Raw genomic sequence first — 57,126 nt, forward strand, 5'->3', positions numbered from 1 at the left:
TCCGACGCCGTGGGCCAAGAGTTCAAGGCCGCCCTGATCGAGGCGGCCGAACGCGGTGTCGAGGTGTACGTCGTCTACGACGGTTTCGCGAACCTGGTGGTGCCCCGTCGGTTCTTCGAGTTCCCACCCTCGGTACGGGTTCTGCGCTACCCGGTGTTCCGGCTCGGGATGCTCCTCCTGGACATGCGCAAGTCCGGCCGGGACCACCGCAAGATCCTCACCGTCGACGGCGAGATCGGCTTCGTCGGCGGGTTCAACATCGGCTCCACCTACGCGATGGAGTGGCGCGACACCCACCTGCGGGTGGCCGGCCCGGTGGTGTGGGAGCTGGAGAACGCCTTCGTCGACTTCTGGAACAGCAACAAGGCCGAGGGCGAACCCGAACTGGACGGGTTGGGCGAGGCCGAATGGGACCCCCACATCCGCGTCCATCGCAACGTTCCCGAACAGCTCATCTATCCGATCCGGGCGATGCTCCTGGAGGCGCTGGACCGTGCCAGGGACAGGGTCCTCTTCACCCAGGCGTACTTCATCCCCGACCAGGAGCTCGCGAACGCGCTCATCGATGCCGCCGGCCGGGGAGTGGACGTCAACGTCCTCGTCCCGGAGAACTCCAACCACGTCGTCGCGGACTGGTTGGCGCGCGGCCGCTACTCCGAACTGCTCCGCGGTGGGGTGCGGCTGTGGCTGTACCAGGGCACGATGGTGCACGCCAAGACCGCCACGGTGGACAGCCGGTGGAGCACCATCGGCACCGCCAACGTGGACCGGCTCAGCCTCATCGGCAACTACGAGATCAACGTGGAGCTCTTCGACGAGGGTGTGGCCAAGCACCTGGAGCGGGTCTTCGACGTCGACCTCACCAACGCCCGCGAGCTGACCGAGGAGGAGTGGCGAGGCCGCCCCATCATGGCCAAGTTCAGCGAGATCGTCCTGGCCCCGTGGCGTAGCTTTCTCTGAGGGCTCTCGGGGGCGTGGTGACCGGAGCAGGGAGGTTCCGCCGTGGGACCCGATTTCGACGCCCCCTCGCTCAAGGCCGCGCCGACTCACGTGGGATCACTCCTCGGGGGAGAACCGGGGGAACCTGCGCGGAAAGAACACCTCGGGCTCCGCGCGACGTGGCCGCGGTCCACCCCAGTGCTGGGGCCCCGGATGGGGATCCCTGCTGAGCGCGGACGCGATCGCCGAGGGCGACCCACCTCGTTGCCGCCCTCGTGACCGACCGTTCCCCCGCTCGGTGTCGCGTTCGGTCTCGTAGTCTCCGTTCGCCACCCGGCTCACCCCCGCTCGCCCTGGATCACGCGTGTCCGGCCTGGTCGGCCGGGTCTCCATGATCGAGGTCGGAGCCTCGGGAAGCCCGTCCCGACACGACGTGGCCGGACGATTCCGTCCAGAGTTCTCCCGAGAACGGGGCCTTCACGGAACCAAAGAGTCGGTGCCGAACGCGCTGTCCGCGATACTTGTGGGGACTTGACCGTCCGTGGGGGAAACCATGGGGGAGCGAAAAGGCGTGGGCACCATCCCCGATGGAGGACGGCGCCCACGCCTTGTGTGGCGGCCCCGGCAGGATTCGAACCTGCGGCACCCGCTTTAGGAGAGCGGTGCTCTATCCCCTGAGCTACGGAGCCATGATTTTGACGGAGGTTACCCCGTCGCGGGGTCAAGCCTAACCCAGGATGGGCGTGCATGGGATGTCGATTGATGTTCCTGCGGTGCCGCGGGAGCACGCTGTGTGCGTGGCGGAGTACGCTGACCTACGATTGGTTGTCCTGGTGACGGTGTGATGTTGTTCATGTCGCGTGTCGTGATTATGGCGGCTTGAGCGTTACGGTCACTGTGGGTTGATGGATGTGACCTCCATCGGTGACCCGATGACCAGGCCTTCCGCCGGGGGTCGAGTGGGACGCCCCGCAGGGGAGCGGCTCGCTGTCCGCGGCCGTGGCCGCCGGATGGAACTGCCCAGTGTGTCCGCATGTGGACATGTAGTACGTTGCCATGCGGCCACGAGTAGATGTTCGAGGAAAAGCAGCCGGAGGATCATTCGTGCCGTTCAATTCTGATTCGGCGCGGCGCAGGTTCCGCGTGTCGGGTGGCGGGGCGCTGTCCGCCCTGAGCCTGTCGCAGCGGGTCCGGATGACGCAGGCGCTGACGCTCGTTCTGGTCACCGCGCTGCTCGTCGTTCCCATGCCGCAAGCCGCACTGGCACCCGCTTCCGCAGAGGCCGACCTTGAGGACCTGAGGAACAACGCGGAAGAGGCGACTCAGGAGCTGGAGGACGCCACCGACGAGTACGTCGAGCGTCAAGAGGCCGTGGAGGCCGCTCAGGAGGATCTGGTCGGGACGCTCCACGACCTGCAGCAGATCGAGGTCGACCTCGGTGAGATGCGCGAACCGCTCGCCCAGCTGGCCAGCACCATGTACCAGCAGCCCGACGCGGGCGTACTCGGCATCCTCGCCACCGGTGACCTCGACGAGGACCTCCAGACCCAGTCCTACGCCGCCAAGCTGTCCGAGGACAACCAGGCGCTGATCCAGGACGCCACGGACCTGCGTGAGGAGCAGGTCGGGCTGGCGAGCGAGGCGCAGGAACTACAGACCTTCACCCAGCTTGAGCAGGCGGAACTCGCCGCCCAGGTGGATGATCTGCGCGCCCAGTCCGAGGAGAGCACCAACGCGCTCACCGACGAACTGGAGTCGCGTGGTCTGGACCCCGACACCTTCATGGCCGCCTCGGAGTGCGACGCCTCGGCGGGTTCCAAGGCGGACGGCTACCCCAACGGGCTGCTGCCGAAGGATTCCCTGTGTGAGATGTACGACGGACATTTCCTGAGAGCGGACGCCGCCAAGTCCTTCCTCGAACTCAACATGAAGCACGTCGAGCAGTACGGCGAGAACATCTGCATCACCAGCTCCTACCGTGACCTGCCCAACCAGCACCGTGTGTACGGCGAGGTGGCACCCGGTTTCGCGGCGGTCCCGGGCACGAGTAACCACGGTCTGGGGCAGGCGATCGACCTGGGCTGTGGCATCCAGAACTTCCGTTCCGAGAAATGGAACTGGATGGAGACCAACGGAGGCGACCACGGCTGGGTCCACCCGGCCTGGGCCAAGTCCAGTCCGTTCGAGCCCTGGCACTGGGAGTACGAGGGCTGATCGGCCCGTGAACCCGTAGGGCGGCCCCGCGGGGCCGCCCTTACGCGTGTGCGGGGACCCGTGTGGGTCAGGCCGTGCTCTCCGGGGTCGCGGCGATCTCCGGGGTGACCTCACCGGTGCAGTGGGCGCACCTACCGGCCCTCTTGTCGATGTCGGAGAAGCAGTGCGGGCACTCGCGGGTGGTCGCCTCCTCCGCCTTGATGAACTTCTCCATGAGCTTGCCGAGCGGCAACACCACGAGGAAGTACAGGATCGCCGCGGTCATCAGGAAGGAGATGAGGGCGTCGATGAAGGAGCCGTAGAGGAACCTGCTGCCGTTGATCTCGAAGTAGAGGTCGCCGAAGGTGGGAACACCCCCGAAGATGCCGAGCAGCGGGGTGATGAACCCTTCGGTGAACGCCGTGATGAGACTGGCGAAGACGGAGCCGATGACTACCGCGACGGCGAGCTGCACCAGGTTTCCCTGGAGCAGGAACTTCTTGAAGCCTTCCATGGGGTACTGCCCTACGTGTTCGGAGTTGTTCGGGAAGGCGCCGCGGCGCGGCGCCTCGAATAGCTTTCACCAGCTCCGGAGATGGGTCAACCACGGATGATGACGGACAGTCGCGAAACGGTCGCGTGCCCGGCCAGCACGCGGGCCTCCTCCGTGGTGGCGGCGATGAGGATCAGCGCACCGCCCTCACCGGTGGTGCCCTCCTCCGCCGGTACGTCGAGCACCGGACGGTCGCCGACCACCTCGATGGCGGGACCCGCGCGGGCGGGTGGGCCACCGAGTTCGTCCATGGCCCGGGCGGCCAGTACGTCGACCCTGCTGCCGGGGGAGAGAAGGGCCACCGCCCCGGGATCGGAGACTCGGACCGGCACCGCCACCATGTCGGGGCCGTAGGGGGCGGCGGGTGGGTCGCCCAGGCGGGCGTCGGTCAGAACCTCGCCCGCGCGCACGGGTGCGTTCGGAACGAGGCCGGTGGGTGGATCCTCGGGGGAGAGGGCGCCTTCGGGAAGCAGTCGGTCCGGCAGGGTCCGACCGGCGAGGTCGGCCTCGGTCACCGGCCCGGTGGCGTCCAGGTCGCGTGCGGCGACCAGTACTTCCGTGGAGGGTTCGGGAGGGGGTCGCAGGACCAAGACGGCGCCGATCGCCGCGCAGGCGGCCAGGAGGGCCGCCACGGCGCGTCGGTACCGGTCCAGGAGGCGCAGGAGCCCACGTCGGTGACGGTAGGGGGTGGTGGTCATGCCTTCAACGCTAGAACGGCGGAAGAGGGCCGGACCGGTTATCCACAGGCCGGATTCCCCTGATCCTCCCCGGGCCGTGGAAGACCACGGAACGCTCGGGCGGCTCCGGTCACCGACACGCGAAAGCGCCGCCGGAGGATCCCGGCGGCGCGGACAGGTCAACGGAGGGTGGGGCGGCTCAGCTCTTGCTCGTGCTCGCGGTGGTGGTGTTGCCGGTGCTCTTGCCGCCGGAGGAGTCGCCGCCGGAGGAGGCGCTCTTGGCGGTGGAGTCGCCGGACTTGGCCGAGTCTCCGGAGCCGGAGGGCTTGGAGTCCTTGCCCTCGGCGGAGCCCGAACCGGTCATGGCCGAGCTGTTGGAGGTGCTGGAGCTGCTGTCGGTGCGGTAGAAACCGGAGCCCTTGAAGACGATCCCCACGGCCGAGTACACCTTGCGCAGGCGCCCCTCGCACTCGGGGCAGACCGTCAGCGAGTCGTCGCTGAAGCTCTGCACGACCTCCATCTGGGCGTCGCACTCGGTGCACGCATACTGATACGTAGGCACTGTTCCGGGTCCTCCTTGCTGGCACTCTCACCCGTTGACTGCTAAATAGTACGCGTTCGCCGACCACGGCCGCGACCGCCCCTCATCCGGAGGGATCACCGATGGGGAGGGGCACCGAAAGCGACAACGTCGCGATGTGACCGCTTAATCCCCGGTCAGTCCTCGGCCGACCCCGACCCGGACCCTCTCCGGCCACGGCCCCAGTCGGGCCAGACCGTGGCGGCGGGGTCGAAGGCGTGCAGCCCGCCACCCGGAGTGACCACCGCGTCCACGGGCCGATCATGGGGCTCCGAGGGCAGCTCCACGACGAACTCCTCGTCGTGGACCACCGCGATCGCCGGGGTGTGCGGGCCCTTGTGCGCCAGGGCGCGGTCGTAGCAGCCCGCCCCTCGTCCCATGCGTACACCGTGGTGGTCCACCGCCAGGGCCGGACAGATCACCGCGTCGGCGCGGCCCAACACCTCGGGCCCGTAACGGTGCCCGGTGGGTTCCACCAGCCCGCGCCCGGACGGGGAGAGGGAGTCGGGGCCGTCGAAGGACGCCCAGTCCAGGGTGTGGTCGGGAAGGAAGATCGGTAGCAGGACGTACGTGCCGCGCTTCCACAGCGCGTGCACGAGCCTGCGGGTGTCGGGCTCACCGCCGACCGAGTAGTAACAGGCCACGGTTCCGCCCATCGCCAGCCAGGGCAGGTCCATCAGGGCGTCGCGGACCCTCGATCCCACCCGGTCGCGCTCCCGCGGTCCCCGCTTCCGACGCTCGGCGAGGAGACGCTCGCGCAGCGCGCGCTTGTCGGCCCGTTCGCGGCCGTTCGGATCACCCATGCGCCCCAGTGTGGCACCGCCGTCCCGGATGTCCCAGGGACGCTCGTACGTCGACCCGGGTGAACTCCGGGTGGCGTTTTCTCCGCCTCCTCCCGAAAGGACGGGGACTTCTCGTCGCCACGTCCGTGGACCGAGCACGAGAACGGCTCGCTCTGCCCTAAAGTGCCTGACCATGAGCGCCGACATCGACCAGACGCGTCCCTCGACCTCCTCCGTGACCAAGGCGGTCGTCCCCGCGGCGGGTCTGGGCACCCGCTTCCTGCCCGCGACCAAGGCCACTCCCAAGGAGATGCTGCCGATCGTGGACAAGCCCGCGATCCAGTACGTCGTGGAGGAGGCGGTGGAGTCGGGTCTCCACGACGTCCTCATGATCACCGGACGCAGTAAGCGTTCCATCGAGGACCACTTCGACCGCGCCTACGAGCTGGAGGTCGCCCTTGAGGCCAAGGGCGACGCGGAGCGGCTCCGTTCGGTCCGTGAGTCCAGCGACCTCGCCCAGGTCCACTACGTCCGCCAGGGTGAGCCCCGCGGGCTCGGGCACGCTGTGCTGTGCGCGGAGGCGCACGTGGGCGACAACCCCTTCGCCGTGCTGCTGGGCGACGACCTGATCGAGACCGCCGACCTGCTGCGACGCATGATCGAGGTGCGTCGCGAACACGGAGGCAGTGTCGTGGCGCTCATGGAGGTCGAGCCCGAACAGGTCTCCCTCTACGGTTGCGCCGCGGTGGAACCCACCGAGGAGGAGGACGTCGTCACGGTCACCGACCTGGTGGAGAAGCCCGCGCGGGAAGAGGCGCCGAGCCGTTGGGCGATCATCGGTCGCTACGTCTGCGACCCCGCGGTCTTCGAGGTCCTGCACCGCACCCCGCCGGGGCGCGGCGGTGAGATCCAGCTGACGGACGCCCTGCTCGAACTCACCCGCACCAAGCCCGAGGAGGGCGGTGGCGTACGCGGGGTCCTGCTGCGGGGACAGCGCTACGACACCGGCAACAAGGCCGACTACATCCGCACCGTGGTCGACTTCGCCTGCCGGCGCCCGGACCTGGCCGAGGAGCTCCTGCCCTGGCTGCGCGAGTTCGTCGACCGCCACGACCGCGCCGACCGGAGCTGACCCGCCCGGCGCGTCCCACCGGTGTCAGTGGTCACAATGGGGTGGGGGCGGACCACACGAGTGGACCGTTCCCAGCGCGCACCACGAACCGGAGGGACCCCATGAAGAGCGTCGAACAGCACGTCTCCGATCTGCTGGCGCTGGTCGCCGTGCCCGAGGCGACGGAGCTCGACCTGCTCCGGGCCCACGGGACGGTACTCGCCGAACCGGTGGTCTCCGAGGTGTCCCTGCCGGGCTTCGACAACTCCTCGATGGACGGTTACGCCGTCCACTCCGGCGACCTGGAACACGCCTCGCCCGGCTCCCCGGTCAGACTGCCGGTGGTGGCCGACATCCCGGCGGGCGACCCGTCCCCGAGCGCGATCCGCCCCGGCCTGTGCGCGCGCATCATGACCGGCGCACCCATGCCCACGGGCGCCGACGCGGTCGTCCCGGTCGAGTGGACCGACGGTGGGAGCGTGGAGGTCCTCGTCGAGCGTCCGGCCACGCCCGGGGGGTTCGTGCGCAGGAGCGGAGAGGACGTCGAGGCGGGCGCGCGTGTGCTGAACGCCGGGACCCTCATCGGGGCGGGGGAGATGGGTGTGCTCGCCGCGGTCGGCCGCCGGACCGTCCCGGCCGTCCCCCGGCCCAGGGTCGTGGTCCTCTCCACCGGTGAGGAACTGGTCGAACCCGGGCGCCCGCTCGGCCCCGGCCAGATCTACGAGTCGAACAGCTACATGATCGCGGCCGCGGCGAAGGAGGCCGGGGGCGAGGCGCACCGCCACGGCTTCGTCGGCGACGACCCGGTCAGCGTTCGTGACGCCCTGGAGGGGCTGCTGCTGCGCGCCGACATCGTCGTCACCACCGGTGGCGTCAGCATGGGCGCCTACGACGTGGTCAAGGAGGTGCTCGGCAGGCAGGGGACCGTCGAGTTCACCTCGGTGGCGATGCAGCCCGGCAAGCCCCAGGGATACGGCACGATCGGCCCGGACGAGACCCCCATCATCACGCTGCCGGGCAACCCGGTGAGCGCCTTCGTCTCCTTCCAGATGTTCGTACGGCCGGTGCTGCGGAAGCTGCGCGGTCTCGACCCGACGCCCCTACCGACCGTGCGCGCCCGACTGTCCACCGCGGTCACCTCGCCGAAGGGTCGACGTTCCTACCTGCGCGCCGTGCTGTCGCCGGCGGACCCCGGCACCGAAGCGGCGCACACCGTCTCGCCCGCCGTCCGACAGGGTTCGCACCAGCTGTCCGCGCTGGCCGACGCCAACGGCCTCCTCGTCGTCCCGGAGGAGGTCACGGAGCTGCCGGCGGGTGCGATCGCGGAGGTCCTGGCGCTGCCCGGGCACTGACCCGAGGCGGTCTCCGCGCCGTTGTCACCGTGGAGGAGTACGGTCATGCGTGGGACGCGCCGACGCGCGCCCCACGCGGCCGGCGCACCGATGGGCCGCGTGGTCCACACGCGAAGACGACGGGTGACCCCGATGACCGACACCCCGAAGCCGGAGGCGCACCCCTCCGGCCTGACCCACCTCGACGAATCCGGCGCCGCGCGCATGGTGGACGTCTCCCGCAAGGACGTCAGCGCCCGCAGCGCGACCGCCACCGGCCGGGTCCTGCTCAACGCCGCGACCGTCGCCGCCCTGCGCGGCGGAGAGGTCCCCAAGGGCGACGCCCTCGCGGTCGCGCGCATCGCCGGCATCCAGGGCGCCAAGCGCACCCCCGACCTGGTGCCGCTGTGCCACCCCATCGCGGTGCACGGTGTCGACGTGGACCTGACGGTCCTCGACGACGGCGTGGACATCTCCGCCACGGTCCGTACCGCGGACCGCACGGGCGTCGAGATGGAGGCGCTCACCTGCGTGATGACCGCGGCGCTCGGCTTGGTCGACATGGTCAAGGCCATCGACCCGGAGGCCGAGGTCACCGCGGTCAGGGTCGAGGAGAAGCTCGGCGGGAAGAAGGGGCACTGGAAGCGTGGCGACTGAGCCGAACGAACGCTCCGCGCGTCGGGTCGCCGTGGTCACCGCCTCGAACCGGGCGGCCGCCGGGGTCTACCCGGATCGCTCCGGGCCGGTGATCGTGGAGCGCCTGCGCGGCCTGGGATTCACGGTGGTGGGGCCCTGGGTGGTGCCGGATGGTCCACCGGTGACCCAGGCGCTGTTGCGCGCGCACCACGAGGGCGCCGACGCCGTGCTGACCACGGGTGGCACCGGTCTCACCCCCCAGGACCGCACCCCCGAGGCCACCCGTCCGCTGTTGGCCTTCGAGGTCCCGGGCATCCCCGAGGCGCTGCGCGCCGCGGGGCGCGACAAGGGAGTGCCCACCGCGATCCTCTCCCGAGGCCTGGCGGGGGTCGTGGAGCGGGAGGGACACAGCATGCTCGTGGTGAACCTGCCCGGCTCCCGAGGCGGCGTGGGCGACGGAATGGACGTGCTGGCACCCGTTCTGGGGCACGCGATCGACCAGATGCGGGGCGGTGACCACCCCCGGTCGGAATGAGACCCGGTAATGACCACAATCACATCCCGGGCATTCCGGAAGCAGAGAATTCCTTGACCCTAGTACGGTTTTTGGTGCAGGAGTGAATGGAGTTTGGAATCATCCGATTCCTGTGTGGCGGAGGTTACACCCGCTACCGCGTGTCCCCAGGGGTGGAATACTGGAAGGGCTCACCGGTACCGGGCGTGGCCACGCCCCGAGGGCCGGTGGTGTATCCGCGCCGGGTGGTGCACAGGGCCACGGAGGGACGACGTGAAACGCAGACAGAGGTGGCCGGTCACCCTCAAGGAGGGGGCGATCGCGCTTCGCCCACTGCGCCTGCGCGACGCCCCCGCCCTGCGTGATACCCGTGCGCGCAACGCCGAGTGGCTGCGGCCGTGGGAGCCCACCTACCCGGAGATGCCGTTGCGCACCACCGGGGTCTCCCCCTACGTCGCGATGATCCAGGCCATCCGCGGTGAGGCGCGCCAGGGGCTGTCCATGCCCTGGGCGGTCACCTACGACGACCGTTTCGTAGGACAGCTCACAGTGGGCGCCATCGTGTGGGGTTCGGCCAGATCGGCACAGGTCGGTTACTGGATCGACAGCGCCTACGCGGGGAGGGGCATCACCCCGACCGCGGTCGCGTTGGCCGTCGACCACTCCTTCTTCAGCGTCGGACTGCACCGGATCGAGGCCAATGTCCGACCCGAGAACCGGGCCAGCAGACGCGTGGTCACCAAACTCGGTTTCCGGGACGAGGGCGTGCGACGCAGACAGCTGCACATCGACGGGGCCTGGCGGGACCATATTTGTTATGGACTCACCGCGGAGGAGGTGCCCCGGGGGGTTTTGCGTCGTTGGTACGACGGGGGGTCTTCCGGTCCGACCTCGGAGGGTGGTTCCGGCCCCGGTTCGGCATTGGGGCCGGATGGCCCGAACGGCGGCGAGGATCCACGTGATCCGGCGAGTCCGAACCCGTGGCCGAACTGAACGTGACAGCATCACGGGTGCGTCCGAAGCCTAAACCTCACTTTAAGCACATTGATTCATTACTTTGCGTTGAATTGGCACTGCGCTCCGCAGTCACCATCTGACCTGCGATTTCTTCCGGAGGGGTGGAGCGACCGAAACTGAGGGTCCACAATCTTGCGACACTCCGGTCGGAATGCGGCGCATTTATGGACACGGGGTCGTACCGTGCGGAACATAGACGCATTGACGATGCGGGCAACACGTGGATATGGCACACGGGATTCGTTCCGGCTCCGACCCGGAGTAGGAACGGTACCGAGCCGGGGGGCGTCGGTACTCCCGGGACAGTGTTCATGTACACGCGGCGCGGTGTCGACGAAGTGTCGATCAACGTTCAGTGGCCGTCATCGTGAGGAGGGGTGATGAGCAGCTCTCCCCTGTACCTCGCCATCGTGGTGGTCTGGCTCATCGTCCTGGTGCCGATGCTGTTGCGCAAGGACGCGGTCGAGCCGACCCACGAGGAGACCCGACGCGACGACGCCGAGCCGGACGCCGACGAGGTCGACGAGTCGTTCGAGGAGGAAGAGGCGGACGAGGAGGACCCGGATCTCACCGAGACCCAGGTCATCACCCGGCCGCGGGCGCACCGGGAACACGCGGCCGAGGAGGCCGAGGAGCCGCGTCCCGTCGAACGGGGCCCGATGCCCGCACCCGAATCCCGGGCCCGGGTCATCGCCCGCCGTCGTCGGCGCACCAGCGCGCTCACCCTGCTCAACGTCGCCACCATCGTGGCCGTCGCCTTCGGTCTCGGTCCCTGGTGGGTGATCGCGCCGCCGATCCTGTTGCTCGTCGGACACTTCGCACTGTTGCGGGAGGCGGCCAAGGTCGACGCCGAGCGGCGTCGGGCCCGCCTCAAGGCACGTCGCCGGGCCTACCTGCGCGCACGTCGGGACCGTGACCGCCAGGAACACGAGGCCCGGGAGGCCCAGCGCCTGGCCAAGGTGATCGCCCTCCAGGAGCGCCGCAGTCAGGTCTACGACCAGTACGCGGACGCACGCCTGCGGGCCGCCGGAGACTGACCCCGGTCCGAACGCCCGATCGGGCGTTCGGACCACTCGAACTTTCCTGCTAAAGTTGGTCACGTCTTCGGGGCTGTGGCGCAGACCGGTAGCGCACCTCGTTCGCATCGAGGGGGTCAGGGGTTCAAATCCCCTCAGCTCCACCGAAGAGAAGAAGCCGAGGGGAAGTACGTCTTCCCCTCGGCTTCTTCGTCTTTCAAGACCGAGAAAGAGCAGGGCCCGATCCGTGGATCGGGCCCTTTCTCGTGCTCGTGATGGGGTCGGACGCCGTGTTCGCTGTTCCCTGCGGCGGGAGGTCATCCGGACCTGAGCCCCGAGTGTCACCGGCGAAGCGTCTATCCCCTGCGGCGGGGTGGTGCCGATGCGGTCCCCAGCCTATCCACCGAGGCACCGGGACGCCTATGGGTTCGGCCTCTGGATCGACCACCGGGTCCTCGTGCTCGTCCGAACCTCTTCACGGAGAGGAGCGGTGTCTAGAAGGGTTCAGGCGCATACTCGGTTTTGGCCGTGTCCGAAACGGGGATGCCCGGGGCCTCAGGGACGCGAGTCCGGATGGAACCGGGTTTTCAGAAGATCACCGAAAGTGATGTCTCTCTTCTGGTGAAGGGTCGCGGAAGTACCGCTATGTGGGGGTTTCTGGGCTGATGTGCGGATGCGGATGCCCGCCCGTGACGTCGTCACACGCCCCGACCCCGAGGAGGGTCGGGTTCCGCGAGTCGATTTCGATACTCCTCGTGGCAATAGCGAGACCGTCGCTCTCCGTTATGTCGGTCTCTTCTGATTTCCCTTCTCGAGGGACTTGTCCCTGCAGGTCATCGGAGACGCTGTCGCGCCATGAAGAGTATGGAAACCGGTCTGAGCTGCGCCGATTCCGTCTTCTATGGCCATTTCGGAACCGGTGCCACAACCTTTGGTCGATCGTCGGCCATGGAATGATGAATATTCGGCCTCGGACCTTGTGGACTCTGTCGCGATAGGACATCTTGGTTCCGGGATGGGCTGGAAACACCAAGAAAGGTAGATGCCATGACCGTGCACGCGCAGAGCTCTCGTAAGAACAACGGCTGGACCTGGTGGTAACCAGGCCGGCTTGACGGCGCCGACGCGGCGTCCGTCACGCTTGGAGGGCCCGTTCGACATCGTCGACGGGCCCTTACCCATGTCCGCCCAAGACACTCCGCTCCGTGATCGCGAGGGGGATTTGACCGAACACCCGACCGGGTAAGAGCCCGGTACGTCGTCCGGGCCGTCCGGGTCGGGGCCGAAACGAAGGTGAAGGGGCGACCAGTAGCAGTGTCCGACTCCCCTCAGCAGTCAGGCGGATACGAATACCCGAAGGAACCGGAGCCCACGGGTGGGTACGCGCGCCCACCCATCCCGGAGGGAGCGCCGAGCGGACGCCCACCCGAGAGCCGGGTGGAGCCCATCCCGGAGGAGTCCACGGCGGTCGTCGGAGAGGGATTCCGGCGCACCACCAGAGCGCGCAACAAGACCATGCGAGCCGAACGCGGCCGGGGGTTCTGGCGCCTGGGGACGTCCACGGTCCTGTACGTGATGGTGGTCGGGGGTATGGCCGACTACGTGGACCCGCAGGTACGCGTCATCGCCCACCTCGCGTTCTGGCTGTTCATCGGGGTGGGTCTGGGGCTGACGGTGGCCCGAGAACGCCGGCACGACTGGGCGCCGCGACCCCGATGGCCGTGGCTGCTCGCGGCGCTGGGCGGCGCGGTGACGGCGGAGGTGCTCATCCTGGCGGTGGGATCGCCCGCGATCATCGTGGGATCGATCGTCCTGCTCGTGCTGGGGGCGTTCTTCCTCATGCTGGTGGGCTGAGCGCCGGGCCGGTGGAGCAGGGGGAAGGACGGCTCAGGTGGCCTCGTCGTCGAAGGGCGGGCGCTTGCCGTTCAGGCGGGAGACCGGCTTCTTGTCGGTCTCCTCCTCTTCTTCCCAGAAGTGCTTCTGAATGAATCTCTTCGGGTTGAGGTCCTGGACGTCGAAGTCCTTGTACTCCGGGCCGAGCCCCTCCTTGATGTCGTTGGAGGCGGAGTTGGCCATGGTGCGGAGCTGGCGCAGGACACGGCCGACCTGTTGCGCGGCCTTCGGGAGCTGGTCCGGCCCGAAGATCAGCAACGCGAGAAGGAGGAGGACGACGAACTCTCCACCGCTGATGCCGAACATGTATGGTCCTCGCCTTCGGGTGCTGACCGGCTTCAAGCAGGTTAACCGGTATCGCCATGCTTGGGTAACCGTGTCCCCATCCAACACCCATCGGTGGCTCTCGGAGCACATCGGGGTCTTGAAGGCGAACCAGCCCTCCACTCGGCGAGCGGAGGGCTGGGGAAACGCACGTGTGACGGTCAGACCGTGCGAACGTCCGCCGCCTGCGGGCCCTTCGGGCCCTGGATGATGTCGAACTCGACCTTCTGGTCCTCTTCCAGGTTCCGGAAGCCGGTGCCCGCGATCGCAGAGTAGTGAACGAACACGTCGGGCTGACCACCCTCGACGGCGATGAACCCGAAACCCTTCTCAGAGTTGAACCACTTCACGGTGCCCTGAGCCATGTGCTCTCCCTTGGGGACTACGGCGGGACCGCACCCTGCTGGTCCCGGGTCGCCGGGCGCCGGACCGAAGAAGGGTCATACCCGAATCGACAAGCGCCCACGTGAAGTTCCGCGAGGCGCCTCGGGCATCCATGGAAACTACAACAGCAACCAGTTGCAGACAGTACCAGGGAGGATGGGACCTTGCCGAGACCTTTCGGCCATGAATCCCCGATATCCGAGTGTCCTGTTGCGGCTACTCGAAAAGGTTGATTTCCCGCCCTTGTGCGACTAATGGAGTTGTGCCCGGGGAACGATTTCGGCCGTTCCCCGGGCGGGTCCACTCGTTAGGAGGCATCGCGTCCGTAGATCCACACCTCGAACCACAACCGATCGCCCCAGGTGTCGTCCGGCAATGGATAGGCCGATAGGACCGGGTACAGGTAGGCGAAGTGCGCGATGGTCAACAACACCACGACACCGAAGACCACTCCGCCGAGCGCGCGCGTGTACGGAGCGAAGCGCGGACTGTCCTCTCCCGCGCCCATCAGCATCCCCAACATCAGCACGATGCCGAGCACCAGGAACGGCAGGAACGGCAGCGCGTAGAACAGGAACATCGGGCGGTCCGGGTAGGCGAACCAGGGGAGCCAACCGGCGGCGACCGCGAGCAGCACGGCGCCGGCCCGCCAGTCGCGGAAGGTGATCCACCAGCCCAGCATCACCACCATGGCGATGATGCTCACCCACCAGATGACCGGGGTCCCGATGGACACCACCGAGGTCACACAGCTCCCGGTGTCGCACCCGACGGCCTGCCCGTCGTAGTGGAACATCACCGGGGTGCGCATGATCAGCCACTCCCACGGCGCGGAGATGTAGGTGTGGTCGCTGGTGAGGCCGGAGTGGAAGTTCATCATCCGGCCGTGGTAGTCGATCAGACTCCACAGGGCCTCCAACGGTGTGGCCACGATGTTCGGCAGCCAGTCGGGGGCCAGACCATCGGCGAAGTCCCGGTTGTAACCACCGCGGGTGAACAACCACCCGGACCAGGAGACCAGGTAGACGATCCCGGCGACCACCACGGTCTGTAGGAACGCGGGTACGGCGTCGATGCCCAGCCAACGGCCGAAGACACGACGCTGGCCGACGCTGCGCCGGGCACCGTAGTCCCAGGCGACGGTGAGCAGACCGAAGGCGGCGATGAAGAACAGGGCCGACCACTTGGTGCCGACCGCCAGGCCGAAGCACAGACCGGCGGCCAGGCGCCACCAGCGCATGCCCAACCAACCCACCGTGGTCAGGTCGACCCCGGCCTCCGCCAGGCGGACCAGGCGCTCCCTCGTCTTGTCCCGGTCGATCACCAGACAGGTGAACCCCGCCAGGATCCACAGGGTGAGGAAGATGTCCACCATGGCGATGCGGCTCAGGGTGAAGTGCAGGCCGTCCAAGGCCAGGATCAGCCCGGCGGTGCAGCCGAGAAGGACGGAGCGGGTCATCCGGGTGGCGAGCCGGACCAGGATGAGAACGGAGATCATCCCGGCCAGGGCGGAGGCCACCCGCCAACCTTCGGGGCTGACCGCCGACCCGAACGGCATCAGCGTCCACAGCCAGTCGCCGAGCGCGATCATCCACTTGCCGACGGGCGGATGGACGATGAAGTCGCCCGCGCCGGTGAAGATGTTCGGATCGCCCTCGGCCAACATGGTGTCCGAGTTGTCGAGGGTCTCGTGCTCGTATCCGAAACGCCACAGGGCGAAGGCGTCCGTGGCGTAGTAGGTCTCGTCGAAGTAGATCCGTTCCGGCTGCCCGAGGTTGAAGAACCTGAGCGCCCCCGCGAACAACGCGACGAGGCCGGCGCCCAGCCAACCCGGCCATGCGGGTGTGGGCATGCGGGGCACGAAGCGGGAACGGAGGTCGGAGGGCCGGGCCGCGGCCGGAGGGGGCGAGGGCTCGGCCTCGCTGGGAAGTGCGGTGGTGGTCATCTCGGCTCGTAGGTTGGGGTCAGAGATGGAGGTCCGTTGCGGGCGGGCCGTGAAACCGGGTTTCGGATGGTTCGATCATGGCCAACCGTAGCGCGACAGGACGGGGATCACAGTGGTTGAGGGTGTCGAGAGAACACAGCCGGGCGGAAGGCTCGTCCTGGCCGGGTTGCCCATCGGGAACCTGGAGGACGCGCCACCTCGGCTGTTGCACGCGCTGGAGGGGGCGCGCGTGATCGCCGCGGAGGACACACGTCGATTGCGTCAATTCGCCTCCCGTGCGGGCATCCGCCTCGGTGGTGAGTCCGGTGCCCGCGTCGTGTCCTACTACGACGCGAACGAGAGCCGCAGAGGAGACGAACTCCTCGCCGATCTGCGGCGGGGCGAGGAGGTCCTGGTCGTCACCGACGCGGGGATGCCGGGGGTGTCCGACCCCGGCTACCGCCTGGCGGCGGCCTGCGCCGAGGAGGGGATCCCCGTCACCTCGATCCCGGGGCCGTCGGCGGTGACCACCGCACTGGTGGTCTCCGGACTTCCCACCGACCGATTCTGCTTCGAGGGGTTCCCACCGCGCAAGGGCCTGAGGCCTTACCTGGAGGAGCTGGCCGACGAGCGCCGGACGATGGTCTTCTTCGAGAGCCCGCACCGGATCGCCGCCACCCTGCGGACGATGGCCGCGGCGTTCGGCGCCCAACGCCGGGCGGCGGTCTGCCGTGAGCTCACCAAGACCTACGAACAGGTGCGCCGGGGCGGCTTGGGCGAGTTGGCCGAGTGGGCCGCCGACGGTGTGCGCGGCGAGATCTCGGTGGTGGTGGAGGGCGCCCGGCCCCGCGCGGAGAGCACGAGCGACACCGACCTGATCGTCGCCGTGGGGGAGCTGGAGGACGAGGGGATGCGCCGCAAGGAGGCCATCGTCCGGGTCGCCAAGGAGACCGGTGTGCCCAAGCGCCGTGTCTACGACCTGGTCCACGGTGTCGTCGAGGCGGAGTGACCCCGGCGGATCCGACCGCCGGGGAAACCAACTCCCGGGTCGGTGCGTCGAACAGCACTGAGACCGAAGTGACGAAAGAGGATTCCCACATGCGCAGTGAGCTCTTCCAACAAGCCCAGGAGACCCAGCAGCCGGGGATGCACCTGCAGAACCGCAAGATGCTGAGAGTGGGGCTCAACGGTGAGTTCTACGCCCGACAGGGCGCGATGGTCGCCTACCAAGGGCAGGTCGAGTTCGCGTACCAGGGCGCGGGCAGCGTCGGCCGGTTCATGAAGAAGGCGTTCACGGGCGAGGGCCTGCCACTGATGAAGGTGTCCGGGCGGGGGGACGTGTTCTTGGCCCACGAGGCCTGGGACGTGCACCTGATCGACCTGGAGGAGGAGTCCCTCACCGTCAACGGCGCCAACGTCCTGGCCTTCGAGCCCACCCTGAACTGGGACATCCAGAAGGTGCAGGGGTTCGGCGGCATGGTGGCCGGAGGACTCTTCAACACGGTCTTCACCGGGCGGGGCCGGATCGCCGTGGCCTGCCACGGGAGCCCGGTGCTGCTCAACGTGGATCAGCCGACCTTCGTCGACACCCAGGCCGCCGTCGCCTGGAGTACTTCCCTGCAGGCCGACATCCGCAGCACGGTCAAGGCCGGAGCGATCATCGGGCGCGGCAGTGGTGAGGCCTTCCAGCTCGCTCTGCAGGGGCAGGGCTTCGTGCTCGTCCAGGGCTCCGAGGGCGCACCGACCCCCACCAACGGCTGAGCGGACCGCGCACAGGAGAAGGGCCCCGAACCGCACGACCTGGGCGGTTCGGGGCCCCTCATTTCTCGGGCCGGTGAAGGCGCGCCCTAGACGACCGCTCCGTCGTCCGCGTCGCGGGCGGCCTTGGCCGCCACCTTCTGCTTGGCCTTGCGTTCCTTGATCACGTGCGGCGCGGGCGTCTTGTCCCACTTCTGCAGCCAGATGGCGATCGGTACCGCGACGAACACGGTGGAGACCACACCGGTGGACAGACCGACCAACATGGCGATGGAGAAGTCCTGGAGCGAGGACCCACCGAGGAAGGTGAGGAAGATCAGGATGATCCACGCACCGACGGTCGTGTTCACCGTACGCGGCAGGGTGTTGAGGATCGCGCGGTTGGCGATCTCGGTGAACGAGGACTTGTCGTCCTTCGCCCACTCGTCTCGCACCCTGTCGAACACCACCACCGAGTCGTTGACGGTGAACCCGATGACACTCAGGATCGCGGCGAGGAAGACCCCGTCGATGGGCTTGCCGAGCCAGATGAACAGGCCGACGACCAACAGCATGTTGAAGCCCAGCGACACCATGGTGGAGACACCGAAGGACCAGCGGAAACGCCAGGCCAGGTAGATCATCTGCAGGGCCAGGGCCGCGCCGAGCGCGATCAGGGCCCGGTTGCGCAGCTCGTCGCCCATGCTCGGACCGATCAGCTCGTCGCTGATCAGGTCCACGCCACCGGTCTCCTCGGCGATGGCCTCGGTGATGCCGTTGGCCTCCGTGTCGGAGATGTCGCCGGTGCGGACGGACAGGTCGCCGTCACCGGACTCCTGGACCACCGCGGTGTCCGAACCCGCGAAGTCGAGCGCGGAGATGACACCTCGGGCCTCGTCGATGGACAGGTCCTGCTCGCCGGTGATCTCGTACTCCAGGACGCGACCACCGGTGAACTCGACACCGAGGTTGGTGTCGCGGACCAACGGTGCCGCGATCGCGGTGACCACGATCAGCGCGGCGACGATGAGTCCGACGCGGCGGAAGTTCATCAGCTGCGGGTTCTTCTCGACCAACCAGCTGCGGACCTTGCCGATGCGGTTGATGCCGCTGATCGAGGGGTGCTTCTTGATGACGGTTCGACGCACCGCCCACTCCACGAACACGCGCGCGATGACGAGCGCGGAGATCATGGAGGCGATGGTGCCCAGGCTCAGGGTCACACCGAAGCCCTGAACGGTGCCGGAGGCGAAGAAGAACAGCAGGGCGGCGGCCAGGATCGTGGTGACGTTGGTGTCGAGGACCGCGCTCCAGGCCTTCTGCGTGCCCTGGACGAAAGCCTTCTCCAGGTTGGGCGGCACCGCGCGGCGACGGCGACGGGCCAGGGCGCCGGTCTCCTTGCCCTCCTTGCCCTCCTTGTCGGACTCCTTCATGCCGGAGGCCTTGTTCGCCTCGTAGACCTGCTGTTGGCGCTGGTACTCCTCACGCGCCCGTTCGAAGATCAGCACGTTGGCGTCGATGGCCATACCGATCGCCAACACGAAACCGGCCAGACCCGGCAACGTCAGTGTGGCGCTGATGGCCACCAACGCGCCGTAGGCGATCAGGGTGTAGAACGCCAGGGCCAGGGAGGCCAGGAAACCGACCATGCGGTACACCACCGTGATGTACAGCGCGGTGAACGCGATGCCCAGGATGGCGGCGATGGCGCTGGCCTCGATGGCGGCGGCGCCGAGGGTCGGACCGACGGTCTGACGCTGGACCTCGGTGACCGGCAGCGGCAGCGAGCCACCCTCGATCAGCACGGCCAGCTCTTCGGCGGTCTCGCTGTTGAAGTCGCCGCTGATGGTGGTCTGGCCGCCGGCCATGCCCACCTCACAGGCGGTCTCCGCCGTCACCTGCGGGGACGAGATGACCTGGTCGTCCAGGACGATCGCGACGCGGCGACGTGGGTCGCCCTCTTGGAAACAGGCGGCCTGCCCGGTCAGTTCCTGCCACTGGTCACGGCCTTCGCCGCGGAAGGCGACGTTGACGACCCACTGGGCGCGGTTGACCTGGTCGAGGCCGGCCTCGGCGCTGGAGACGCGGTCGCCCTGGATGGCGGCCTCGCCCAGCTGGAGCATGGTGCCCTCGGAGTCGGGCAGGGTCACCGCGACGTCCTCGGGGTTCTCCGCGGGGGGACCGGCGGGCGCCTGGGGCATGCCGCCACCACCGGGGTCGCCGCCCATGCCGCCGAGGATCTCCTCCATCTCCTCCTGCGTCATCTCGCCGCCCTCGCCACCGGCGGGGGCTTCGCCCCCACCCTCGGCGGGAGCCTCGCCCTCGCCGTCGGAGGGGGCGCGGGCCTCGTCGGCCGGCGGGTTGGCGAAGTCTCCGCCCTGGGGCGCCTGGACGCCCTGGCCACCGCCGGACTCGCCCACGCCGAGGACCGGGTGGAAGGACAGCTGGGCGGTCTGGCCGACGATCTGCGCGGCCTCCGCCGGGTCCTGCACGCCGGGTAGTTCGACGATGATCCGGTTCTCACCGGAACGCGACATGTTCGCCTCGGCCACACCGAGACGGTCGATGCGCTGACGCAGCACCTCGACGACCTTGTCGGTGTTCTCCGAGTCGGCGGCGGTGCCGTCGGGGCCGTCCTGGGTTTCGAGGACGATCTGCGTACCGCCGCTCAGGTCGAGACCCAGGCGCGGTGGGATGAACCACGCCGCGCCGAACGCGACGAGGATGACGAGGAGGGAGATGAGCGCGCGTGTCCAGCGCGCTCCCGCTCCCGTTTGACTGGACAAGGGGTGAACCTCTCACTGCGGATGGTGGAACCGGTCGCGTGCCCGGGCACCGGACGGCTCGCGCGCGGCGCGAGGCCCGGGACCGAACGGGGGGTGCGAGGGCCCGGACCCGTACGAGACGGGTGAGGACCGACCGGGTTGGTCAGACGGTGGTGTGCGCGGTGAGAGGGGGCGCCCGGGTGGATGGCAGCCCCTCGGCGTCGACCTGTTCGGGAACGGGGTCGTGAAGGGGGAGGGGCAGCGGCCACCAGGGTTGGTCCCACACCGCCAGGCGCAGGGCGCAAGAGGGGACCGCGTCGGGCAGGTCCCGCAGTACCAACCGCTGATCGCAGGTGGAGGCGGGTGGCCCGAGCGCGACCGTCTGTGGGTCGACGTAGGGTCCGACCTCCTTGCCCGCCTCCTTGGCGGAGGGGGAGGGGCCGGAGTCGGCGGTGGTCGCCGGGGCGTCGGCCGAACCGACCGAGGAGGGGAGAGCCTCCCCATCACCGGACGGCGCGGCGGCCAAGGGGAAGGACAGCACGACCATCAACACCACGCCGGCGATCAGGGACGCGGTGTTCCGGGCAGGACGGGGTATGGCACGGGTATCCGTGGTGACCACCGCCTCGGGACCGGGTTGGAGGGTCGCTCTCTGTCGTTCCGCGTCGGCGCTCCGGTGACACTCGACGTCGTTGAGCCGAGCATAAGGGCAGGGACCCACCCCGGGGAATCACTGCCGGCCGCCCTGTGGACAACCGTTGCCGGAACGTATGCGGCCGACCGTCCGGGAAGCCCGGGGCGGAGGAGCGGGGGAAGGGGCGGGAAGCGCCGTCACATCGGGGAATCGGCGCCGTGGCCAGGGAGGCGGCCCGCGTACACCCCGGCCGGCTTTAGGCTTGGGTCATGTCGTCGAATCGCCACATCCTGACCGCGGTCGCCTGGCCCTACGCCAACGGCCCGCGCCACATCGGCCACGTCTCCGGTTTCGGGGTCCCCTCGGACGTCTTCTCGCGCTTCCAGCGAATGTCGGGGAACAACGTGCTGATGGTCAGCGGTACCGACGAACACGGCACCCCCATCCAGGTGCTGGCCGACCAGGAGGGCGTCAGCGCCCGCGAGCTGGCCGACCGCTACAACCGGATCATCGCCGAGGACCTCGTCGCCCTCGGCCTGTCCTACGACCTGTTCACCCGCACCACCACCGGCAACCACTACTCCGTCGTCCAGCGGCTGTTCACCACGCTCCACGACAACGGATACGTCTTCACGCGCACCACCAAGGGCGCGATCTCCCCCTCCACCGGCCGCACCCTGCCGGACCGCTACATCGAGGGCACCTGCCCCATCTGCGCCTACGACGGTGCCCGCGGTGACCAGTGCGACAACTGCGGCAACCAGCTCGACCCGATCGACCTGATCTCGCCGCGGTCCCGGATCAACGGGGAGACCCCCGAGTTCACGGACACCGAGCACTTCATGCTCGACCTGCCCGCCTTCGCCGAGATCCTCACCGAGTGGCTCAAGGGCAAGGAAGAGGAAGTGACCGCCTCGGAGCCGTCCGGTGATGGTGGTGGGCGCCGGGTGGGGTGGCGGCCCAACGTCCTCAAGTTCTCCCTGAACCTGCTGGAGGACCTCCAGCCGCGCGCGGTCACCCGTGACCTCAACTGGGGTGTGCCGATCCCGCTGGAGGGGTGGAGCGAGAACGCCAACAAGCGCCTGTACGTCTGGTTCGACGCGGTCATCGGCTACCTGTCCGCGTCCATCGAGTGGGCCGAGCGCGTGGGCGAGCCCGACGCCTGGAAGCGCTGGTGGCAGGAGAAGGACAGCGAGTCCTTCTACTTCATGGGCAAGGACAACATCGTTTTCCACTCGGTCATCTGGCCGTCCATCCTGCTCGGCGCGAGCGGCAAGGGCGACCGGGGCGGTGAGGTCGGAACGCTGGGCGAGCTGAACGTCCCCGACGAGGTGGTCTCCAGCGAGTTCCTCACCATGGAGGGACAGAAGTTCTCCTCCTCGCGCCGTGTGGTGATCTACGTGCGCGACTTCCTGGAGCGCTACTCCGCCGACGCGCTGCGGTACTACATCATGGCCGCCGGACCGGAGAACCAGGACACCGACTTCACCTGGGCCGAGTTCGTGCGCCGCAACAACGACGAGCTGGTCGCGGCCTGGGGCAACCTGGTCAACCGGTCCATCTCCATGGCCGCCAAGAACCTGGGCGAGATCCCCGCCGCCGGTGAGCTCACCGACGAGGACCGAGGGGTCCTGGCCGACTCCAAGGCCGCCTTCGACACCGTCGGAGCCCGCCTGGAGCGCTCACAGTTCAAGGCCGCCCTGCAGGAGGCCATGCGCACCGTCTCCGAGGCCAACAAGTACATCTCCGACCAGGCTCCGTGGGCGCTGAAGAAGACCGACCCCGAGCGGATGGCCACCGTTCTGCACGTGGCGCTGCAGCTGGTCCAGGACGCCAACACCCTGCTCACCCCGTTCCTGCCCGTCGCCGCCAACAAGGTGTACGCGATGCTGGGTGGCACCGGGACCTGGACCGGCATGCCCCGGATCGAGTCGGGTCACGACACCATCGGTGACTCCGAGGAGAAGGTGGACTACCCGGTCATCACCGGCGACTACGCCGACAACGACGCCCGGTGGGCCTCGACGCCGATCGTCCCGGGCACCCCGCTGAGCCGCCCGGAGCCGCTGTTCACCAAGCTCGACCCGTCCGTGGTCGACGAGGAACTCGCGCGCCTGGCCGGCGACACCGAGTAATCGAGCACATGAGTACCCGCGGGCCCCGAGAACACCTCGGGGCCCGCGGGGAATCTCCAATGACCGAGGGACGACGGAGGAAGGTCGACGTGGGCAAGCGCAGTGGCAAGGCGGTCAAGGAGCGCAACGCGCAGACTCCTCCGGCGGCGCCCGAGGCGTTGCGGGTACGGGTGGCCGACAGCCACACCCATATGGACATGCAGTCCCCCGAGGTCCCCGAGATCATCGCCGCGGCCGAGGCCGTGGGCGTGACCCCACTGGTGCAGGTGGGCGTGGACCTGTCCTCTTCGCGCTGGGCGGTCGAGGTCGCCGAGCGGTACCCCGGGAAGGTGTGGGCCGCGGTGGCCCTGCACCCCAATGAGGCCCCGCGCGTGGTGCACGGCGACGGCGCCGAGGGTGTGGAGGCCGACGACACCGACTGGACGGAGAAGGCCCGTCCCGCCGGTGGCATCGAGGCCTTGGAGGCCGAACTCGCCGAGATCGACGCCCTGGCCGGTCGCCCCGAGGTGGTCGCGGTCGGGGAGACCGGCATGGACACCTTCCGGACCGGGCCCGAGGGCGCGCGTGCCCAGGAGGAGTCCTTTCGCCGACACATCGCCATCGCCAAGAGGCACGGCAAGGCGCTCATGATCCACGACCGTGAGGCGCACGAGGACGTCCTGCGGATCCTGGTGGAGGAGGGCGCCCCCGAACGGGTGGTCTTCCACTGCTTCTCCGGCGACGCCGAGATGGCCAAGGTGTGCGCCGAGCACGGCTACTTCATGAGCTTCGCGGGCAACGTCACCTTCGCCGGCGCCGAATCACTCCGCGAGGCGGCGCGCGCGGCCCCCGCCGAGTCGATCCTGGTGGAGACCGACGCGCCCTTCCTCACCCCCAAGCCCTACCGGGGCCGACCCAACGCGCCCTACCTGATTCCGCTGACGCTGCGCGTGCTCGCCGAGGTCAAGGGGATGGACGAGGACGAGCTCGCCACCATCGTGGCGGACAACGCCCGTCGCGCCTTCGATTTCTAGAACCCTCGTTTGCGCCAGGCGTTCTCGCGGCCCTGACGGTCCTTCCGCTTCCATTCCTTACGACGGGCGGCGCGCAGTCGGGAGTCGTTGCGGCTCCGGTTCCACTCGGCCTCCCGACGCAGCCGGAACCAGCGGTCCAACCGGGCCGCGTCCAGTTCGCCCTCGTCGACGGCGGCGTTGACCGCGCAACCGGGTTCGTTTCCGTGTGAGCAGTCCCGGAACCGGCACCGCTCGACCAGGGCGTGGATGTCGGCGAAGGTCCGATCGACCCCGGTCTCGCCCCCGGGAACGTCGATTCGACGCACCCCCGGAATGTCCAGGAACAGGGCGCCACCGGGCATCGTGACCAGTTGCCGGTGGGTGGTGGTGTGCCGGCCTCGGCTGTCCTGCCGGATCTCGCCGGTCCCCATCACCTCCCGCTCGGCCAGTGCGTTGAGCAGGCTGGACTTGCCGGCTCCTGAGGTGCCCAACAGCACCCACGTGTCACCGGCGCTCAGTCGGGCGGCCAGGTCGGGCAGTCCGTCGCCGGTGTGCGCGCTGACGCCGTACACGTCCGCGCCGGTGGTGACGGCCCGGACCAGTTCGAGGACGTCCGGAAGCCGATCCCCGGCCAGTTCGGACTTGGTGACGGCCACGACCGGGGTGGCGCCGCTCGCCCAGGCGAGGCTGAGGAACCGCTCCAGTCGGCCCACGTTGGGGCCCTGGTCGGCGGCCTCGCAGATGAGGACGACGTCGATGTTGGCGGCCAGGACCTGGTCGTGCGAGTCCTTGGCCACGCCCTGTCGGACCAGGGTCCCGGTACGTTCCAGCACGGCCTCGACCACCCAGGTGTCACCGGATCGGCGGACCGCCACCCAGTCGCCGCCGGTGGGCGCGGTGGAACGGTCCGACTCGGCGGCCCTGCGCACCTCGGGTGACAGGTCGGCGGTGGCGGGCTCGGGTAGGTGGACGGCGACGGCGCCGCGTCGGGCCTCGATGACGCGGGCCGGTCGCAGGTGGTGCGGGGACGTCAGGGCGTCGAAGGCCGCGGAGACCCGCGGGTTCCATCCCAGCCGGGTCAGAGGGTGTTCGGGCAGGCCGGTCGTGCCGGTGTGTTCGCTGTGCTGACTCACGTCGTCTCTTCTTGGTACGGCGCGAGTCGGGGCCGTCGAGGTGCGGCGGCTCAGGACTCGCGGGAGATGAAAGAGGTGCCGTTGTGGGGGGTGGACACGAGGACGGGCATCGTGTGCTCCTCTCTTCTTCTCCCGCGGAAAGGGGCGGGAACCGGTGTGGCCGGCGCGGTGCGCGCCCGGTTCGATTCGAGACGAGCCTAGGCCGTGGTGCCCCCGGGACGCCAGTGGTTTTCACGGTCCCGGGGCACCACGCGAGTGCGGAACCGGTTCAGCGGTTCCTGGTCCACACGTCGTTACCCGGACCGGGGGTTTCCTGGTCCAGGGGTGCGACGGGGGAGCCGTGCCGGGGCGCGTAGTCCTCCTGGCTTCGCAGCACGGCGTGCTCGGTGGAGCGGTGGGAGGGGCGCGTGTAGTCCCGACGGTCGTCCTCGTCGCCGCTCAGCAGCAGGAAGAGGCTGCAGATCAGCATGAAGACGAACAGGCCCACGATCAGGGGAAGGGCCAACTCGGTGGCCTTGACGCCTTCCGGGGCTCCGTAGTGGGTCATCTCCGGGCTGTCGACGTGCAGTCCGGCCATACCGGTGTAGTGCATGGCCGACACCGCGAGCCCCATCACCAGGGATGCTCCGAAGATGGCGCCGTTGTGCTTCAGGTTCCGGGCGAACCACAGGGCCACGGTGGACGCCACCAGGCCGATGACGCAGGAGGCGACGACGGGGAGGGCGTTGTGGTGCATCTCCCCGTGCAGGTTCATCGACGCCATGCCGGTGTAGTGCATCGAGACGACGCCGACGCCGAGCAGGGTTCCGGACAGCAGCAGGCGTCCGTTGCTCTGGTTCTGGATGACCAGGTGCAGGGCCAGACCCATGACGAGGATGGGTATGACGCCGCTGACCAGGGTCAGGAGCGGGTCGTACCTGATGATCGTCCCGGGGATGGTGTGTCCCAGCATGGCGATGAAGTGCATCGACCACACGGCGATACCACCGAGGGACAGCGCCGCCAGGATCAGCCACTGCCAACGGACCAGACCGGCCGAACGACGGGCCCTCGCAGTGAAGACCAGCCCGAGGAAGGAACCGATGACGGAGACCGCGTAGGCGAGGGCGGGGGTGAGTAGACCTTGGGGGAATATGTCGGCCATGGCCGCAGGCCTCTACTTTCTATGACTCCAGTCACAAATGTGACCAGCAATCACAGATGGTAGAGACCGACCGTAATCCCCGCCAGAGGTGTGAAGACGGATTTCGTGACCACTTTCGGCCAGTTGGTCAGCCGTGGTTTTCGATCGACCGGCGATGGGAACCGCGTTTGTTCGAATCCGCGCCGTCCTCCACCCCCAGCATCAGGAGCAGGCTGCACACCAGCAGGAACACGAACAGGCCCACCACGAGCGGCAGTAGCAGGTCGATGCCGGTCGAGCCGGCCAAGGTGTCGGTGGTGCGTTCGGTCAGGGTGACGTCGACGCCGAACATGCCCGTGTAGTGCATGGCCGAGACCGCGACACCCATCACCAGGGCGGCGGCCAGGATGCTGAGCGTGCCGCGCAGCCGCCAGGAGAACCAGAGGGCGACCGTGGCCGCGACCAGGGCGATCGCCGTCGCCAGGACGACGAACAGGGGATCGTGGTGCATCTCGCCGTGCATGTGCATCGAGGCCATCCCGATGTAGTGCATGGAGACGATCCCGGAGCCCGCGATCACCCCGCTGATGAGGAGACGGGTGTTGTTCGGTTCGGTGCTCATCAGGAACAGCGCCACGGCCATGACGAAGATCGCGAGCAACCCGCTGGCTATGGTGAGCCCGGCGTCGTAGCGGATCGGGGTGCCGTGCACCTGGAAGCCCAGCATGGCGATGAAGTGCATCGACCAGATGGCGGTACCCCCGAGGCAGATCGCGCTCAGGGCCAGCCACCACCACCGGGCCGCGCCGGTGGACGTTCGGAGGCGGCGGGCGAACATCAAACCGATGAAGGATCCGATCACGGAGACCGCGTAGGCGCCTATCGGCGTCAGCAATCCGGTGTTGAAGTGGTCGATCATGATTTCCGCGTCCCTGGGCGTAAAAGGGTGAATCCTTAGCCTTCAGGATAAAATGCCTGTTCAGGGGCGTCGGGCGCGGAGAGCGTAAGGGGTCGTGGCCCGGGCCTCGGCGGGCCGACGGAAGCGCGCGGCCGTTGGGGGAGCCGTTTTCGGTTCACTCGGAATATGTGGTTTTTATCACCAAATGGGTTGCTGTGGGGCGAATGTTCGCTTGACCCCCAGGGCTACCTGTTTTATCCGAGAGTGCTCCGGCCTTCAGGCCGGAGGTGAATCGGATCCGAACCTGCGCCGGTCCGTCAGGACGGGCGTTTCTGGTCCTGGATGTACCGCCGAAGGACGCTGATCGGCGCACCCCCGACCGACCCGGCGAAATAGGACCCCGACCACAACCGCTTGGCTCGCCAGTAGTGGCGCTCAAGCTCAGGGAACTCCTGACGCAACCTACGCGAGGACACCCCCTTGAGGCTGTTGACCAGCTTGGATACCGCGACCTTGGGTGGGAAGTCCACCAGCAGATGGACATGGTCCACCTCGCCGTTGAACTCCACCAACTCTGATTCGAAGTCGGCGCACACCGCCCGCATGACCTCCTCCATCCGCCACAGGTGGCGGTCGGCGAAGACCTCATGCCGATACTTCGTCACGAAAACCAAGTGCGCGTGCATCGCGAAAACACAGTGTCTACCAGCCCTGACATTGCTCTCATTGGCCATAAACCAATGATAGAATGCGAGCATGCAGCTTCGATACACCTACCGCCTTTACCCGGACAGGGACCAGCGCGCCGCGCTCGCCCGCTTGTTCGGGTGTGTGCGAGTGGTGTTCAACGACGCTCTGGAACGCCAGAATCCCGTGAAGGCGTCGAACAAGCTGCTCGGTTCCCCCAAGGCACGGACCGCCCAGAGCCCCTACCAGCGGGTACCCAAGAACACCGAGTTGTCCAAAGCGCTGATCACCGAAGCGAAGCGGACCCCGCAGCGGGAATGGCTTGCGCAGGTGTCCTCGGTCCCGCTCCAGCAGGCGTTGCGGGACCTGGACAAGGCGTGGAAAGCGCACGAGGACTCCAAGAGCGGAAAGCGCAAAGGCGCGAAGGTGGGGGCGCCTCGGTTCAAATCGCGCCGTGATAACACCCAGTCGGCCCGGTTCACCAACAACGCCAAATGGAAGATCACCGCCCCTGGGAAGTTGTCCCTGCCCAGGGTCGGCCAGATCAAGGTGGTGTGGTCACGCGAGCTGCCGTCCACTCCGACCTCGGTCACCGTGATCAAGGATGCCGCTGATCGGTACTTCGCCTCGTTCGTGGTCCAGACAAACGCCGATGAGGTACTGCCCGAGACCACGCCGGAGGTCGGGATCGATCTGGGATTGTCGCACTTCGCGGTGCTGTCGGACGGAACGAAGATCACCAACCCGCGGTTCCTGCGCCGTGCCGAACGCAAGCTGAAGAGAACCCAGAGAGCACTCTCCCGCAAGACCAAGGGCTCCAACAACAGGGCCAAGGCCCGTCGGAAGGTGGCCCGCGCTCACGTTCGGATGGCCGATGCCCGTCGGAACTTTCACCACAAGCTGTCCGCCACGCTGGTACGCGAGAACCAAGCCATCCACGTGGAGGATCTGTCGGTGCAGGGGCTGGGACGCACCCGGATGGCCAAGAGCGTGCACGATGCCGGCTGGTCGGCATTTGTGAACATGCTTCAGTACAAGGCCACCAGGTACGGGCGCTCCTTCTCCAAGGTCGACCGGTTCCTGGCCTCCTCACAAACCTGCTCAGAATGCTGGGCCATCGATGGACCCAAACCCTTGCACGTACGGGAATGGACGTGCAAGGCGTGTGAAACCACCCACGATCGGGACGTGAACGCGGCCCGCATCGTCCTGGCGGCCGGACGGGCCGACAGGTCAAACGCCTGTGGAGGGACTGTAAGACCAGCCGCTTGAGGTTGGCAGGACCCAGGGAAACAGGAACCAGTGCGCGCTGTGAGGCGCGTAGTGCCACCTGCCCGACAAGGGCGGGTCGGAATCCCCGTCGTTCACGGCGGGGAGGACGTCAATCCTTGGGCGCGCGCATCCCCTGGAACGCGATGCGGATCAAGGCGTCGGCGATCTCCTCGCAGGCCAGTCCTCGGTCGGGCTTGTACCACTCGACGATCGAGTTGACCATGCCGAACAGCAGACGTGAGGCGACCGCGGGGTCCACGTCGCTGCGGATGTCGCCGTCGACCACGCCTTCGCGTACCAGATCGGCGATCAGGTGGTCGAAGCGACGCCGGCGCTCCAACGCCCGCTTCTCCACGTCGGTGTTGCCTCGCACCCGCAGCAGCAGGGTCACGTGCGGAAGTTCCTCGACCAGCACCCGGACGCTGCCGCGCATCACGTGTTCCAGGCGGTCGATGGCCCGCCCGGTGGTCGCGCCCTCTTCCCCGGTCACCTCGAACAACGCGTCCATCGCCAGGTCCAGCGACCGACGCAGCAGTTCGGTCTTGCCGGAGACGTGGTGGTAGATCGCGGACTTGGTCACACCCAGGGCGCGGGCCAGGTCCTCCATGCTCGTGCCGTCATACCCGCGTTCGTTGAAGACGCGGGCGGCCACGCGCAGCACGGAGTCGGCGTCGTGCCCCGGGCGGCCGGAGCGGCGCCGTCCGGTCGAGCGTGCGGCGGGGTCGTCGGGTGCGGAAGTTCGGGCCACGGTTGTCGAACCTACCTTGCGGCGGAGGGCTGGAGCGCGTGGAAGGTCGGGTCCTCCCGCGTGTCGACCGGATCGGCCTACTGAACGAACGGTCGGTAACACACCCTAGGGCCTGTTCGTGTGCCTTGCGTTCCGTGAGCGAAAGTCCCGAAACAGAACAACGGACCTCATTCGCCGACACTGGCCGAAAAGTCCACAGAACGCATTCTGAGAATCAAACGCCACTTACTTCTTTTCCGCGAAATGGCAGGCCAGAAGGTGCGTAAATATTAAATGCCGGAAAAGCCTGCGAGAAGGACGATGGCGTCTTATTCTCGAATCGTCCGCTACCGGGACATCGTTCGATTCCGCCCGTGGGCCGACCGGATCGGCTCCGCCCTCACAAAGGAACGCCGTGCACGCCATCGACCAACAGATGCGGGAGATGCTCCAGACCCCTGGCGTACGCAGTGTCTGTCTCGTCGACTGGCGAGGCGACCGCGCCCTGTCCCACGTCGGAGAGGACGACGGGACCTCGGGCGCGGCGGCGATGCTCCAGGCCATCGCCGGCGGGCCGCTCTGCGCCGCCCAGACGGTGGAGGACGTGGTGGTCACCGAGGTCGACCACCACGTGCTGTACGCGGTCCTTCGCGGCTCGCACTACTGCGTGCAGGTCCGCGTGGAGCGCGACCAGGGCAATCTCGGGATCGCCCTGCGCAGACTGCGGGACCTGGCCGACAACGTCGAACCACCCGAACACGACACCCACCCGCCCCGCCGTGGCCACGGCCGTCCGATCAGGCCCAGGGCCCTGGTCACCCTGGACCGACCGATGCTGGAACGGGTCCTATCCGGGCTGCGCGCCCTTTCGGTGGAGCGGCCCGAAGCGGAAACGGTGGTCGCGTGAACGGTGGTTCGCCCCCGCGCCACCGGGGTCCGGGACTGCGTCGTTGGATCGCCGACCGGAGAGAGCTGCGCCGAATCAACCAAAGGAAAGAGAAGGACATGCCCAACATCGAAGCCGGACTCAAGGAAATGATGGAGATCGAGGGCGCCGTCGGGGCCGCGGTGGTCGACTACAGCAGCGGAATGGCCCTGGGCACCCTCAGTTCGAACAAGTCCCTGGACCTCACGGTGGCCGCCGCGGGCAACACCGAGGTCGTCCGGGCCAAGATGCGGACCATGGACCAACTGGGCCTGAACGACGCGATCGAGGACATCCTCATCACCCTGTCCGGGCAATACCACGTCATCCGGCCCCTCACCAGCCGCAAGGGGCAGGGACTCTTCCTCTACCTGGCGATGGACCGCGCCCGCGGGAACCTCGCCCTGGCCAGGCACCGGCTCAAGGGCATCGAGGAGACCCTGGAGATCTGAGGCCGGTCCCGGGACGGTGGGTGGGTCCGGGCCCGCCCCCACCGTCCCGGTCGGCTCTCCCCAGGCGCTTTCCCACCTCGCCACGGATGGGAGAGAATGTCGTCGACCATCCCCCCGAACCGCAGGGAGACCGGCGATGTTCCGGATCGCGATCAGTCGGCTCACCGATGACGGCCGACGCATCACCCCCGAACACCGGGGCACGGCCCTGTCCATCGACGAGGCGGTCCTCGCCCTGCGCGAGGTGCTGCCCGGCGTGGACACCAGTGCCTTCGGCGGTGACGCCGTCCAACGCTCGGTGAACCGGGTCAACGACTTCCGCCACGACGTGGGGACCGACGGCGGGGAGTTCCGCGTCGTCATCGCCCCCATGATGTGACGGGCCGACGTGGGGGCCGCGGCCGGATCCGTCAGCCGGAGCCGAACGCGGAGTCGAAGGAAGACGTGGGCGGGTCGAAGACGTTGGCCCGCACGAACCTCACCGCCTCCGCCGCACCGGTCAGACGGTCCATTCCGGCGTCCTCCCACTCGATGGAGATCGGCCCGTCGTAGCCGATCGAGTTCAGCACGCGGAAACACGCCTCCCATGGCACGTCGCCCCGGCCGGTGGACACGAAGTCCCAGCCCCGACGCGGGTCGCCCCACGGCAGGTGTGAGCCCAGACGTCCGTTACGGCCGCCGCCCACGCGCTTGCGGGCGTCCTTGCAGTCCACGTGGTAGATCCGGTCCCGGAAGTCCCACAGGAATCCGATCGGGTCGATGTCCTGCCACACCATGTGGCTGGGATCCCAGTTCAACCCGAACGCCTCCCGGTGCCCCACCGCCTCCAGGGCCGCCTGTGTCGACCAGTAGTCGTAGGCGATCTCCGAGGGATGCACCTCGTGGGCGAAGCGCACGCCCACCTCGTCGAACACGTCCAGGATCGGGTTCCACCGGTCGGCGAAGTCCCGGTAACCGGCCTGGATGACGTCGTCGCCCACCGGCGGGAACATCGCCACGTACTTCCAGATCGCGGAGCCGGTGAAGCCCACCACCGTGGACACGCCCAGCCTCGCGGCCGCCCGGGCGGTCAGCTTCATCTCCTCGGCGGCGCGCCGCCGCACGCCCTCGGGGTCGCCGTCGCCCCAGACCCGGGACGGCAGGATGTCCCGGTGGCGGTGGTCGATGGGGTCGTCGCACACCGCCTGGCCCAGCAGGTGGTTGGAGATGGCCCACACGCCGAGCCCGTGCCGTTCGAGGATCTCCCGGCGCCCCTGGACGTAGGAGTCGTCGACGGCGGCGCGGGTGACGTCCAGGTGGTCGCCCCAGCAGGCGATCTCCAGTCCGTCGTAGCCCCAGGAAGAGGCGAGTTCGCACACCTTCTCGAAGGGCAGGTCGGCCCACTGGCCGGTGAAGAGGGTGACCGGTCTGGTCATCGTGCATCCTCCGTTGTTCGGGGGGTCGGGGCCGGTTGCGTCATAGCGGGGTCGACCTCGTCGGTGCCGGCACACCGACGAGGTCGAGTATGAGATCGCGGACCTCGGTGGCCGCGAAACGATCCCGGTCCGGGATGGGGCCGTCGCACAACAACAGCGGTCCGTCCTCGGGATCGGTGTGGGGGCGTCCGTGGGTTCCGCGCACACAGCCCGGATCCAGGGGGACGACGTTCATCGCGTACCGCAGGCCGACCTTCTTGCGGATCAGGCCCGCCGCGGCCCGCGCCTTGACCATCGGGTCGGCGGGGTCGAGGAACAGCTCGGCCGGGTCGTATCCGGGCTTGCGGTGGATGTCGACGCCACGCGCGAAGTCGGGGGCGCGGTCGTCGTCCAGCCAGTAGTAGTAGGTGAACCAGGCGCCCGGATCGGCGAACAGCACCAGTTCGCCGGAGCGGTCGTGGTCGAGTCCGTGACCGGCCTGCGCCGCCCGGTCCAGGACCAGGTCCACACCCTCCAGGCCGGCCACGACCTCGGTGACCGCGGGCAGGTCGGCGGGGTCGTCCACGTAGACGTGGGCGCACTGGTGGTCGGCGACCGCGAAGGCGCGCGAGGCCCACGGGTCCAGGTACTCCATGCCCTCCTGCGTGTACACCTCCAGCAGCCCGGCCTCGCGCAGCGCGCGGTTGACGTGCACGGGGCGGTCGGCCGGGGTGATGCCGTACTCGCTGAGCACCAGCACGGTGACACCGGCCGCCTCGGCGTCGTCCAACAGCGGCGCCAGCGCGGCGTCGAGGTCGCCGACCGCCTTGAGGGCCTGTTCGGATCCCGGACCGAAGCGTTGTAGGTCGTAGTCCAGGTGCGGGACGTAACACAGGGTCAGGTCGGCCCTGGGCAACAGTCGACGGGTGGCGGCCACGATCCACTCGGTGGAGCGGAGGGAGGCGGTCGGCCCCCAGTAGTGGAACAGGGGGAAGGGGCCCAGCTCATCGGTGAGTTCGTCGTGCAGCGCCACCGGCCGGGCATAGTAGTCAGGGGACTTGCGCCCGTCCGCGTGGTAGACGGGCCTGGGCGTGATGGTCCAGTCGGTGGTGGCGCCCATGGCGTACCACCAGCACACGTTGGCGGTCCGGAAACCGGGGCGGTGCCTGCGGGCGGTCTCCCACACCTTCTCGCCCTGGACCAGCCGGTTGTGCTGGCGCCACAGGTGCACCTCTCCCAGGTCACGGAAGTACCAGCCGTTGGCGACGGCGCCGTGGCCGGCCGGGGTGGCGCCGGTGAGGAACGTGGACTGCACGGTGCAGGTCACGGCGGGCAGGACGGTCTCCAAGGTGGCCTGCCGGCCCCGTTCCGCCAGGGCCCGCAGACGGGGCGCGTGCCGAAGCAGCCGGGGGGTGAGGCCGACCGCGTCGATGACGAGGAGGCGGCGGTCCTGGGTCATGGGGAACGGTCCCTTCCTTCGGGGGCCACGGGCCATCGGGCGTTCACAGGGCGGTCAGTCCGAGGTCGAGGAGCCGGTCCCGGGTCCAGGCGAGCTCGGCGGCGATCCCCTCGATCAGCCCGTCCTCGCCCACGGGCCTGCTGCCCTCGGGCAACACCGTCCAGGTGTAGGTCTCGACTTCGAGGTGGTCGGTGCGGGCGCCCTCGGGCCCCAGGAGGTGGGCGAGGGTCTCGGTGAGGTGGTCGGTGGTGCCGCGCAACGGTTCGTTCGCGGGGGAGTGCAGGGGCGCGTGGAAGTGGGTGCGCCAGGGGCCGCGTCCGCGCAACGGGCGAGGGCCGTGGAGGGCGTCGGGCAGGTCGTCGCGGCCCTGGGCGCGCCCGCCCACGAGCTCACGGGTCTGGTGCAGGAACCGGTCCTCGGCGAAGGCGGCGAGCGCCTCCCTGGCCCGAGGGGCGGACGGGTCGGGGACCTCCAGGGCCGCCGACACCTGGGTCTTGACCACCGGCAGCCCGGCGTCGGCCAGGCGGGCGAGCGCCGGTCCGGGTTCCTCGAACCCCACCGCCAGGTGGCAGGTGTCCAGGCACACGCCCAGGTGCGCGGGCGATCCGGAGAGGAACCGGGCGGCGTCGTGGGTGCTCTCCACCACGCACCCCGGTTCGGGTTCCAGGGCGACCCGGACCGGGCGTCCCGCGTCGGCGAGTTCGGCCAGGGCCCCGGACAGCTCGGTCAGGTGCCCGCGGGCGACCACCAGCCGCTCCGACGACCAGGGCTCCCGCCAGGCGAGGGGCAGGGTGGAGACGCTACCCCGGGCGGCGTCGTCGGGCATCAGCCGGGCCAGGATCCGGGCGCAGTCCACCGTGTAGTCCAACCGGGCGCGGTCGGTCCAGTCCGGACTGTAGACGGCGTGCTTGACCACCGGGTCGTGGAAGCCGGTGTAGGGGAACGCGTTGAGGGTGACGGTCTCCAGCCCCGCCGTCTCCAGGCCCTCGCGCAACCGGTCGACCAGGGCGGGGTCCGCGGCCAGCTCGCGGGCCAGGGGAGCGGGAAGCCACAACCCGAGCCCCAACAGGTCGACGCCCAGGGCGGAGCGGACCCCGCCGCCGAACACCCGGATCTGGCGCAGGACACCGTCGAGGTCCTCGGCCGGGTGGACATTGGTGCAATAGGCCAGATGGACGACGGTGCCGTCGGGGTGGCGGAACCTCATCCGGCGTCCCCCTCGGGGCGTTCGCCGCGCAGGATCGAGTTGCCCTCGAAGGTCGCCCCGACCGACGAGGCGCCCTCCAACGACAGGCGACCGCTTCGGGCGAAGAAGTCCACCGGGTTGCGCCACAGCACCCGGTCCACCTCGTCGTCGGTGAAACCCGCGGCCAGCATGGCCCGCCCCGTGTACAGGGTCGAGAGCGGGTCGCTGTGCCCCCAATCGGCGGCCGAGTTCACCACCATCCGGTCGGTGCCCCACTCCGAGAGGATCCGCACCATCCGGTCCGGGTCCATCTTGGTGTCGGGGTAGATGGAGAAACCCATGACGCACCCGGAGTCGTGCACCATCGCCACGGTGGTCTCGTTGAGGTGGTCCACCAGCACCATCTCGGGGGAGACACCCGACTCGGCGACCAGCCGGAGCGTGTGCCGCGTCCCCTCGGCCTTGTCCCGGTGCGGGGTGTGCACCAACACCGGCAGGGCGAACTCCTTGGCCAGCTCCAGCTGCCGGCGGAAGACCTTCTCCTCCTCCGGGGTGCGCGAGTCGAAGCCGACCTCGCCGACCGCCACCACACCGTCCTTGGCCAGGTAACGGGGGAGGACGTCGAGCACCCCGGTCAGCCGGGGGTCGTTGGCCTCCTTGGGGTTGAGCGCGATGGTGCAGTGGTGGGCGATCCCGAACTGTGCGGCGCGGAAGCGCTCCCAACCGATGAGTCCGTCGAAGTAGTCGCGGAAGGAACCGACGCCGGTGCGCGGCTGCCCCGTCCAGAAGGCGGGTTCCACCAGCGCTCGCACCCCGGCGTCGTACATCGCCCGGTAGTCGGTGGTGGTGCGCGAGGTCATGTGGATGTGAGGTTCGAAGATGCGCATTCAGCCCTCCTGCGGCCGTTCGTGGAAGGGGTGTTCGGGGAAACGGTCCAGGACCGACCGGGCGTCGGCCGGTACGGCCCGACCCGCGGCCGCGCGTTCGTGGGCGAAGTCCGCGCACATGCGGGCCAGTTCGAGGTCGACCCGGGTGTCCAGCCCCGCCACCAGACGCAGCGGCACCCCGACGAACAGGCACTTGAGCACGGTCTGTCGCCAGGCGTGGTCGTCCAACAGGGACTGGGCGGGATTCGCGGCCGCCGCCGCGATCAGCCGGGTGTCGTTGGTGCGCAGGCCGTCGGCGAGCAGGTTCCGCATCGTCCCCGCGACCTCGGGCACCGTGCCGTCCAGCAGGTGGAGGCCGTGCAGCACCGCGCGTTTCTCGTCGGCGTCGCCGTATTCGTACAGATCGGTGATCTCCGTGGCCGCGTCCGCCGGCGGCAGGGAGCCCACCACGGTCCGTAGGAGTTCGATCCGGGCCGAATCCTCCACCGTCGGTCCGAGTGTTCCGGTGGGGTCGCCCGAAGGTCCGGGCCCACGGGCCACCCGCCGCCCCACCGCGGGGAAGAGAACGGCGACACGGGAGGGCCGCTCCGCCACCTGGGCGCACAGGGAGTCCAACACCGATCGGGCCTTGTCGTCCAACGGCTCCAACGCGCTCAAGCCTCCTCCTCGACCCGGGCCCAGGCGGCGTCCAGGGCGCGCTTGGACCTCTCCGCGACCACCGGGGCGGCGTGACCGTGCCGGGGCAGCTCCACCGACGCCATGCCGGTGTATCCCACCCGGCGCAGGGCGCCCAGGACCCCGGGCAGGTCGATCTCGCCGTCCCCGAACTCCAGGTGCTCGTGTACGTGGGGGCGCATGTCGTCCAGTTGCACGTTGGCGATCAGCGGGCCCGCCCGCTCGACCGCGCCCTCGGGGCCATCGGGTTCGTTGCACACCCCGTGGCCCACGTCGAGGGTCACCCGCAGCCGCTCGGGGTCGCCGAGCCTGCTCCGTAGCTCCAGGACGTCCGCCAACCGTTCGGCGAACATGCCCGGTTCCGGTTCGAAGGCGCAGTCCACGCCCAGTTCGTCCGCGACGACCAGGACCTTCTCCACCTCCGAGGTGAGCCGGTCCCACCCCTGGCCGATGGTGGCGCCCTCGGGCAGGATCCCGGACCAGAAGGACACCGCCTCGGCTCCCAGCTCGTCGGCGACGCGCACCGCGCGTTTGAGCAGGTCGACCCGGACGTCCCGGCCGGTGTCGGAGACCAGGGTGGGCTCGTGCTTGCGTCGGGGATCCAGCAGGTAGCGGGCACCGGTCTCGATCACCGACGCCAGACCCAAGGTGTCCAGCCGGCGCCCGATCGCCCTCACCCGGGCCTTGGCGTCCAGGGAGAACGGATCCAGGTGCGGGTGGTCCAGGGTCAGCCCGACCCCCTCGTACCCGAGGTCGGCGATGATCGAGAGCGCGTCGTCGATCCGGTGGTCCCAGAACCCGTTGGTGCCGTATCCGAACCTCATGTCACCGCCACCCTCCGCGAAGCACGGGCGACGACGGGGGCTCCCACCGCCAGCGCGCAGGCCGGTACGGGTGCGCCATAGCGGGACAGCAACGCGGCCTGGAGCGGAATCATGCCGCGGATGCCCACGCCGGTCGCCTCCCGCGCGTGTTCGGCCGCGGGGTCGGCCAGCGCCCGCCCCTGGGCGAGGCCGACCGTGCCGGCGTAGGCCCCCGCGAACATCCCGGCGATCACCTCGTCCACCGCGTCGCGCGGGGTCTGGGGTCCGGTCCGGCCGGGAAGGGCCGCCACGACGGCCCCGGCCAGGGTGCAGGCCAACGAGCCCGCAGCGATCCCCGGGCGGGTGCCGTGCACCTCGCCCCGGCTCAGCGCGGTCACACCCAGGGTGTGCACGGCCATCGCCACGGCCGGCCGCACCGCCCGCCCGGGTCGGTCGCCGGCGCCGAGCAGAACGTCCAGACCGCGGGCCGTCGCCATCCCCAACGGCGACAGCCGGGTGGGTTTGAGCACCAGGTCGTAGGTCCACACCGTCGCGGCCAGGGCGGAGGCGACCAGTGCCGTCCGCCGCCCGCCGGCCAGCGCCGCCACACCCACACCCGCCACCGTGAGCCCGGACGCGACCGCCAAGGCCTCGCCGGGAGCCACCGCGCCGGAGGGGATGGGGCGTTCGGGGCGTTCGGCCGCGTCCAACTCGCGGTCGGCGTAGTCGTTGAGGGCCATCCCCGCCCAGTACAGACACACCGAGGAGAGCGGCAACGCCCACGTACGCGGCTCGCGCAGCCGTCCTGCGGCGGCCGCCCCGGTCAGGGTGTCGCCCAGGACGGAGAGGGCGGCGGGCAGGCGCACGAGACGGGCCAATGATCGGACCTTCGCGTTCATCTTCGAGCACCCCCGTCCTCGGCGCACCAGGCGGTCAGGGCCCGCCACTGCTCGGAGAGCCCGTGCACGTCGCTCGCGGCCGGGTCCTTGAAGAAGAAGCCCAGTTCCGGCACCGGTCCGACCCGGCCGCACCGGTGGGCGTGCGCGGCCAGCCGGGCCAGGTCCAGCACCAACGGGGCGGCGAGGGCCGAGTCGTACCCCGACCAGGTGAACTGCAGGGTCATCCTGGCGCCCAGGAACCCCTCGAAGGACACGTGGTCCCAGGCGGTCTTGGTGTCGCCCAGATCCGGCACGTAGTCGATGTGCAGCGGACCGTCCACCGGGTGCCCCAGCAGGTGCTCCAGGCCACGCGCCTTGGACGCGGACTTGTTGTCGTTGCTCTCGGGGTCGTCGAGGGTGCGCCCGTCCCCGCCGCCCAGCAGATTGGTGGAGGACCACGAACGCACCCGCAGGGCGCGCGCGGCGAACATGGGCGCCAGCGCGCTCTTGACCAGGGTCTCCCCGGTCTTGCCGTCCGAACCGGCCCACGGCAGCCCCAGCCGTTCCGCCAGGGTGGCCAGAGCGGGCGGTCGGGGCCCCGCGTTGGGCGTGAACTCCACGAAGGAACAGCCCGCGCGCAGGGCCGCGTACGCGTAGACCGAGCTCGCCGGAACCCGGGCGGTTCCCGCGTCCAGGGCCGCCTCCAGGAGGTCGGGATCGGCGAGCTCGGGGCTCGGTCTCGGAGTCGGCTCGGTGCTGGACACGTCCACGACCACCACCCGCTCCAGCGACTCCGCTTCGGCGAACTCCCGGATGTCCCCCTCCAGGGCGTCCGCGTCGCGGCGGGAGAACCCCTCGGAGCGTGGTTCCAGCCCCTTGCGGATCCGCCGGTCCACCTCGCCCAGTTCCTCGGCGAACGCCTCGGGCAGGTGCGGCGGCACCACCCCCGACCTGGCCAACGGCTCCGCGCTCTTGACCAGATGGGTACCGCGGACGTCGTGACCGGCGAACACCAGGTCACCGATGCCGGGCAGGTTCGCGTCGGCGAACTCGGGGCGTTCGGTGACGCACCCGGTCGGCTCGGCGGCTCCGGCCCGGACGGCCAGGGCGCCGAGGACGGCCGTGGTGGCGACCGATCCGCGCGCCCCCACCGACCACACTCCGATTCGTGTCATACGGAACTCCCCTGTCAGTGGTCGTGGTCTCCGGGCGCTCCGTCGACGGCCCCGTCGCCGTCCTCGGCCTCGTCGGGCTCCAACGCGCCGCTGCCCGGGGCGGCCGGGAGGTACAGGTGGATGTGGCCGTGACCGGCGTCGATGCTGATCACGTCCAGTTGGGTGGCGGCCACCGACCACGCGCGAACCGCCTGGTCACGCAGGTCGATGGTGAGTTCGAGGAGTTCGGCGCCCTGTTCCCCGTCGGCGGCGACGGCGACGTCGAGGGTGTCCAAGGTGGATCCGAGCACGTCCACGGAGCCGCGCAGACCCGCGTGGGTGACGTTGAAGCCGGTCTCGCCGGACTCGGCGTGGTCCAGGTGGGCGCGGGCGTTGTCGGTGGTCCGGTTCCAGTCGGCGATGGTGTCGGAGTCGGGGAGGTCCCCGGCGGGCTCGGATCCGTCCTCGGGCAGCGCCTCGCCCAGGGCCTCCAGGACGGGCACGAGTTCCTCGTGCGCGGCGCGGGTGTGCTCGATGAGCTCCGCCACCTGGCCGACGTGACGATCGGTCGCGGAGGCCTCCAACTCGGCGACGCGGGCCGGGTCGGGGGTGACGGCGCCATCACCGCCGTCGACGATCGTGACCACCAGCGCGACGACGGCGCCCACGAGCAGGATGGATCCGCCGGTCAACCACCAGGTGAGGCGGCCGGCCTCGCGGGTCACCACCTTCTCGGTCGTGTCGGGCCCGGCCGAGCCCCGATCGTCCTTCTGTCGTTTCCGGGTGCTCAACTGGCACCTCCTGTCCTGGCGCTGACCGGCTGGGGGGAGCGGCGGGGCCGAGGCCGGCCCCGCCGCGGGTGGTGCTATTCGATGTCGGACACCTGGACGTCGCGGAACCACACCGTGTCGGCGTCACCGTGGTTCTGCAGACCGACGTGTCCCGCGGACAGGTCACGGTCGGGGTCGGTGTTCTCGAACTCGTTGACCAACTCGCCGTTGATCAGGATCCGGATGTGGGGGTCCGTGACCTCGATCTCCATCGAGTTCCACTCGCCCACGACCTCCGGGTGGGAGGTGGCCGCCTGGAAGTCGTAGACGGCGCCCGTCCGGGTGATCGGGTCGCCCTCCGGCGCGCCGAACGGATCGATCTGGATCTCGTAGCCCTCGTCGACGGCGACCCACGGGTCGTCACCGGGCTCGGGGAAGCCGACGAAGACTCCGGAGTTGTCGGTCTCCTCGTGAGTCAGGTAGTCGACCTTCAACCGGTAGGAGTCCAGCTCCGTCTCGTGCCAGAGCAGCCCCATGCCGCCGGACGATTCGAGCACGCAGCCCTCGTCGGTCTCGACGACGTCGAAGCCGCCCGGACCGGCCATGTTCCAGCCGTCCAACGACTCGCCGTCCCACAGGGCGGTAGCGCCGTCGTCGACGTTCGGCGGCTCGCAGCCCTCGGGCTCGGGTTCCGGCTCGGGTTCGGGTTCCGGTTCGGGCTCCGGCTCCTCTCCGTGGTGATCGGCGTTCACGTCGAAGTAGTTGAGGTTGAACAGGTTCTCGTCCGCACCGGCGTCCCCGTTGGTGAAGACCAGGAACAGTTCCATCGTGCCGCCCGGGTCGGTGACGTCCATGGTGACGTCGGCCCACTCCTGCCAGCCGCCGGTGGGTTCGACGTCGACGGAGCCGACCACTTCACCGTCGGGGGCACCCGCGCGGGCCTCGATGGCGCCGCCCGCTCCTTCGGAGGCCACACGGAAGTCGATCTGCTCGACCCCGTGCAGGTTGACCGGGTCGTAGGCGACCCAGCTGCCGTCGAAGACGCCACCGATGTTGCGCAGACCACCCTCGGGGTCCTCGGTGGTCTCGGTGACGACGTTCTCGCTGTCGGTGAAGTACTGCGCCTGCATCCGCGACGGGTTGAGCTTGACCCCGTCGCTGCCGGTCAGGGCCGGGACATCGTCCCCGCCCCCGTCGGTGTACTCGGCCTGGAGCACCCAGAAGATGTTCATGTCGTGGCCGTGACCACCGTCGGTCCCGGTCTCGCTGACACCCTCACAGCCCTCGTACTGGGTCCAGGGATGGGCGTGGGTGTCGTGGCCGAGCGAGGACGTGACCTCCACGTCGGCGCAGTCGACGCCGTCCCCGATCGAGCCGTCCTCGGCGTCCTCCACGGACACCTCGAACGGGATCTCGTCGCCCCAGTCGAAGAACTGACCGTCCAGGGGCGTCTGGAACGCCACCTCGGGCGCGGTGTTGCCCGCGGTGATCGATACCGTGGCCGTACCTGTGCGCCCCTCCTCGTCCGTCAGCGTGAGGGAGACGTTGTAGCGTCCGCCCTCCTCGAAGGTGTGGGTCGGGGAGACCTCGGTCGAACTCTCGCCGTCACCGAAGTTCCACTCGTGGTCGAAGGCGAGACCACCGGGGTGGAAGGACTCCTCCCCGGAGAACTCCACGGTCAGCGGCGCCGCGCCGGAGGTGGCATCGGTGCCGATGCGGGCCACCGGGCTGTCCCCGGAACCCGCGTAGTCGATACGGGAGATCGCCGAGTCCTCGGCGCCGCCGAAGTATCCCGAGCCGTACTCCAGCACGTACAGGGCGCCGTCCGGGCCGAACTCCATGTCCATGGGGTTGGCCAGGTCGATGTCCGGAACGGTCTCGGTGATGTCGAGGACGCCGCCCTCGTCGTCGAGGTGGACCTGCTTGATCCACTGGCGGCTCCACTCGTACAGCAGCGGGACGCCGTCGTAGTACTCGGGCCACTTGTTGTCCGAGTCCAGTTCGGGGTCGAAGTCGTAGGCCGGGCCGCCCATCGGGGCGCCACCGCCCGTGCCCAGGTGCGGGAACTCCTCGGATTCGTCGTAGTCGTACCAGATCGCCGCCGGGGTGATCGGGGGAGTCTTCTCCAGTCCGGTGTTGCGCGGGGAGTCGTTGACCGGGGCGTCGCAGTCGAACGGCTCGCCCGAGGTCCCCTCACCGAAGTCGTGGTCGACGTAGGGGGAGTTGTTCCCGATGCAGTACGGCCAGCCGATGTTGACCGGTTCGGTGATGTGGTGCCACGTCACCGTGTTCTGCGGTCCTCGCTCGGGGTCGGCCTCGGGGGCGTCCGGCCCGTAGTCGGCCAGATAGACGCTGCCGTCCTCCTGGTCGACGCTGAACCGGAACGGGTTGCGCAGACCCATGGCGAGGATCTCGGGGCGGGTCGGTTCACCGTCGGAGGACTCCGGCGGGAACAGGTTGCCCTCGGGGATGTCGTAGCTTCCGTCCTCGTTCACCGAGACCCGCAGCAGCTTGCCGCGCAGGTCGTTGGTGTTGCCCGAGCTGCGCTGGGCGTCGAAGGCCGGGTTGCGGGTCTCGCGCTCGTCGTGCGGGCTGAACCCGTCGGAGCCGAACGCGCTGGTGTCGTCACCGGTGGACAGCAGCAGGTTGCCGTCCGGGTCGAAGTCGATGTCACCACCGACGTGGCAGCACATGCCGCGGGTGGCCTCGACCTCCAGGATCACCTGCTCGCTCTCCAGGTCCAGGCTCGGTTCCTCACCGTCCACGAACTGGAAGCGCGACAGGTTGTTGTGCGCCTCGTAGGGTTCGAAGTCCTCCGGTTCGCCGTCCTCGGGGGCGGCGCCGGACGGGACCCCGTCCAGGACGGGCGCGTAGTACAGGTACACCCACCCGTTCTCCTCGAAGTCCGGGTCCAGGGCCACGCCCTGGAGGCCGTCCTCGTCGTGGTCGTAGACGGGCACGTCCGCCAGCGCGGCGGTGCTGTAGCTGTCCGGCGACCACAGGGACACCTGCCCGTTGCGGGAGGTGTGCATGACCCGGCCGTCCGGCAGGACCGCCATGCCCATGGGTTCGCCGACGTTCTCCTCGCCCTGGGCGAGCGTCACCTTCTCGAAGTTGTCCCATTGAGTGGCACCGCAGTCGCCCTCGACCTGCCCGGCGGCCCACTGGAGGCCTCCCAACAGGTGCTCGGAGAACTCGGGCTCGGTGTAGGACTCGATGGTGTGGCCGCCGCCCGTGTACCAGGACCGACCGCCGTCGTAGACCTGACACCAGGCGATCGGGTGGTCGAAGCCCATCTGCCCGGCGGGGTCGACCTCGTCCTCATAGGAGGCCTCGTTCAGGCCGGCGAGGACGTGTACGTCACCGCGCGGGCTGACGTCGAAGTCGTACCACTCGTCGTGCCGCTCCCAACTCGCCGGGAGCATGTCGGTGGAGGGATGGGCCCGGTCGTTGACCATGACCTCGGCGTCCTGGGTGCCGGGCGGGTGGCTGGAGAAGTACGCGCCGACCAGTTCGCCGTACCACTCCCAGTCGTAGTGGGTGTCGGAGGCGGAGTGGACGCCGACGTAGCCGCCGCCCTCCTGGACGTAGTTCTCGAAGGCGGCCTGCTGGTCCTCGTCCAGGACGTCGCCGGTGGTGGAGAGCCAGATGACCACGTCGAAGCGGGCCAGGTCCTCGTCGTTGAAGACCTCGGCGTCCTCGGTGTGCTCGGTCTCGAAGCCGTGTTCCTCGGCGAGGGCCTCGTAAAGGGCGATGCCGTGCGGGATGGAGTCGTGTCGGAAACCGGTGGTCTTGGAGAAGATGAGCGCGCTGAACGTGTCCTGTTCGGCTTCGTCGGCCTGGGCCGGGACCGACGTCAGGCCGAGGGCCAGGGCGACGGCCGCGGCCGTCGCGGCGAGTGCTCGTAGGGGACTGCTGATCACGGATTACCTCACCTGGGGGTGGGGGTCGATGAGTCCGTGCGGCGTGCCGGCGCCGACGGCAGGGACGATCTCGCGGTCACGGTGGACCGGGCCGGTCGAGGACCGGCGTCCGGTCGCGGTGCGGGCGCGAACCGTTCGGGGTGTTCCTGCTATCGCGTTCGGAGGCGGGGGATGGCCGCCTCATCGTGTGTCAGTACACGGCGGCTCCTTTCGACGGGGGCAGGGAGGTCGTGAGCGGGCGGAGGAAGGCCAGGCCGTCGACAGCGATCGCGTCCTGGGAGACGGCCAGGGGCCGCCACACGGACGCGGCCGTGGCGATGGACTCATTGTCGGCAGTGAACGACTCGATGACCAGGGGTCCAAAGTAACCGGATTTACCCAGGTTGCTCACGATGCGTGACCAGTCCAGGTGGTCGGCTCCGGGCGTCCCACGATCGTTCGCGCAGACCTGGACGTGATGGATCCGGCCGGCGGCGCGGGTGATCGCGTCCGCCACGTCCCGCTCCTCGATGTTCATGTGGTAGAGGTCCAGCGCCAGCCCGCAGTGCTCCGCGGGCAGGTCGGCGAGGACCTCCAGGGCCTGGTCGACGGTGTTGAGCACGCTGGTCTCGTACCGGTTCAGCGGCTCCACGGCCACCCGCACCCCCGCGGCCGACGCGTGGTCGACCACGGGGGCGAGCGCCTCGGTGAGTTCGGCGCGCAGTCCCGCCCGCTCAGACGGGGACATCCGCCACGTACGTCCCACCGAGGCGTAGGCCGGGCCCGCGACGACGGTGGAACCGACCTCCGCCGCGGCGTCCACGACCCGTCTCAGGTAGTCCCGGGTCGCCTGTCGGGTGTCGGTGTCGGTCGCCACCAGTTCCCGACCCGGCCCCATGACCAGCACGACGCTCGCGTCCAACCCCAGGTCCTCCAGGAGGACGCGGGCACGCCGGGGGTCCCAGTCGCCGATGTTCTCCACCGGCAGCTCCAGCAGATCGAACCCCCACCCGGCGACGCGGGGCGCGATCCGTTCCAGCGCGGCGTCGGTCAGCGGAGACGTCCACACCCAGGTGTTGACCCCCAGCGCGCGCATCTACCGGTCCACCCAGGCCTCGGGGAAGCCCGGCAGGTCCTCGCCGCCGAACTTCGCGTAGTGCAGGGACGGCATGTCGGAGTTGCGGTCCAGGTAGTCGTCGAGCTCGTCCTCACGGATCGGGTCCTGAGGCAGGACCCACTCGGCCGGGACCTCCTCGCCGGCCAGGATCATGCCCGCGGCGATGACCGGGGTGCGCCACTGGAAGTTGGAGTACACCGGCGCGATCGCGGTCAGCCCCTCCTCGTCCCACTTGCGCATGAAGCTCAGCTCGTCCTCACCGGCGATCACCGGGTAGGGCTGACCGGCGTCCTCGAAGGCCTCCAGACCCGCCACGGCGCCGTCACCGGCGTCCATCCAGATGCCGTTGACCTCACCGCGCTGCAGGTGCTGGGAGACCAGGTCCTTGATCTGGGCGCCATCGCCCTCGGTGAACTCGAAACCGAGCACGTCCAGCTCGCTGTCGGCGAAGATCTCCTGAGCGGCCGCCCACCGGTGCTCCAGCACGTCGACACCGGGCAGGATGCGCAGTGCCAGGACGGTCGAACCCGGCTCCAGGTTCTCCACCAGGAAGTCGGCCGCGTCGGCGCCATAGGCGTAACCGCCGATCGGATGGATGAACGTGACCATGCAGTCGCTGTTCACGCCACGGTCGAAGACGACAACCGGGACACCGCTCTCACAGGCGGTCTCCACGGCCGGGGTGAGGGTGGCGGTGGTGGACGGGGAGATGATGATCGCGTCGCAGTTCCCCGAGTCCACGAACGCCTGGATGTCGGAGATCTGCTGGTTGTCGTCGTCGGCCGCGTCGGAGCTGTCGAAGCTGCCGATCCGGCCCTCGTCGACCAGCGCCTCGACCTGCTGCTCCATGGTGATGAAGCCGGTCACGCGCCAGGGGTTGGACACCGACGCGTTGGAGAAGCACAGGTGCGCGTCCTCCGGGTCGTCGATGGCGAAGTCGGAGGTGTCGACCCACTCGGGTTCGATCGCCTGCATCCAGGGCTCGTCGGCGGGGCCCTCGGGTTCGATGTCGCGCTGGGCCATCTGGGCGTCGAACTCGGCCTGGTCGAACCACTCGGCGTCCGGGGACAGCTCGCCGCCGTTCTCGCCCTCGGCCGTGCCTTCGTCGGGGTTCTCGGGTGCGTCGGTCGTACAGGCGCTGAGTACCAGTGTCAGGCCGGCCGCGCCGGCGAGGAGTACGCGGGATGCGCGCATGGGGGGTTACCTCCTGGAAGAGTCGAGCTGCCGCTCGTTCGGGGGGTCCGGTCGCCTTCGCGGACGAGTCGGTGGACGCGGGTCGCCGCGACGGGAGGCGTAGGCCACCGCCGCGATGATGATGAGCCCCTGGGCCGTCGGCTGGATGGTCGACGGCAGGTACAGCTGGTTGAACAGGGTGAAGAGCGCCTCCACGGTGAGGGCGCCGAGCACGGCGGCCACGACGGTTCCGCGACCACCGCCCAACACCACGCCGCCCAGGACGACGGCGGTGATGGCGGTGAACTCCAATCCCTCACCGACCTGGGCGGTCACCCCGGCGAAGCCGCCGATCAGGACGGCGGCCACGGTGGCCATGAGGGAGGACCCGACGAAGGCCAGGGTGCGCACCCGCCACACCCGGACCCCGGAGAAGGCGGCGGCGGTGTCGTTGTCACCGGTCGCCATGAGGGAACGTCCGTAGGGCGAACGCATCAGGAGGATCGCCCCGACCGTGAGCACCGCGGCGATGACCAGCGCCCACGGGAGCTGTCCCAGCACCGGGACACCCTCCAGACCGTGTCGGCCGAACACACGGAAGCCCTCCGACAGGGCTCCGGTGGGCGCGCCTCCGGTCCAGTAGCGCACGGCGCCGAACAGGATCAGCATCGTGCCGAGGGTGGTGATGATCGACGGGACCTTCAGCAGGGTGGTGACCAGGCCGTTGACCAGACCCACCAACAGACCGAAGAGCAGCATCAGCCCGATCACCGGGTAGGTCATCGCCTCGTCGCCGTCGATGAGGCGCGCGGCGATCACCACCTGGGCGCCGACCAGCGAACCCACCGACAGGTCGAACTCACCGGAGACGATCACCAGGTACTGGCCGATCGCGAGGACGACCAGCGGGGCCGCCTTCTTCGCGAACGCCATCAGCGGCGGCCCCTCGAAGAACGACGGGTTCTGGGTGGCGATGACCACGAAGATCAGCACCAGCAGCACGGACACGGTCCCGGTACCACCGCGCAGGGTGGACAGGAAGCGGGCGCGGGCGGTCGTCGGTTCGGTCATCGGGTACCTCCCCGGGCCGCGGGTTCCGCTTCCGGTGGTGAAGTCGGGGGATCCGGGGGACCGCCCGCCGAGGGTGGTGCGCCGCCGGAGGGGAAACGGAGGCGGACGGCCGTCCGGGCGTGCTGCCCACGGGCGTAGATGGCCACTGCGGCGATGACGATGGCGCCGCGCAGTACGTCCTTGACGAACGGGTCGACGGACAGGGTGTTGAAGACCGTGTCGAGGGTGGCGAGGATGAACACGCCCGCGACGGTCCCGGCGACGCCGCCGCGCCCGCCCAACAGGTACGTCCCGCCCAGTACGACCGCGGCGATGGCCTCCAGCTCGTAGCCGTTGCCGTACACCAGCGTGTTGCCGGTGCCGAAGCGCGAGGCCAGCAGCAGACCGGCGACGCCGGCCGTCATGGAGCACAGCACGTGCGCGATGATCACCGGCAGCTCGGGGCGGATCCCCGACAGGCGCGCCACCTCGGCGTCACCGCCCACGGCGTACATGTGGAAACCGGTCCGGGTGCGACGCAGGAACAGGATCACGGCCACGGCCAGCGCCAACATCACCAGTGTGGAGACCGGCAGGACGCCGACCCTGGAGAGACCGAACATCTGGAACTCGGCCGGGATCGACCCGCCGGGACCCTGGAAACGAGTGTCCAGGTAGCCCTTGATGATCAGCCCCATGCCCAGGGTGGCGATGAACGGGTTGACCCTCAGCTTGGTGATGATGAGCCCGTTGACCAGGCCGATCAACGCGGCCAGGCCCAAGGTGGCCCCGATGCCGAGGACGATGCGGGAGGGGTCTCCCGCCATCGTGATCGCGGCGACCATGGTGGACAGCGCCGTCACGTACCCCACCGACAGGTCGAGGGAACGACACAGGATCACCAGGGTCTGCCCGATGGCGAGGAACCCCAGCAGACTGGACCGGGTGAACAGGTCCACCGTGTTGGCCGCGGTGAACAGGTTGCCGCCGCGGAGGGCCACGAACAGGGCACCGCCCACCAGCACGATCACCAGGGCGAGGTAGACCAGGCCGGTGGTGCCGGTACGGGCGCGCAGGTTCCTCGAAGCGGAGACGACTCGGGTCACGGGGCGGCCTCCTCACGGTGTACGGAGGCACCGGTGGCCAGGGCCATCACGGTCTCCTCGCTGGAACCACCCGGAAGTTCGCCGGCCACCCGGCCGTCGTCGAGCACGACGAGACGGTCGGACATCCCGATGAGCTCGGGCAGCTCGGAGGATATGAGCAGGATCGCCACCCCGGCGGCGGCGAGTTCGCGCATCAGGGAGTACACGGCCTGTTTGGCGCCCACGTCGATCCCGCGCGTGGGTTCGTCCAGGATCATGACGCCGGGGTCGGTGGCCAGCCACTTGGCCAGAACCACCTTCTGTTGGTTTCCGCCGGACAGGAACCGGACCTCCTGCCCGTGGCCGCCGCGGGCGACCAGCTCCAGGGAGGAGAGGATGCCCGGGATCCGCCGGGCGCGCCGCCCCGAACCGAACGGCAGCACGGCGTCGAGCACCAGGCGGGCGTTGGCCAGGACGGACTGATCGAGCAGTAGGCCCTGGCTCTTGCGATCCTCGGTGACCAACGCCAGGCCGGCGCGTACCGCCTGCCTGGGTGAACGCGGGTCGATCCGACGTCCGTCGACGTGGACCTCACCTCGGGTGAACCGGTCGACGCCGAAGAGCCCGTGCGCGATCTCGGTGCGGCCGCTGCCCTGGAGCCCGGCCAGCCCGACGATCTCGCCGCCGCGTACCTCCAGGTCGATCCCGTCCAGTCGGGTGTTCCCCGCGCCGGACACCGACAGGCGCACCTCGCCCACGTGTTCTCCGTGGGGTCCGAGGGGTTCGGGGAAGACGGAGGAGACCGGCCGGCCCACCATCTTGCGGACCAGCTCCGCGGGTCGGGTGTCGGCGGCCACCATCGTGTCCACCAGGTGACCGTCCTTGAGCACGGTGATGGTGTCGGCCAGGTCGAAGATCTCCTTCAACCGGTGCGAGACGTAGAGGATGCCCACACCGCGCTCCCGCAGCCGGGCGATGATCCGGTAGAGGACCTCGACCTCGTGGTCGGCCAGGGCGGCGGTCGGCTCGTCCATCGAGATGACGCGTGCGTCGTGGGAGAGCGCCTTGACGATCTCCACCACCTGCTGCTCGGCCACCGACAGGTGCCGCACCTTCGACCAGGGGGCGATGCCCGCCAACCCGAGGTCGGCCAGGAGTTCGGCGGTGGCGCTCTCCATCGCCCGATCGTCCACCATGCCCCGGGTGCGGGTCTCCCGCCCGAGGAACACGTTCTGGGCGACCGTGCGCTCCGGGAGCAGGTTGAACTCCTGGAAGACGGTGGAGACCCCGGCGCGCTGGGCCCTGACGGGGTGCTCGAAGGAGACCTCCGCGCCGTCGAGTTCGATCCGGCCGGTGTCGGCCCTGTGCACCCCCGCCAGCACCTTCATGAGCGTGGACTTGCCCGCGCCGTTCTCCCCGACCAACGCGTGCAGTTCGCCGGCGCGCAGCTCCAGGTCGACCCCGTGCAGGACGCGCACGCCCAGGAAGGACTTGCCGATGCCGGTCATCCTGAGCAGGGGCGCGCCGGTCATACCGGTTCCACCTCTTCTATGGCGGGGACGTCGACCCAGCGACGTTCCGCGGCCGAGAGCAGCACGGACTCGGCGATCGCTGCCGCGCGCAGACCGTCGGCGAACACCGGAAGGCCGTCCGGTTCGTCTCCGGCGATCGCCGCCCCGGTGTCGTGGACCAGAGCGTTGAAGCAGTCCTGGTAGCCCTGCGGGTGGCCGACGGGCAGGGTGACCAGACGCGCGGCCTGGGAGCTGAGTTCGGGGTCGTCCCGGGAGATGATCCCGGTCCGGCCGCGCCCGCCCTCCCACAGGGTCTCGGGGTGTTCCTGGTCGAAGCGCAGCGAACCCTTCGTCCCGGAGACCTCCAACACCAACTGGTTCTTCCGGCCCGGGGAGACCTGGCTGATCACGGCGTTGCCCACGGCCCCGCCCCCGGTGGCGAACTGGAAGGACACCAGGTCCTCCGTGGTGACGGGCCGGCCGCCGTTCTCCCCGCGGGTGTCGGTGATCCGGGAGACCTGGGCGCTGACCTCGGTGATGCGGTCGCCGGTGACGAATTCGAGCATGTCGCACCAGTGCGAGCCGATGTCGCCGAAGGCCCGGGTGGGCCCGCCGAGCTCGGGGTCGACCCGCCAGTTGCTCTCCTCGGGGTGGAGGAGCCAGTCCTGTAGGTAGCCGCCATGGGCCAGACCGACCCGGCCGATGGAACCGGAGGCCACGCGCGCGCGGGCCTCGCGCGCCATGGGATGGAAGCGATAGACGAAGGGCACCACGGCGACCCGGCCCGCCGCGGAGGCGGCGCGGGTGAGCTCGCGGGCGGTGTCGGCGTCGGTGGCCAGGGGCTTCTCGCACACCACGTGCTTTCCGGCGGCCAAGGCGGCCAGGGAGAGTGGAGCGTGCAGGTGGTTGGGGGTGCACACGTGCACCACGTCCACGTCGGGGCTGTGGATGAGGTCGAGGGCGTCGGCGTGGGCCCGGGCGATGCCGTGCTCGGCGCGGAACCGTTCCGCCTTGGCGTGGGAGGAACCGGCGACCCCGACGACCTCGCCGCCGTTGGCGCGGACGGCGTGGGAGTGGACCCGTCCCATGAAGCCGGTGCCGACGATCGCCGCTCGGTAGGCCTGGGGGATGGCCGGTCCGGACGAGGGGGCGTCCGAACTTGTGACCTTCTTCACTGACATGTCTGGGACGTTACGTCGGACTTATGTCGACGGTCAAGCATAAGTTGCCGGATCTGGACAAATTAGTTGGCTGACAGGAAATCAATAGATCCTGTGATTCACTGTTCGCATGACGGAAGACGCGCTCACCACGGCCGCACCCGGCGCCGGGACCCTGCTCCGGCTGCTGCGCGACGGCCGCCCCCGCACCCGCTCCGAACTGGCCACCGTCACCGGATTGGCCCGCTCCACCGTCACCCAACGCGTCGACGCGCTCCTGGCCAGTGGACTCATCGGTCCCGCGGGAGAAGCGGTCTCCACCGGCGGTCGCCCGCCCACGACCTTCTCGTTCCGACCCGAGGCGCGAGTGGTCCTGGCCGCCGACCTCGGCGCCACCCACGCGCGTCTGGCCCTCACCGACATGTCCGGCACCGTCCTGGCCGAGGACCGCGCCGACCTCGACATCGCCCTGGGGCCCGAACCCGTCCTGGACTGGGTCGTCGAACACGGCCTCGCCCTACTGGACACCGCCGACCGCGACGCCGACGAACTCCTCGGTGTGGGCATCGGCCTGCCCGGACCGGTCGAACACTCCACGGGACGCGCCGTCAACCCGCCGATCATGCCCGGCTGGGACGACTTCGACGTGGCCGGACACGTCAGCGCCTCGATCCGACGACCCGTGCTGGTCGACAACGACGTCAACATCATGGCCCTGGGCGAACACCACGTCGCCTGGCCCGGCGCCGGACACCTGATGTTCGTCAAGGTCGCCACCGGTATCGGCTGCGGCATCATCAGCGAGGGCCGCGTCTACCGCGGGGCCCAAGGCGCGGCCGGCGACATGGGACACATCCACGTCCCCAACGGCGAACAACGGCCCTGCCGTTGCGGCAACACCGGCTGTCTCGAAGCGGTCGCCAGCGGACACGCCCTCGCCGAGGTGCTCACCTCCGCCGGGGTCCCCGCCACGGGTGCGCGCCAGGTGGTGGAACTGTCCCGGAACGGGTCCGTCCCCGCCCTGCGCGCCCTACGTCAGGCGGGTCGCGACATCGGCGAGGTCCTGGCCGCCGCGGTCAACATGTTCAACCCGTCCGTGATCGTCATCGGCGGCGCGCTGGCCCTGGCCGGAGACCACCTCCTCGCCGGGGCCCGCGAGATCATCTACCAGCGGTCACTGCCGCTGGCCACCGAGAACCTCAGCATCGTCTCCTCCAAGGCCGGGGAGAGCGCCGGCGTCATCGGTGCGGCCGTCATGGTCATCGACCACTGTCTCAGCGCCCGTCACGCCCAGACCCTGGTCATGGGCGCCTGACGGTCACCGGCGACCCGGCTGGGAGCCCGGGGGCCGCAGGTGCCGCATCAGCGACCGGAACCGGCGCCACGCGTCCGGCTCCACCCCGTCCCCGATCCGGTACCAGACCACCGGGGTCATCGGCGGGCCGAACGCCTCGCCGCGAACCGGGGCGGCCAGCGCGCTCGACCTGCCGACCGCCAACACGCCCTCGGCGCCCACCGCCAGTCCCACCGGGATCGGCACGCCGGCCCAGCGCGGTGGCTGGAGCAGGTCGGTACGACCCATCGCGCGTCGCACGGTCATGGACCGCAGCCCGTCACGCTCGGCCAGTTCCCGCACCAGCGGCTCCAGCGCCTCCAGATCCGGTTCGTCCTCCGTCGCGACCGTGAAACGCACGCTCTCGCGCACCCCGGAGGTGATGGGGGAGACCCGCCAACGCCCACCGAACACGGGTTCGGCTCCGTGCGGGCCGTGGAAGAGGGCGGTGGTCTCACCGGGGGCGCGCCCCCGGGCCAGGGTGGTGAGGTCGACGGTGTCCCACTCGCGGGAGAGCGGTTCGGCCACGCCCCACACCGCGGGCGGGGCTCCGCCGAGCCGTTCGGCGAGCAGTTCCACCACCCCTCCCAGCTCCGGCTCGTCGGAGGCGGGGTGGTCCATCTGCAGGTCCACGTGCAGGTGGGAGCCGGTGACGTGTTGCTGTCGTGCTCGAAAGTCCGGGTGGGGGCCGTCCGCCGCCCGCATCCGAGAGTCGGGGACATAACCCACGTCGTCCCGCCACACCAGCGGGAGACCGTTGAAACCGTCGTAGTGGTGGCCGTCGTCGGTACGCACCACCCAGGTGGCGTTCGGGTCGCCCAAGAGCCCGCGCAGGGCGTGCGTGAGCACACTGTCGGAGGGGGTGACCACCTGCAACCCGAGGCCCTCGCGCCCGTACCGGGCCAGGGCGTCCACCAACCAGCCGGACAGCGACACGATCGGGCGGTCCTGCACCAGCACCGCGTGTCGCTCGGTCACCGCGCTCACCGCCGGATGGTCGGTGCCCCCGAGCAGGTGGGGTTCCCGCACAAGCCGCGACTCCGGTTCCCACACGACCCCGCCATGTCTTTCGACCAGGGCTTCGGTGAAACGGCGGGCCAACGCCGACGTGTCCACGTCCTCCAACTCGGTGCCCCTCGCCTCCACCCACAGCGGCTGCGCGGGAAGCTCGTCGGCGAGGCCCCGGCCCAGCAGGCGGTCGGCCTCGGACGAGGTGGCCAACCTCTGCCCGGACTGCACGGCGAGCACCAACCGCCCGGAGTCCTCGCGCAGCTCCACCACGGTGCCCTCGGCCACCAACCGGATCCGCAACGCCGGATCGACCGCGGCCAGGGCCTCCAGCAACGAACGACGGCCGGGGCTCCGCGCCAACAGGGCGATCACGTCACGACTCAACCGGGGGCTCCTCCACGGGGGATTCAGGGCGACCCATACGTTATCGGCCCCTCCCCGGGCCCCTGGGGCACGGGCGCACGAAAGGGGGACGGGACCTGGCGTCCAGGTCCCGTCCCATTCTTGGTGGCGTCTTCGTCTCGTCGTCGGCGTGTCCGGTCAGACATCTCGGCGAGCACGTTCCTCTTCGGCCTTTTGAAGCTCGGCTCGGGCACGTGCCTCGTCGTACTCGGCGTCCTCTTCCATCGCGTGGTAGCGAGCGGGGTCGTACTCACGCTGGTTCACGTCGGGCAGGATGCCCTCGTGTCGCAGGGCCCGACCGGGACGCTCGTCGGGGGTGGCCGGAACCCGGCTGATGATGGCGCTGCGGCCCACGCCGCGCAACAGCGAGGCGATGGCGATACCGCAGATCAGGTTGACCAGGCCGGTGAAGACCTGACTGGAGAGTTCAGCGCCCTGGGTGAAGGGCGTGAAGGCCGCGATGGCCGTGGCCAGACCCATGATCCAGCCGAAGAACGAGAGCGCGCGTGGCGCCGACAGCAACAGCATGTACAGCAGGGCGGTCGCGAGCAGTGCGACCAGACCCGCCACCAGTGCGTAGCCCACCGTCCCCGCGTCACCCAGGTAACCGGCGTCCTCCGGTGCCAGGACCGGGACGCCGAAGACTCCGCGGACGACCAGGGTCCCCGCGAAGATCACCAGGGCGGCGACCACCGCGGTGGCCAGGCCACCCGACCAGAGCCGGCTGACATTGACGGCTCGTTCACTTCCGTTTTCGTTCATACCGATATCCCTGGAATAGGGCCGTAAGTCGGTCGTAGCCCACATACCCGCAGCTCCCTGACCTAACCAGAGCGTGGAACACTGTGGGTATGGCTCCTTTCGCGCACGCCCGCGTCAACCTGGACGCGATCACCTCCAACGCACGTCTGCTCCGCGAGCGGGCCGGTGGAACACCGCTCATGGGTGTGGTCAAGGCCGACGGGTACGGGCACGGCATGGTGCCCGCGGCCCGCGCCCTCCTCGCCGGCGGCGCGTCCTGGCTGGGCACCGCGCTGATCAAGGAGGGTCTGGAACTGCGTCGGGCCGGGATCACCGTCCCCGTCATGTCCTGGATCATCCCGCCGGGGGAGCCCGTGGGCGAGGCCATCGAGGCCGACATCGACCTGGGCGTCAGCGACCGGGGCGTGCTGGACGAGGTGATCGCCGAGGCCCGGCGTCTGGGGCGGACGGCCCGTGTCCAGCTCAAGACCGACACCGGACTCAACCGCGGTGGTGTGTCCCCCGAGGACTGGGAATCGGTGGTCGAGGCCGCGGCCCGCGCCGAGGAGGAGGGGTTCATCAAGGTCAGCGGGGTGTGGTCGCACTTCGCCTGCGCCGACGAGATCGGACACCCCTCGATCCGCGCGCAGCTGGACGTGTTCCACAGGTCCCTCGACATCGCCGAGAAGGCGGGGTTGGAGCCGCAGGTACGGCACATCGCCAACTCGGCCGCGCTGCTGACCCTGCCCGAGGCCCGATTCGACCTCGTCCGCGGCGGAATCGCGAGTTATGGACTGTGCCCGATTCCGGATTTCGACGTGCCCGGATTGCGGCCCGCGATGACCCTCGAATCCAAGGTCGCGCTCACCAAGCGGGTCCCCGCCGGCAGCGGCGTCTCCTACGGACACCGTTACCTCACCGAACACGAGACCTCCCTGGCACTCGTGCCGCTGGGCTACGCCGACGGCGTCCCCCGGGCCGCCACCAACAAGGGCCCGGTGCTCCTGGGCGGACGTCGCCGCACCATCGCGGGAACAGTCTGCATGGACCAGTTCGTTGTCGATGTCGAGAACGACCCCGTGGCCCCGGGTGAGTACGCGGTACTGTTCGGCGACCCGGACGAGCACCCGAACGTCCCCACCGCTCAGGAGTGGGCAGAGGTCCTGGACACCATCCCGTACGAGATCGTCACGCGGATCGGTGTGCGCGTGCCCCGCGAGTACGTCGGCGGGGCGTGACCCACTCGCCGAAATCGGTCACCGCTACCTCCTGTCCCGCCTAACCTGGGTGAAGAGGGAAATCCGGCGTGCCTCCACGGCCGACCGAAACCACAACCGGAACCAGCTGCGAGCCCGATGACCAACACCACTGCCACCACCAACGGCGTGCCCCACGTCCACGCGGTCACCGCCGCCACCGACGACGCCATGCGCGCCCTGGGCCGTGACCTCGCCGCGCTCACCCGCCCCGGAGACCTGCTCATCCTCTCCGGTCCCCTGGGCGCGGGTAAGACCACCTTCACCCAGGGCCTGGGCCAGGGCCTGGACGTACGAGGATCGGTCACCTCGCCCACCTTCGTCATCTCCCGGATCCACCCCTCCCTGAGCGGCGGACCCGCCCTCGTGCACGTGGACGCCTACCGGCTCGGCGGCTCCGAGGAGATCGACGACATCGACCTGGACATGACCCTCCCGGAGTCCGTCACCGTCGTGGAGTGGGGCGAGGGCGTGGCCGAGGGCCTGGCCGACGACCGGCTGGAGATTCGGATCGAACGCCACCCCGACGACACCCGCACCGTCCACCTGCGCCCGGTCGGCGCCCGGTGGACCGACATCGAACTGCCCGGCACCACGGCCGGGCGCGGATAGGCGGAACACCCGTGTTGCTCCTGGCCTTCGACACCGCCACCTCGGCGGTCACCGCAGCCGTCGGCGAGACCGACGACGAGGGCGCCTTCACCCTCCGCGCGAGCGCGAGTTCGGTGGACGCCCGACGCCACGGTGAACTCCTCACCCCGACGGTGCGTGGTGTGCTCACCGAGTCCGGGCTCGAACCGGCCGACCTCGACCAGATCGTGGTGG

Annotated in this window: 54 protein-coding genes and 2 tRNA genes (2 of these 56 only partly in view); 22 read left to right on the forward strand and 34 right to left on the reverse strand. The window is 69.3% G+C overall.

Annotation, left to right across the window (positions count from 1 at the left end):
• Positions 1–960, forward strand: partial view of a phospholipase D-like domain-containing protein gene (locus ACWGKS_RS14185; RefSeq protein WP_358506932.1) — the 3' portion only. The gene continues 279 nt to the left of window position 1, outside the view; only the last 960 of its 1,239 coding nucleotides appear in the window; the start codon falls outside the window, past its left edge; the stop codon is at positions 958–960.
• A gap of 96 nt (positions 961–1,056) precedes the next feature.
• On the opposite strand, the gene ACWGKS_RS14190 is transcribed toward ACWGKS_RS14185, so the two are convergent.
• A complete protein-coding gene (locus ACWGKS_RS14190) occupies positions 1,057–1,272 on the reverse strand; it encodes a calcium-binding protein (protein WP_358506934.1) in 216 nt (71 codons plus the stop codon).
• A gap of 280 nt (positions 1,273–1,552) precedes the next feature.
• Positions 1,553–1,628 (reverse strand) — tRNA-Arg (locus ACWGKS_RS14195).
• Between the two features lie 415 nt (positions 1,629–2,043).
• On the opposite strand from ACWGKS_RS14195, the gene ACWGKS_RS14200 reads away from it, so the two are divergent.
• Positions 2,044–3,153, forward strand: a complete 1,110-nt coding sequence (locus ACWGKS_RS14200; protein WP_358506936.1) for a D-alanyl-D-alanine carboxypeptidase family protein — start codon at positions 2,044–2,046, stop codon at positions 3,151–3,153.
• A 67-nt stretch (positions 3,154–3,220) separates the two neighbouring features.
• On the opposite strand, the gene ACWGKS_RS14205 is transcribed toward ACWGKS_RS14200, so the two are convergent.
• The 4 genes from ACWGKS_RS14205 to ACWGKS_RS14220 all read right to left on the reverse strand — a co-directional run bounded on the left by ACWGKS_RS14205 (position 3,221) and on the right by ACWGKS_RS14220 (position 5,745).
• Positions 3,221–3,646 (reverse strand): MscL family protein, encoded by a 426-nt coding sequence (locus ACWGKS_RS14205; protein WP_358506938.1) that lies wholly within the window; start codon positions 3,644–3,646, stop codon positions 3,221–3,223.
• A gap of 86 nt (positions 3,647–3,732) precedes the next feature.
• Positions 3,733–4,383: an SAF domain-containing protein gene (locus ACWGKS_RS14210; protein ID WP_358506940.1), complete on the reverse strand. Its 651-nt coding sequence runs from the start codon at positions 4,381–4,383 to the stop codon at positions 3,733–3,735.
• A 178-nt stretch (positions 4,384–4,561) separates the two neighbouring features.
• Complete coding sequence (locus ACWGKS_RS14215) at positions 4,562–4,924, reverse strand: FmdB family zinc ribbon protein (protein WP_358506942.1); 363 nt, start codon at positions 4,922–4,924, stop codon at positions 4,562–4,564.
• 155 nt (positions 4,925–5,079) lie between these two features.
• Positions 5,080–5,745, reverse strand: a complete 666-nt coding sequence (locus ACWGKS_RS14220; protein ID WP_358506944.1) for a 5-formyltetrahydrofolate cyclo-ligase — start codon at positions 5,743–5,745, stop codon at positions 5,080–5,082.
• Positions 5,746–5,917: 172 nt separating this feature from the next.
• Here ACWGKS_RS14220 and galU point away from each other — a divergent pair, with 172 nt between their 5' ends.
• The 8 genes from galU (at position 5,918) to ACWGKS_RS14260 (ending at position 13,203) form a co-directional block, all read left to right on the forward strand.
• Positions 5,918–6,856 carry a UTP--glucose-1-phosphate uridylyltransferase GalU gene (galU, locus tag ACWGKS_RS14225; RefSeq protein ID WP_358506946.1) on the forward strand — a complete coding sequence of 313 codons (939 nt, stop codon included), beginning with the start codon at positions 5,918–5,920 and terminating at the stop codon, positions 6,854–6,856.
• A gap of 101 nt (positions 6,857–6,957) precedes the next feature.
• Positions 6,958–8,187 carry a molybdotransferase-like divisome protein Glp gene (glp, locus tag ACWGKS_RS14230; protein ID WP_358506948.1) on the forward strand — a complete coding sequence of 410 codons (1,230 nt, stop codon included), beginning with the start codon at positions 6,958–6,960 and terminating at the stop codon, positions 8,185–8,187.
• A 132-nt stretch (positions 8,188–8,319) separates the two neighbouring features.
• On the forward strand, positions 8,320–8,823 hold the full coding sequence (gene moaC, locus ACWGKS_RS14235; RefSeq protein WP_358506950.1) for a cyclic pyranopterin monophosphate synthase MoaC: 504 nt from the start codon (positions 8,320–8,322) through the stop codon (positions 8,821–8,823).
• Positions 8,813–9,337, forward strand: coding sequence for a MogA/MoaB family molybdenum cofactor biosynthesis protein (locus ACWGKS_RS14240; protein WP_358506952.1), 525 nt, complete (start codon positions 8,813–8,815; stop codon positions 9,335–9,337). Before moaC ends, ACWGKS_RS14240 begins: the two co-directional genes overlap by 11 nt.
• 252 nt (positions 9,338–9,589) lie before the next feature.
• Entirely contained in the window at positions 9,590–10,309 is a 720-nt protein-coding gene (locus ACWGKS_RS14245) for a GNAT family N-acetyltransferase (protein WP_358506954.1), read from the forward strand.
• 404 nt (positions 10,310–10,713) lie between these two features.
• A complete protein-coding gene (gene sepX / locus ACWGKS_RS14250) occupies positions 10,714–11,370 on the forward strand; it encodes a divisome protein SepX/GlpR (RefSeq protein WP_358506956.1) in 657 nt (218 codons plus the stop codon).
• Between the two features lie 69 nt (positions 11,371–11,439).
• Positions 11,440–11,513 (forward strand) — tRNA-Ala (locus ACWGKS_RS14255).
• A 1,150-nt stretch (positions 11,514–12,663) separates the two neighbouring features.
• Positions 12,664–13,203 carry a hypothetical protein gene (locus ACWGKS_RS14260; protein ID WP_358506958.1) on the forward strand — a complete coding sequence of 180 codons (540 nt, stop codon included), beginning with the start codon at positions 12,664–12,666 and terminating at the stop codon, positions 13,201–13,203.
• A 33-nt stretch (positions 13,204–13,236) separates the two neighbouring features.
• On the opposite strand, the gene ACWGKS_RS14265 is transcribed toward ACWGKS_RS14260, so the two are convergent.
• The 3 genes from ACWGKS_RS14265 to ACWGKS_RS14275 all read right to left on the reverse strand — a co-directional run bounded on the left by ACWGKS_RS14265 (position 13,237) and on the right by ACWGKS_RS14275 (position 15,895).
• Positions 13,237–13,548, reverse strand: a complete 312-nt coding sequence (locus tag ACWGKS_RS14265) for a sec-independent translocase (RefSeq protein WP_067600557.1) — start codon at positions 13,546–13,548, stop codon at positions 13,237–13,239.
• 179 nt (positions 13,549–13,727) lie between these two features.
• Entirely contained in the window at positions 13,728–13,931 is a 204-nt protein-coding gene (locus ACWGKS_RS14270) for a cold-shock protein (protein WP_017603347.1), read from the reverse strand.
• A gap of 326 nt (positions 13,932–14,257) precedes the next feature.
• On the reverse strand, positions 14,258–15,895 hold the full coding sequence (locus tag ACWGKS_RS14275) for a dolichyl-phosphate-mannose--protein mannosyltransferase (protein WP_358506961.1): 1,638 nt from the start codon (positions 15,893–15,895) through the stop codon (positions 14,258–14,260).
• 112 nt (positions 15,896–16,007) lie between these two features.
• On the opposite strand from ACWGKS_RS14275, the gene rsmI reads away from it, so the two are divergent.
• Positions 16,008–16,883, forward strand: coding sequence for a 16S rRNA (cytidine(1402)-2'-O)-methyltransferase (rsmI, locus tag ACWGKS_RS14280; RefSeq protein ID WP_358506963.1), 876 nt, complete (start codon positions 16,008–16,010; stop codon positions 16,881–16,883).
• Positions 16,884–16,972: 89 nt separating this feature from the next.
• Positions 16,973–17,635 carry an AIM24 family protein gene (locus ACWGKS_RS14285; protein WP_358506965.1) on the forward strand — a complete coding sequence of 221 codons (663 nt, stop codon included), beginning with the start codon at positions 16,973–16,975 and terminating at the stop codon, positions 17,633–17,635.
• A gap of 86 nt (positions 17,636–17,721) precedes the next feature.
• On the opposite strand, the gene secD is transcribed toward ACWGKS_RS14285, so the two are convergent.
• Together secD and ACWGKS_RS14295 are read right to left on the reverse strand one after the other, a co-directional pair.
• A complete protein-coding gene (gene secD / locus ACWGKS_RS14290; RefSeq protein ID WP_452455507.1) occupies positions 17,722–20,397 on the reverse strand; it encodes a protein translocase subunit SecD in 2,676 nt (891 codons plus the stop codon).
• Positions 20,398–20,539: 142 nt separating this feature from the next.
• The gene (locus ACWGKS_RS14295; protein ID WP_358506969.1) at positions 20,540–20,998 is read right to left on the reverse strand and encodes a hypothetical protein; all 459 of its coding nucleotides are present in this window, start codon (positions 20,996–20,998) and stop codon (positions 20,540–20,542) included.
• Between the two features lie 281 nt (positions 20,999–21,279).
• Here ACWGKS_RS14295 and metG point away from each other — a divergent pair, with 281 nt between their 5' ends.
• Positions 21,280–23,145, forward strand: a complete 1,866-nt coding sequence (metG, locus tag ACWGKS_RS14300; protein ID WP_452455509.1) for a methionine--tRNA ligase — start codon at positions 21,280–21,282, stop codon at positions 23,143–23,145.
• Between the two features lie 89 nt (positions 23,146–23,234).
• Entirely contained in the window at positions 23,235–24,158 is a 924-nt protein-coding gene (locus ACWGKS_RS14305) for a TatD family hydrolase (RefSeq protein ID WP_358507064.1), read from the forward strand.
• Here the strand turns inward: ACWGKS_RS14305 and rsgA are convergent.
• From rsgA to tnpA, 4 genes are all read right to left on the reverse strand, one after another.
• Positions 24,155–25,270, reverse strand: coding sequence for a ribosome small subunit-dependent GTPase A (gene rsgA, locus ACWGKS_RS14310; RefSeq protein ID WP_358506973.1), 1,116 nt, complete (start codon positions 25,268–25,270; stop codon positions 24,155–24,157). The two genes, ACWGKS_RS14305 and rsgA, sit on opposite strands and share 4 nt — an antisense overlap.
• A gap of 268 nt (positions 25,271–25,538) precedes the next feature.
• Positions 25,539–26,414, reverse strand: a complete 876-nt coding sequence (locus ACWGKS_RS14315; protein WP_452522808.1) for an MHYT domain-containing protein — start codon at positions 26,412–26,414, stop codon at positions 25,539–25,541.
• 127 nt (positions 26,415–26,541) lie between these two features.
• Entirely contained in the window at positions 26,542–27,312 is a 771-nt protein-coding gene (locus ACWGKS_RS14320; RefSeq protein ID WP_358506977.1) for an MHYT domain-containing protein, read from the reverse strand.
• Between the two features lie 296 nt (positions 27,313–27,608).
• Positions 27,609–28,025: an IS200/IS605 family transposase gene (tnpA, locus tag ACWGKS_RS14325; protein ID WP_358506979.1), complete on the reverse strand. Its 417-nt coding sequence runs from the start codon at positions 28,023–28,025 to the stop codon at positions 27,609–27,611.
• A gap of 22 nt (positions 28,026–28,047) precedes the next feature.
• On the opposite strand from tnpA, the gene ACWGKS_RS14330 reads away from it, so the two are divergent.
• Positions 28,048–29,250, forward strand: coding sequence for an RNA-guided endonuclease InsQ/TnpB family protein (locus tag ACWGKS_RS14330; RefSeq protein ID WP_452522811.1), 1,203 nt, complete (start codon positions 28,048–28,050; stop codon positions 29,248–29,250).
• 109 nt (positions 29,251–29,359) lie between these two features.
• Here ACWGKS_RS14330 and ACWGKS_RS14335 read toward each other — a convergent pair whose 3' ends face one another.
• A complete protein-coding gene (locus ACWGKS_RS14335; RefSeq protein ID WP_358507066.1) occupies positions 29,360–29,902 on the reverse strand; it encodes a TetR/AcrR family transcriptional regulator in 543 nt (180 codons plus the stop codon).
• A gap of 490 nt (positions 29,903–30,392) precedes the next feature.
• Here ACWGKS_RS14335 and ACWGKS_RS14340 point away from each other — a divergent pair, with 490 nt between their 5' ends.
• From ACWGKS_RS14340 to ACWGKS_RS14350, 3 genes are all read left to right on the forward strand, one after another.
• The gene (locus ACWGKS_RS14340) at positions 30,393–30,884 is read left to right on the forward strand and encodes a hypothetical protein (RefSeq protein WP_358506983.1); all 492 of its coding nucleotides are present in this window, start codon (positions 30,393–30,395) and stop codon (positions 30,882–30,884) included.
• 98 nt (positions 30,885–30,982) lie between these two features.
• Positions 30,983–31,354, forward strand: coding sequence for a hypothetical protein (locus ACWGKS_RS14345; RefSeq protein ID WP_358506984.1), 372 nt, complete (start codon positions 30,983–30,985; stop codon positions 31,352–31,354).
• A gap of 136 nt (positions 31,355–31,490) precedes the next feature.
• On the forward strand, positions 31,491–31,733 hold the full coding sequence (locus tag ACWGKS_RS14350; RefSeq protein ID WP_358506986.1) for a hypothetical protein: 243 nt from the start codon (positions 31,491–31,493) through the stop codon (positions 31,731–31,733).
• A 31-nt stretch (positions 31,734–31,764) separates the two neighbouring features.
• On the opposite strand, the gene ACWGKS_RS14355 is transcribed toward ACWGKS_RS14350, so the two are convergent.
• The 16 genes from ACWGKS_RS14355 to ACWGKS_RS14430 all read right to left on the reverse strand — a co-directional run bounded on the left by ACWGKS_RS14355 (position 31,765) and on the right by ACWGKS_RS14430 (position 51,573).
• Positions 31,765–32,769, reverse strand: a complete 1,005-nt coding sequence (locus ACWGKS_RS14355) for a sugar phosphate isomerase/epimerase family protein (RefSeq protein ID WP_358506988.1) — start codon at positions 32,767–32,769, stop codon at positions 31,765–31,767.
• A 40-nt stretch (positions 32,770–32,809) separates the two neighbouring features.
• Complete coding sequence (locus ACWGKS_RS14360; protein ID WP_358506990.1) at positions 32,810–34,207, reverse strand: alkaline phosphatase family protein; 1,398 nt, start codon at positions 34,205–34,207, stop codon at positions 32,810–32,812.
• 43 nt (positions 34,208–34,250) lie between these two features.
• Positions 34,251–35,414: a metabolite traffic protein EboE gene (gene eboE / locus ACWGKS_RS14365; RefSeq protein WP_358506992.1), complete on the reverse strand. Its 1,164-nt coding sequence runs from the start codon at positions 35,412–35,414 to the stop codon at positions 34,251–34,253.
• Entirely contained in the window at positions 35,411–36,280 is an 870-nt protein-coding gene (locus ACWGKS_RS14370; protein WP_358506994.1) for a TatD family hydrolase, read from the reverse strand. The genes eboE and ACWGKS_RS14370 overlap by 4 nt, the downstream gene beginning before the upstream one ends.
• Complete coding sequence (locus ACWGKS_RS14375) at positions 36,281–36,937, reverse strand: EboA domain-containing protein (protein WP_358506996.1); 657 nt, start codon at positions 36,935–36,937, stop codon at positions 36,281–36,283. It abuts the gene before it with no gap.
• Entirely contained in the window at positions 36,934–37,779 is an 846-nt protein-coding gene (locus ACWGKS_RS14380; RefSeq protein ID WP_358506998.1) for a sugar phosphate isomerase/epimerase family protein, read from the reverse strand. The genes ACWGKS_RS14375 and ACWGKS_RS14380 overlap by 4 nt, the downstream gene beginning before the upstream one ends.
• Positions 37,776–38,657 (reverse strand): SCO3242 family prenyltransferase, encoded by an 882-nt coding sequence (locus tag ACWGKS_RS14385; protein ID WP_358507000.1) that lies wholly within the window; start codon positions 38,655–38,657, stop codon positions 37,776–37,778. The genes ACWGKS_RS14380 and ACWGKS_RS14385 overlap by 4 nt, the downstream gene beginning before the upstream one ends.
• A complete protein-coding gene (locus ACWGKS_RS14390; RefSeq protein WP_452522815.1) occupies positions 38,654–39,811 on the reverse strand; it encodes an inositol-3-phosphate synthase in 1,158 nt (385 codons plus the stop codon). The genes ACWGKS_RS14385 and ACWGKS_RS14390 overlap by 4 nt, the downstream gene beginning before the upstream one ends.
• A 14-nt stretch (positions 39,812–39,825) precedes the next feature.
• On the reverse strand, positions 39,826–40,581 hold the full coding sequence (locus ACWGKS_RS14395; protein ID WP_358507004.1) for a hypothetical protein: 756 nt from the start codon (positions 40,579–40,581) through the stop codon (positions 39,826–39,828).
• Between the two features lie 74 nt (positions 40,582–40,655).
• The gene (locus ACWGKS_RS14400; RefSeq protein ID WP_358507006.1) at positions 40,656–44,483 is read right to left on the reverse strand and encodes a ThuA domain-containing protein; all 3,828 of its coding nucleotides are present in this window, start codon (positions 44,481–44,483) and stop codon (positions 40,656–40,658) included.
• 190 nt (positions 44,484–44,673) lie between these two features.
• Entirely contained in the window at positions 44,674–45,558 is an 885-nt protein-coding gene (locus tag ACWGKS_RS14405) for a sugar phosphate isomerase/epimerase family protein (protein WP_358507008.1), read from the reverse strand.
• On the reverse strand, positions 45,559–46,773 hold the full coding sequence (locus ACWGKS_RS14410; RefSeq protein ID WP_358507010.1) for a substrate-binding domain-containing protein: 1,215 nt from the start codon (positions 46,771–46,773) through the stop codon (positions 45,559–45,561).
• 6 nt (positions 46,774–46,779) lie between these two features.
• Entirely contained in the window at positions 46,780–47,823 is a 1,044-nt protein-coding gene (locus ACWGKS_RS14415; RefSeq protein ID WP_358507012.1) for an ABC transporter permease, read from the reverse strand.
• Complete coding sequence (locus ACWGKS_RS14420) at positions 47,820–48,908, reverse strand: ABC transporter permease (RefSeq protein WP_358507014.1); 1,089 nt, start codon at positions 48,906–48,908, stop codon at positions 47,820–47,822. The genes ACWGKS_RS14415 and ACWGKS_RS14420 overlap by 4 nt, the downstream gene beginning before the upstream one ends.
• Entirely contained in the window at positions 48,905–50,419 is a 1,515-nt protein-coding gene (locus ACWGKS_RS14425; RefSeq protein WP_358507016.1) for a sugar ABC transporter ATP-binding protein, read from the reverse strand. The genes ACWGKS_RS14420 and ACWGKS_RS14425 overlap by 4 nt, the downstream gene beginning before the upstream one ends.
• The gene (locus ACWGKS_RS14430) at positions 50,416–51,573 is read right to left on the reverse strand and encodes a Gfo/Idh/MocA family protein (protein WP_358507068.1); all 1,158 of its coding nucleotides are present in this window, start codon (positions 51,571–51,573) and stop codon (positions 50,416–50,418) included. Before ACWGKS_RS14430 ends, ACWGKS_RS14425 begins: the two co-directional genes overlap by 4 nt.
• A 115-nt stretch (positions 51,574–51,688) precedes the next feature.
• Between ACWGKS_RS14430 and ACWGKS_RS14435 the strand changes: the two genes are divergently transcribed.
• Positions 51,689–52,873 carry an ROK family transcriptional regulator gene (locus tag ACWGKS_RS14435; protein ID WP_358507018.1) on the forward strand — a complete coding sequence of 395 codons (1,185 nt, stop codon included), beginning with the start codon at positions 51,689–51,691 and terminating at the stop codon, positions 52,871–52,873.
• A 3-nt stretch (positions 52,874–52,876) separates the two neighbouring features.
• On the opposite strand, the gene ACWGKS_RS14440 is transcribed toward ACWGKS_RS14435, so the two are convergent.
• On the reverse strand, positions 52,877–54,286 hold the full coding sequence (locus ACWGKS_RS14440; RefSeq protein WP_358507020.1) for a DUF6177 family protein: 1,410 nt from the start codon (positions 54,284–54,286) through the stop codon (positions 52,877–52,879).
• A 156-nt stretch (positions 54,287–54,442) separates the two neighbouring features.
• Positions 54,443–55,066: a DUF6069 family protein gene (locus tag ACWGKS_RS14445; RefSeq protein WP_358507022.1), complete on the reverse strand. Its 624-nt coding sequence runs from the start codon at positions 55,064–55,066 to the stop codon at positions 54,443–54,445.
• Positions 55,067–55,155: 89 nt separating this feature from the next.
• Between ACWGKS_RS14445 and alr the strand changes: the two genes are divergently transcribed.
• From alr to tsaB, 3 genes are all read left to right on the forward strand, one after another.
• Positions 55,156–56,283 (forward strand): alanine racemase, encoded by a 1,128-nt coding sequence (alr, locus tag ACWGKS_RS14450; protein WP_358507024.1) that lies wholly within the window; start codon positions 55,156–55,158, stop codon positions 56,281–56,283.
• A gap of 117 nt (positions 56,284–56,400) precedes the next feature.
• Entirely contained in the window at positions 56,401–56,913 is a 513-nt protein-coding gene (gene tsaE, locus ACWGKS_RS14455; protein WP_358507026.1) for a tRNA (adenosine(37)-N6)-threonylcarbamoyltransferase complex ATPase subunit type 1 TsaE, read from the forward strand.
• An 11-nt stretch (positions 56,914–56,924) separates the two neighbouring features.
• Positions 56,925–57,126, forward strand: the 5' portion of a protein-coding gene (gene tsaB, locus ACWGKS_RS14460; protein WP_358507028.1) for a tRNA (adenosine(37)-N6)-threonylcarbamoyltransferase complex dimerization subunit type 1 TsaB. 470 nt of this gene lie beyond the right edge of the window; the window shows 202 of its 672 coding nt (coding positions 1–202); it begins with the start codon at positions 56,925–56,927; its stop codon lies beyond the right edge, outside the window.

Source organism: Nocardiopsis sp. NPDC055879 (assembly GCF_053615935.1).

Bases quoted from the DNA above. Each gene is read 5' to 3' on its own strand.
- ACWGKS_RS14205 (WP_358506938.1), bottom strand. From the start codon at position 3,646: ATGGAAGGCTTCAAGAAGTTCCTGCTCCAGGGAAACCTGGTGCAGCTC.
- ACWGKS_RS14210 (WP_358506940.1), bottom strand. From the start codon at position 4,383: ATGACCACCACCCCCTACCGTCACCGACGTGGGCTCCTGCGCCTCCTG.
- ACWGKS_RS14220 (WP_358506944.1), bottom strand. From the start codon at position 5,745: ATGGGTGATCCGAACGGCCGCGAACGGGCCGACAAGCGCGCGCTGCGC.
- galU (WP_358506946.1), top strand. From the start codon at position 5,918: ATGAGCGCCGACATCGACCAGACGCGTCCCTCGACCTCCTCCGTGACC.
- glp (WP_358506948.1), top strand. From the start codon at position 6,958: ATGAAGAGCGTCGAACAGCACGTCTCCGATCTGCTGGCGCTGGTCGCC.
- moaC (WP_358506950.1), top strand. From the start codon at position 8,320: ATGACCGACACCCCGAAGCCGGAGGCGCACCCCTCCGGCCTGACCCAC.
- sepX (WP_358506956.1), top strand. From the start codon at position 10,714: ATGAGCAGCTCTCCCCTGTACCTCGCCATCGTGGTGGTCTGGCTCATC.
- ACWGKS_RS14265 (WP_067600557.1), bottom strand. From the start codon at position 13,548: ATGTTCGGCATCAGCGGTGGAGAGTTCGTCGTCCTCCTCCTTCTCGCG.
- ACWGKS_RS14270 (WP_017603347.1), bottom strand. From the start codon at position 13,931: ATGGCTCAGGGCACCGTGAAGTGGTTCAACTCTGAGAAGGGTTTCGGG.
- ACWGKS_RS14275 (WP_358506961.1), bottom strand. From the start codon at position 15,895: ATGACCACCACCGCACTTCCCAGCGAGGCCGAGCCCTCGCCCCCTCCG.
- ACWGKS_RS14285 (WP_358506965.1), top strand. From the start codon at position 16,973: ATGCGCAGTGAGCTCTTCCAACAAGCCCAGGAGACCCAGCAGCCGGGG.
- metG (WP_452455509.1), top strand. From the start codon at position 21,280: ATGTCGTCGAATCGCCACATCCTGACCGCGGTCGCCTGGCCCTACGCC.
- ACWGKS_RS14315 (WP_452522808.1), bottom strand. From the start codon at position 26,414: ATGGCCGACATATTCCCCCAAGGTCTACTCACCCCCGCCCTCGCCTAC.
- ACWGKS_RS14320 (WP_358506977.1), bottom strand. From the start codon at position 27,312: ATGATCGACCACTTCAACACCGGATTGCTGACGCCGATAGGCGCCTAC.
- tnpA (WP_358506979.1), bottom strand. From the start codon at position 28,025: ATGGCCAATGAGAGCAATGTCAGGGCTGGTAGACACTGTGTTTTCGCG.
- ACWGKS_RS14330 (WP_452522811.1), top strand. From the start codon at position 28,048: ATGCAGCTTCGATACACCTACCGCCTTTACCCGGACAGGGACCAGCGC.
- ACWGKS_RS14345 (WP_358506984.1), top strand. From the start codon at position 30,983: ATGCCCAACATCGAAGCCGGACTCAAGGAAATGATGGAGATCGAGGGC.
- ACWGKS_RS14350 (WP_358506986.1), top strand. From the start codon at position 31,491: ATGTTCCGGATCGCGATCAGTCGGCTCACCGATGACGGCCGACGCATC.
- ACWGKS_RS14355 (WP_358506988.1), bottom strand. From the start codon at position 32,769: ATGACCAGACCGGTCACCCTCTTCACCGGCCAGTGGGCCGACCTGCCC.
- ACWGKS_RS14360 (WP_358506990.1), bottom strand. From the start codon at position 34,207: ATGACCCAGGACCGCCGCCTCCTCGTCATCGACGCGGTCGGCCTCACC.
- eboE (WP_358506992.1), bottom strand. From the start codon at position 35,414: ATGAGGTTCCGCCACCCCGACGGCACCGTCGTCCATCTGGCCTATTGC.
- ACWGKS_RS14370 (WP_358506994.1), bottom strand. From the start codon at position 36,280: ATGCGCATCTTCGAACCTCACATCCACATGACCTCGCGCACCACCACC.
- ACWGKS_RS14380 (WP_358506998.1), bottom strand. From the start codon at position 37,779: ATGAGGTTCGGATACGGCACCAACGGGTTCTGGGACCACCGGATCGAC.
- ACWGKS_RS14385 (WP_358507000.1), bottom strand. From the start codon at position 38,657: ATGAACGCGAAGGTCCGATCATTGGCCCGTCTCGTGCGCCTGCCCGCC.
- ACWGKS_RS14390 (WP_452522815.1), bottom strand. From the start codon at position 39,811: ATGACACGAATCGGAGTGTGGTCGGTGGGGGCGCGCGGATCGGTCGCC.
- ACWGKS_RS14405 (WP_358507008.1), bottom strand. From the start codon at position 45,558: ATGCGCGCGCTGGGGGTCAACACCTGGGTGTGGACGTCTCCGCTGACC.
- ACWGKS_RS14410 (WP_358507010.1), bottom strand. From the start codon at position 46,773: ATGCGCGCATCCCGCGTACTCCTCGCCGGCGCGGCCGGCCTGACACTG.
- ACWGKS_RS14415 (WP_358507012.1), bottom strand. From the start codon at position 47,823: ATGACCGAACCGACGACCGCCCGCGCCCGCTTCCTGTCCACCCTGCGC.
- ACWGKS_RS14425 (WP_358507016.1), bottom strand. From the start codon at position 50,419: ATGACCGGCGCGCCCCTGCTCAGGATGACCGGCATCGGCAAGTCCTTC.
- ACWGKS_RS14435 (WP_358507018.1), top strand. From the start codon at position 51,689: ATGACGGAAGACGCGCTCACCACGGCCGCACCCGGCGCCGGGACCCTG.
- ACWGKS_RS14445 (WP_358507022.1), bottom strand. From the start codon at position 55,066: ATGAACGAAAACGGAAGTGAACGAGCCGTCAATGTCAGCCGGCTCTGG.
- alr (WP_358507024.1), top strand. From the start codon at position 55,156: ATGGCTCCTTTCGCGCACGCCCGCGTCAACCTGGACGCGATCACCTCC.
- tsaE (WP_358507026.1), top strand. From the start codon at position 56,401: ATGACCAACACCACTGCCACCACCAACGGCGTGCCCCACGTCCACGCG.